Source organism: Rhizobium sp. BK399 (genome assembly GCF_014194695.1).
GTDB lineage: Bacteria > Pseudomonadota > Alphaproteobacteria > Rhizobiales > Rhizobiaceae > Rhizobium.
On record NZ_JACIAH010000003.1, the window covers coordinates 171,059 to 226,050 of the forward strand.

General features: G+C 60.6%; 56 protein-coding genes and 1 pseudogene (1 of these 57 cut by a window edge). 32 read left to right on the plus strand and 25 right to left on the minus strand.

Annotation, left to right across the window (positions count from 1 at the left end; translation table 11 throughout):
- Positions 1 to 151 precede the first annotated feature (151 nt).
- The 9 genes from FHT97_RS09710 to FHT97_RS09750 all read right to left on the minus strand — a co-directional run bounded on the left by FHT97_RS09710 (position 152) and on the right by FHT97_RS09750 (position 9,485).
- The gene (locus tag FHT97_RS09710; protein ID WP_114713614.1) at positions 152 to 1,036 is read right to left on the minus strand and encodes an intradiol ring-cleavage dioxygenase; all 885 of its coding nucleotides are present in this window, start codon (positions 1,034 to 1,036) and stop codon (positions 152 to 154) included.
- Between the two features lie 7 nt (positions 1,037 to 1,043).
- Positions 1,044 to 2,798, minus strand: a complete 1,755-nt coding sequence (locus FHT97_RS09715; RefSeq protein ID WP_183861676.1) for an FAD-dependent monooxygenase — start codon at positions 2,796 to 2,798, stop codon at positions 1,044 to 1,046.
- Entirely contained in the window at positions 2,791 to 3,879 is a 1,089-nt protein-coding gene (locus FHT97_RS09720) for a branched-chain amino acid ABC transporter permease (protein ID WP_183861678.1), read from the minus strand. The genes FHT97_RS09715 and FHT97_RS09720 overlap by 8 nt, the downstream gene beginning before the upstream one ends.
- A gap of 5 nt (positions 3,880 to 3,884) precedes the next feature.
- Positions 3,885 to 4,748: a branched-chain amino acid ABC transporter permease gene (locus FHT97_RS09725; protein ID WP_183861680.1), complete on the minus strand. Its 864-nt coding sequence runs from the start codon at positions 4,746 to 4,748 to the stop codon at positions 3,885 to 3,887.
- Positions 4,735 to 5,454 carry an ABC transporter ATP-binding protein gene (locus FHT97_RS09730; RefSeq protein ID WP_183861681.1) on the minus strand — a complete coding sequence of 240 codons (720 nt, stop codon included), beginning with the start codon at positions 5,452 to 5,454 and terminating at the stop codon, positions 4,735 to 4,737. Before FHT97_RS09730 ends, FHT97_RS09725 begins: the two co-directional genes overlap by 14 nt.
- Entirely contained in the window at positions 5,454 to 6,173 is a 720-nt protein-coding gene (locus FHT97_RS09735; protein WP_183861683.1) for an ABC transporter ATP-binding protein, read from the minus strand. Before FHT97_RS09735 ends, FHT97_RS09730 begins: the two co-directional genes overlap by 1 nt.
- 62 nt (positions 6,174 to 6,235) lie before the next feature.
- Positions 6,236 to 7,519 (minus strand): ABC transporter substrate-binding protein, encoded by a 1,284-nt coding sequence (locus FHT97_RS09740; RefSeq protein WP_183861686.1) that lies wholly within the window; start codon positions 7,517 to 7,519, stop codon positions 6,236 to 6,238.
- A 32-nt stretch (positions 7,520 to 7,551) separates the two neighbouring features.
- A complete protein-coding gene (locus tag FHT97_RS09745) occupies positions 7,552 to 8,613 on the minus strand; it encodes a maleylacetate reductase (RefSeq protein WP_183861688.1) in 1,062 nt (353 codons plus the stop codon).
- Entirely contained in the window at positions 8,610 to 9,485 is an 876-nt protein-coding gene (locus FHT97_RS09750; protein ID WP_183861690.1) for a dioxygenase, read from the minus strand. Before FHT97_RS09750 ends, FHT97_RS09745 begins: the two co-directional genes overlap by 4 nt.
- A gap of 96 nt (positions 9,486 to 9,581) precedes the next feature.
- On the opposite strand from FHT97_RS09750, the gene FHT97_RS09755 reads away from it, so the two are divergent.
- Complete coding sequence (locus tag FHT97_RS09755; protein ID WP_183861692.1) at positions 9,582 to 10,532, plus strand: LysR family transcriptional regulator; 951 nt, start codon at positions 9,582 to 9,584, stop codon at positions 10,530 to 10,532.
- A 32-nt stretch (positions 10,533 to 10,564) separates the two neighbouring features.
- Here the strand turns inward: FHT97_RS09755 and msrB are convergent, their stop codons facing one another.
- From msrB to FHT97_RS09770, 3 genes are all read right to left on the minus strand, one after another.
- Positions 10,565 to 11,047, minus strand: coding sequence for a peptide-methionine (R)-S-oxide reductase MsrB (gene msrB / locus FHT97_RS09760; protein ID WP_183861694.1), 483 nt, complete (start codon positions 11,045 to 11,047; stop codon positions 10,565 to 10,567).
- Positions 11,048 to 11,127: 80 nt separating this feature from the next.
- Positions 11,128 to 12,414 (minus strand): epoxide hydrolase family protein, encoded by a 1,287-nt coding sequence (locus FHT97_RS09765; RefSeq protein WP_183861696.1) that lies wholly within the window; start codon positions 12,412 to 12,414, stop codon positions 11,128 to 11,130.
- Between the two features lie 124 nt (positions 12,415 to 12,538).
- Positions 12,539 to 12,934, minus strand: a complete 396-nt coding sequence (locus FHT97_RS09770; RefSeq protein WP_183861698.1) for an Ohr family peroxiredoxin — start codon at positions 12,932 to 12,934, stop codon at positions 12,539 to 12,541.
- A 147-nt stretch (positions 12,935 to 13,081) separates the two neighbouring features.
- Here FHT97_RS09770 and FHT97_RS09775 point away from each other — a divergent pair, with 147 nt between their 5' ends.
- Entirely contained in the window at positions 13,082 to 13,588 is a 507-nt protein-coding gene (locus FHT97_RS09775; protein WP_183861700.1) for a MarR family transcriptional regulator, read from the plus strand.
- Positions 13,589 to 13,701: 113 nt separating this feature from the next.
- Here the strand turns inward: FHT97_RS09775 and FHT97_RS09780 are convergent, their stop codons facing one another.
- Positions 13,702 to 14,787 carry a DUF3095 family protein gene (locus FHT97_RS09780; RefSeq protein WP_183861702.1) on the minus strand — a complete coding sequence of 362 codons (1,086 nt, stop codon included), beginning with the start codon at positions 14,785 to 14,787 and terminating at the stop codon, positions 13,702 to 13,704.
- Positions 14,788 to 15,586: 799 nt separating this feature from the next.
- Here FHT97_RS09780 and rpsU point away from each other — a divergent pair.
- The 3 genes from rpsU (at position 15,587) to FHT97_RS09795 (ending at position 16,476) form a co-directional block, all read left to right on the plus strand.
- Positions 15,587 to 15,823: a 30S ribosomal protein S21 gene (rpsU, locus tag FHT97_RS09785; protein WP_016555047.1), complete on the plus strand. Its 237-nt coding sequence runs from the start codon at positions 15,587 to 15,589 to the stop codon at positions 15,821 to 15,823.
- A gap of 60 nt (positions 15,824 to 15,883) precedes the next feature.
- Entirely contained in the window at positions 15,884 to 16,078 is a 195-nt protein-coding gene (locus tag FHT97_RS09790) for a hypothetical protein (protein ID WP_183862015.1), read from the plus strand.
- Between the two features lie 140 nt (positions 16,079 to 16,218).
- Positions 16,219 to 16,476 (plus strand): DUF982 domain-containing protein, encoded by a 258-nt coding sequence (locus FHT97_RS09795; RefSeq protein ID WP_183755500.1) that lies wholly within the window; start codon positions 16,219 to 16,221, stop codon positions 16,474 to 16,476.
- 139 nt (positions 16,477 to 16,615) lie between these two features.
- Here the strand turns inward: FHT97_RS09795 and FHT97_RS09800 are convergent, their stop codons facing one another.
- Complete coding sequence (locus tag FHT97_RS09800) at positions 16,616 to 16,930, minus strand: DUF2934 domain-containing protein (RefSeq protein ID WP_183861704.1); 315 nt, start codon at positions 16,928 to 16,930, stop codon at positions 16,616 to 16,618.
- A gap of 186 nt (positions 16,931 to 17,116) precedes the next feature.
- Here FHT97_RS09800 and FHT97_RS09805 point away from each other — a divergent pair, with 186 nt between their 5' ends.
- Positions 17,117 to 17,377 (plus strand): YMGG-like glycine zipper-containing protein, encoded by a 261-nt coding sequence (locus FHT97_RS09805; protein ID WP_016555051.1) that lies wholly within the window; start codon positions 17,117 to 17,119, stop codon positions 17,375 to 17,377.
- Between the two features lie 155 nt (positions 17,378 to 17,532).
- On the opposite strand, the gene FHT97_RS09810 is transcribed toward FHT97_RS09805, so the two are convergent.
- A complete protein-coding gene (locus tag FHT97_RS09810) occupies positions 17,533 to 18,291 on the minus strand; it encodes an adenylate/guanylate cyclase domain-containing protein (protein WP_183861706.1) in 759 nt (252 codons plus the stop codon).
- 220 nt (positions 18,292 to 18,511) lie between these two features.
- The gene (locus FHT97_RS09815) at positions 18,512 to 19,168 is read right to left on the minus strand and encodes a hypothetical protein (protein ID WP_183861708.1); all 657 of its coding nucleotides are present in this window, start codon (positions 19,166 to 19,168) and stop codon (positions 18,512 to 18,514) included.
- Between the two features lie 438 nt (positions 19,169 to 19,606).
- Here FHT97_RS09815 and FHT97_RS09820 point away from each other — a divergent pair, with 438 nt between their 5' ends.
- Genes FHT97_RS09820 through FHT97_RS09835 form a run of 4 tightly spaced genes read left to right on the plus strand, consistent with a single transcriptional unit; the run spans position 19,607 to position 23,275 of the window.
- On the plus strand, positions 19,607 to 20,227 hold the full coding sequence (locus tag FHT97_RS09820) for a TetR/AcrR family transcriptional regulator (protein ID WP_183861710.1): 621 nt from the start codon (positions 19,607 to 19,609) through the stop codon (positions 20,225 to 20,227).
- On the plus strand, positions 20,224 to 21,189 hold the full coding sequence (locus FHT97_RS09825; RefSeq protein ID WP_183861712.1) for an HlyD family efflux transporter periplasmic adaptor subunit: 966 nt from the start codon (positions 20,224 to 20,226) through the stop codon (positions 21,187 to 21,189). Before FHT97_RS09820 ends, FHT97_RS09825 begins: the two co-directional genes overlap by 4 nt.
- Positions 21,186 to 22,136 (plus strand): ABC transporter ATP-binding protein, encoded by a 951-nt coding sequence (locus FHT97_RS09830; protein WP_183861714.1) that lies wholly within the window; start codon positions 21,186 to 21,188, stop codon positions 22,134 to 22,136. Before FHT97_RS09825 ends, FHT97_RS09830 begins: the two co-directional genes overlap by 4 nt.
- Entirely contained in the window at positions 22,133 to 23,275 is a 1,143-nt protein-coding gene (locus FHT97_RS09835) for an ABC transporter permease (protein ID WP_183861717.1), read from the plus strand. Before FHT97_RS09830 ends, FHT97_RS09835 begins: the two co-directional genes overlap by 4 nt.
- Before the next feature lie 43 nt (positions 23,276 to 23,318).
- Here FHT97_RS09835 and FHT97_RS09840 read toward each other — a convergent pair whose 3' ends face one another.
- Complete coding sequence (locus FHT97_RS09840) at positions 23,319 to 23,951, minus strand: PQQ-binding-like beta-propeller repeat protein (protein ID WP_183861719.1); 633 nt, start codon at positions 23,949 to 23,951, stop codon at positions 23,319 to 23,321.
- A gap of 9 nt (positions 23,952 to 23,960) precedes the next feature.
- Positions 23,961 to 25,181, minus strand: a complete 1,221-nt coding sequence (locus FHT97_RS09845) for a helix-turn-helix domain-containing protein (protein ID WP_183861721.1) — start codon at positions 25,179 to 25,181, stop codon at positions 23,961 to 23,963.
- Between the two features lie 122 nt (positions 25,182 to 25,303).
- On the opposite strand from FHT97_RS09845, the gene FHT97_RS09850 reads away from it, so the two are divergent.
- From FHT97_RS09850 to FHT97_RS09860, 3 genes are all read left to right on the plus strand, one after another.
- Positions 25,304 to 26,101: a thioredoxin family protein gene (locus tag FHT97_RS09850; protein WP_183861722.1), complete on the plus strand. Its 798-nt coding sequence runs from the start codon at positions 25,304 to 25,306 to the stop codon at positions 26,099 to 26,101.
- 5 nt (positions 26,102 to 26,106) lie between these two features.
- Positions 26,107 to 26,388 carry a hypothetical protein gene (locus FHT97_RS09855; protein WP_183755489.1) on the plus strand — a complete coding sequence of 94 codons (282 nt, stop codon included), beginning with the start codon at positions 26,107 to 26,109 and terminating at the stop codon, positions 26,386 to 26,388.
- Between the two features lie 124 nt (positions 26,389 to 26,512).
- Positions 26,513 to 27,391 (plus strand): aldo/keto reductase, encoded by an 879-nt coding sequence (locus FHT97_RS09860; RefSeq protein ID WP_183861724.1) that lies wholly within the window; start codon positions 26,513 to 26,515, stop codon positions 27,389 to 27,391.
- A 29-nt stretch (positions 27,392 to 27,420) separates the two neighbouring features.
- On the opposite strand, the gene FHT97_RS09865 is transcribed toward FHT97_RS09860, so the two are convergent.
- The gene (locus tag FHT97_RS09865) at positions 27,421 to 28,305 is read right to left on the minus strand and encodes a LysR family transcriptional regulator (protein WP_183861727.1); all 885 of its coding nucleotides are present in this window, start codon (positions 28,303 to 28,305) and stop codon (positions 27,421 to 27,423) included.
- A gap of 97 nt (positions 28,306 to 28,402) precedes the next feature.
- Between FHT97_RS09865 and FHT97_RS09870 the strand changes: the two genes are divergently transcribed.
- The 3 genes from FHT97_RS09870 (at position 28,403) to FHT97_RS09880 (ending at position 31,761) form a co-directional block, all read left to right on the plus strand.
- The gene (locus FHT97_RS09870) at positions 28,403 to 29,149 is read left to right on the plus strand and encodes a sulfite exporter TauE/SafE family protein (protein WP_183861729.1); all 747 of its coding nucleotides are present in this window, start codon (positions 28,403 to 28,405) and stop codon (positions 29,147 to 29,149) included.
- A gap of 162 nt (positions 29,150 to 29,311) precedes the next feature.
- Positions 29,312 to 30,769 carry a CHAD domain-containing protein gene (locus FHT97_RS09875; protein WP_183861731.1) on the plus strand — a complete coding sequence of 486 codons (1,458 nt, stop codon included), beginning with the start codon at positions 29,312 to 29,314 and terminating at the stop codon, positions 30,767 to 30,769.
- A gap of 203 nt (positions 30,770 to 30,972) precedes the next feature.
- Positions 30,973 to 31,761 carry a DUF481 domain-containing protein gene (locus FHT97_RS09880; RefSeq protein WP_183861733.1) on the plus strand — a complete coding sequence of 263 codons (789 nt, stop codon included), beginning with the start codon at positions 30,973 to 30,975 and terminating at the stop codon, positions 31,759 to 31,761.
- Positions 31,762 to 31,830: 69 nt separating this feature from the next.
- Here the strand turns inward: FHT97_RS09880 and FHT97_RS09885 are convergent, their stop codons facing one another.
- A complete protein-coding gene (locus tag FHT97_RS09885; RefSeq protein WP_183861735.1) occupies positions 31,831 to 32,535 on the minus strand; it encodes an SDR family oxidoreductase in 705 nt (234 codons plus the stop codon).
- 129 nt (positions 32,536 to 32,664) lie between these two features.
- On the opposite strand from FHT97_RS09885, the gene FHT97_RS09890 reads away from it, so the two are divergent.
- Positions 32,665 to 33,558, plus strand: a complete 894-nt coding sequence (locus FHT97_RS09890; protein WP_183861737.1) for a LysR substrate-binding domain-containing protein — start codon at positions 32,665 to 32,667, stop codon at positions 33,556 to 33,558.
- A 177-nt stretch (positions 33,559 to 33,735) separates the two neighbouring features.
- Positions 33,736 to 34,092, plus strand: a complete 357-nt coding sequence (locus tag FHT97_RS09895; RefSeq protein ID WP_114713645.1) for an RT0821/Lpp0805 family surface protein — start codon at positions 33,736 to 33,738, stop codon at positions 34,090 to 34,092.
- Positions 34,093 to 34,152: 60 nt separating this feature from the next.
- Here FHT97_RS09895 and FHT97_RS30665 read toward each other — a convergent pair whose 3' ends face one another.
- The gene (locus FHT97_RS30665) at positions 34,153 to 34,311 is read right to left on the minus strand and encodes a hypothetical protein (protein ID WP_210296663.1); all 159 of its coding nucleotides are present in this window, start codon (positions 34,309 to 34,311) and stop codon (positions 34,153 to 34,155) included.
- 61 nt (positions 34,312 to 34,372) lie between these two features.
- On the opposite strand from FHT97_RS30665, the gene FHT97_RS09900 reads away from it, so the two are divergent.
- Complete coding sequence (locus FHT97_RS09900) at positions 34,373 to 34,855, plus strand: ProQ/FINO family protein (protein ID WP_183861739.1); 483 nt, start codon at positions 34,373 to 34,375, stop codon at positions 34,853 to 34,855.
- A 402-nt stretch (positions 34,856 to 35,257) separates the two neighbouring features.
- Here the strand turns inward: FHT97_RS09900 and FHT97_RS09905 are convergent, their stop codons facing one another.
- Positions 35,258 to 35,509 carry a BON domain-containing protein gene (locus FHT97_RS09905; RefSeq protein WP_183861741.1) on the minus strand — a complete coding sequence of 84 codons (252 nt, stop codon included), beginning with the start codon at positions 35,507 to 35,509 and terminating at the stop codon, positions 35,258 to 35,260.
- A 140-nt stretch (positions 35,510 to 35,649) separates the two neighbouring features.
- Between FHT97_RS09905 and FHT97_RS09910 the strand changes: the two are divergent.
- A pseudogene (locus tag FHT97_RS09910) lies at positions 35,650 to 35,778 on the plus strand (DUF3175 domain-containing protein); the annotation flags it as partial.
- A 335-nt stretch (positions 35,779 to 36,113) separates the two neighbouring features.
- Here FHT97_RS09910 and katG read toward each other — a convergent pair.
- On the minus strand, positions 36,114 to 38,288 hold the full coding sequence (gene katG / locus FHT97_RS09915; protein ID WP_183861745.1) for a catalase/peroxidase HPI: 2,175 nt from the start codon (positions 38,286 to 38,288) through the stop codon (positions 36,114 to 36,116).
- Positions 38,289 to 38,734: 446 nt separating this feature from the next.
- Here katG and FHT97_RS09920 point away from each other — a divergent pair, with 446 nt between their 5' ends.
- From FHT97_RS09920 to FHT97_RS09955, 8 genes are read left to right on the plus strand one after another with little or no spacing between them, the layout of a single operon-like run.
- The gene (locus FHT97_RS09920) at positions 38,735 to 39,466 is read left to right on the plus strand and encodes a FadR/GntR family transcriptional regulator (protein ID WP_183755477.1); all 732 of its coding nucleotides are present in this window, start codon (positions 38,735 to 38,737) and stop codon (positions 39,464 to 39,466) included.
- Positions 39,463 to 41,046, plus strand: coding sequence for an ABC transporter substrate-binding protein (locus FHT97_RS09925; protein WP_183861747.1), 1,584 nt, complete (start codon positions 39,463 to 39,465; stop codon positions 41,044 to 41,046). Before FHT97_RS09920 ends, FHT97_RS09925 begins: the two co-directional genes overlap by 4 nt.
- Positions 41,047 to 41,100: 54 nt before the next feature.
- Entirely contained in the window at positions 41,101 to 42,060 is a 960-nt protein-coding gene (locus tag FHT97_RS09930) for an ABC transporter permease (RefSeq protein ID WP_183861749.1), read from the plus strand.
- A gap of 2 nt (positions 42,061 to 42,062) precedes the next feature.
- Entirely contained in the window at positions 42,063 to 42,938 is an 876-nt protein-coding gene (locus FHT97_RS09935; protein ID WP_183861751.1) for an ABC transporter permease, read from the plus strand.
- A gap of 20 nt (positions 42,939 to 42,958) precedes the next feature.
- Positions 42,959 to 43,876, plus strand: a complete 918-nt coding sequence (locus FHT97_RS09940; protein ID WP_183755473.1) for a dihydrodipicolinate synthase family protein — start codon at positions 42,959 to 42,961, stop codon at positions 43,874 to 43,876.
- 5 nt (positions 43,877 to 43,881) lie between these two features.
- Positions 43,882 to 44,895 carry an ABC transporter ATP-binding protein gene (locus tag FHT97_RS09945; RefSeq protein WP_183861753.1) on the plus strand — a complete coding sequence of 338 codons (1,014 nt, stop codon included), beginning with the start codon at positions 43,882 to 43,884 and terminating at the stop codon, positions 44,893 to 44,895.
- Entirely contained in the window at positions 44,896 to 45,864 is a 969-nt protein-coding gene (locus tag FHT97_RS09950) for an ABC transporter ATP-binding protein (RefSeq protein ID WP_183861755.1), read from the plus strand. It begins immediately after the preceding gene.
- On the plus strand, positions 45,861 to 46,793 hold the full coding sequence (locus FHT97_RS09955) for a dihydrodipicolinate synthase family protein (RefSeq protein ID WP_183861770.1): 933 nt from the start codon (positions 45,861 to 45,863) through the stop codon (positions 46,791 to 46,793). The genes FHT97_RS09950 and FHT97_RS09955 overlap by 4 nt, the downstream gene beginning before the upstream one ends.
- A 17-nt stretch (positions 46,794 to 46,810) precedes the next feature.
- Here the strand turns inward: FHT97_RS09955 and FHT97_RS09960 are convergent, their stop codons facing one another.
- Complete coding sequence (locus FHT97_RS09960) at positions 46,811 to 49,219, minus strand: glucan 1,4-alpha-glucosidase (protein WP_183861772.1); 2,409 nt, start codon at positions 49,217 to 49,219, stop codon at positions 46,811 to 46,813.
- A 164-nt stretch (positions 49,220 to 49,383) separates the two neighbouring features.
- Here FHT97_RS09960 and FHT97_RS09965 point away from each other — a divergent pair, with 164 nt between their 5' ends.
- Positions 49,384 to 50,112 (plus strand): ROK family protein, encoded by a 729-nt coding sequence (locus FHT97_RS09965; protein WP_183861774.1) that lies wholly within the window; start codon positions 49,384 to 49,386, stop codon positions 50,110 to 50,112.
- A gap of 43 nt (positions 50,113 to 50,155) precedes the next feature.
- Here FHT97_RS09965 and FHT97_RS09970 read toward each other — a convergent pair whose 3' ends face one another.
- A complete protein-coding gene (locus FHT97_RS09970) occupies positions 50,156 to 51,112 on the minus strand; it encodes a GlxA family transcriptional regulator (protein ID WP_183861775.1) in 957 nt (318 codons plus the stop codon).
- Positions 51,113 to 51,205: 93 nt separating this feature from the next.
- On the opposite strand from FHT97_RS09970, the gene FHT97_RS09975 reads away from it, so the two are divergent.
- The 3 genes from FHT97_RS09975 to FHT97_RS09985 form a co-directional block, all read left to right on the plus strand.
- Complete coding sequence (locus FHT97_RS09975) at positions 51,206 to 52,099, plus strand: 3-keto-5-aminohexanoate cleavage protein (RefSeq protein WP_183861777.1); 894 nt, start codon at positions 51,206 to 51,208, stop codon at positions 52,097 to 52,099.
- 209 nt (positions 52,100 to 52,308) lie between these two features.
- The gene (locus FHT97_RS09980; protein ID WP_183861779.1) at positions 52,309 to 53,862 is read left to right on the plus strand and encodes an ABC transporter substrate-binding protein; all 1,554 of its coding nucleotides are present in this window, start codon (positions 52,309 to 52,311) and stop codon (positions 53,860 to 53,862) included.
- Between the two features lie 70 nt (positions 53,863 to 53,932).
- Positions 53,933 to 54,992, plus strand: partial view of a carnitine 3-dehydrogenase gene (locus FHT97_RS09985; RefSeq protein ID WP_183861781.1) — the 5' portion only. 446 nt of this gene lie beyond the right edge of the window; 1,060 of the gene's 1,506 nt are visible here — the first part of the coding sequence; its start codon is at positions 53,933 to 53,935; the stop codon falls past the right edge of the window.

The window sequence follows — 54,992 nt, forward strand, 5'->3', positions numbered from 1 at the left end:
CTGGAACGCTCCGCGCCAAGATAGACGGACTGTGGCGCAGCGCAATCGCGTCGGGGCGACCCACACGCCATCTACAGACAAAAGGTACCGGACTCGTGCGGCAGCGTTGATGATCGGTTAACGTCGCCGCACAGTCGTCTGGCTGATCACCTCATCGCTTCGCCCGAGCAAGCACGAAGTCGTGCTTCACCTCCCAGAAGTCGCCGGCAAACTGATACTGTTTCGAGCGTTCGGCATCGGTTGTTCGGCGAAATTCGGCGAGCAGGCTTTCCTTAACGCCAAACACCGCATCGGAGTCGATGTAGGGATCGTCGGGATCGAAGATGTGCGTGATCAGTGTTTCGAAGCCGTCTGCCTTGATGATGTAGTGCAGATGCGCGGGTCGATTGGGGTGGCGCCCTAGCGCCTTCAGCATCTGCCCCACCGGACCATCGTAGGGGATCGGATAGTATTTTGGCTTCACCGCCCGGAACCAATAGTGCCCGTCCGGCCCGGTCCGGAACACGCCGCGCAGATTGAAATCCGGCTGAATGCCCTTCTGCTGGACATCGTAGAAGCCCTCGTCGTTGGCCTGCCATACATCAAGGACCGCGTTGGCGATCGGCCGTCCATCGGTATCCAGTATCCTGCCTTCGATGACCATGTCCTCGCCCTTCTGGTCGAGGCAGATGTTCGCACCCATCGGCAGTTCCGGTGCGTCGGCAACATGAAACGGGCCGAGTACCGTGCTTTCCGAGGCACCCGACGGTTTGCGGTTGTTGATCGCATCGACCAGCATCGACACCCCGAGCGTGTCGGAAAGCAGGATGAATTCCTGCCGCCACTCGTTGCACATCTGCCCGGTGCGCGTGAGGAAGAGAATGGCTTGCATCCACTCGTCCTGCGTCGGCTCGATCTCCTTCACTGCTTCGTGGAGTTTTCGGGTGATGACCTCCATCACCTGTTTCAGGCGTTCGTCCTTGGCGTTCTTGTTGCGGCCGGTCACGACGGCGACCGAATCTTCTTCCGTGAAGAAGCCCTTTTCATGCGCTTCCATGTTGCTCTCACTTATCAAGAATGGATTTCAGGACGCGGCGCAATTCGGCTTCCGGATTGGAAACCATCTCGTCCGCGCGCCAGGCGACGTGGTGGTCGGGACGTACCAGAATGGCGCCGGAATCTCGCACCTCTCGCGCGTTGGCCCAATCGCCAACAAGGTCCTGCCATTGCTGGCGCGGCCCGATGACGTGCGTGGTGATCCGGATGTTGAACTCCTTCGCGAGCGCCTTAGCGGCCGCAGCCCAGCCGTCGCCGCCAATGCCGGTCAGAATGGTGAAGGTGCCATGGCCGGCCAGATCGAGGGTCGAAGCTTTCTCGCCGCTCTGATTGAACAACCAGGCGTGCGGCAATCGAGCGCCGGGCCATGTTGTTGGCTGATAGTGCAGCTCCGGATCCTTCGCAAAGGCGGGTTCGGGTCGGCCGTCCGCTACAATGCCGGCCGACTTGTAGCGCTGGTTCATCTCGACGCCATGCGCATCGAATTCATAGACCTTGTAGGCAATCGCATCGCGGATCGCCTTACGCTGCTTTTCCGCGTCTGGCGTGTCCTGGCAGCGCGCATCCATATTCTCTTGCATCTTAACGGGATCGACCGAGTCCAATAGGCCAAGCGCCTTGAAGATTGGGCCGAACTCTTCAATCGACTTGTTCGCCCGCGTCACGATCTGCTTGGCGACAGGCGCACGTTCGGCATTGTAGCTATCAAGCAGTCCCGACCCGGCCTGTCCCTTCAGGACCATCGACAGCTTCCATGCGAGGTTGAAGGCATCCTGAATTGACGTATTGGAGCCCAGCCCGTTCGACGGGGGGTGGCGATGCGTCGCGTCGCCCATGCAGAAAACGCGTCCGTTCGACATCGTCGTCGCGTACATGTTGTTGACGGTCCAGGTCGACACCGACTTGATCTTTGGCTGAAGCTCCTGATCGCCGACGAGTTCGCGCACAACCTTGATGGCGAAATCCTCGGTCACCTCAGGCGCCGGCTGGTTGATGTCGTAACCCCAGACAATCAGCCATTCGTTCCACGGCCGCACCATGCGCACGAGCCCCATGCCGATGCCGCCGACATCAGCGCCCGGCTGCAGCACCCAATAGAGCACGGAGGGCCGATGCGCGACATGGCGCGACAGATCAGCCTCGAACAATATGTTCATCGAGCCGCCGACGCCCATCTTGCCTTCGAAGGCAAGGCCCGCATGTTCCGCCACCTTCGAATTGCCGCCATCGGCGCCAACCAGGAACTTGGATCGGACGGTAAATTCCTTACCGGTCAGCCGATCAAGACAGGTGGTCGTGACACCATCGGCATCCTGCTCATGGCTGATATATTCGCACGACATGCGCGCCTGCGTGCCGCGCGAGCAGGCGGTCTTGAAGAGCAGCGGCTCCATGAAGGTTTGCGGCAGATCGTTCATCAGGCTCGGCGAAGAGAGCTGATGCTCGGCACGAGACAGCGGATGCTTACCCCAGCTCTTCATGCGGCCGATTTCCTCACCGGTCAGCGAGGTGCAGAAGACGTTCTCGCCCATCAGGTCCTGCTCTGCGGCAAACATGTAGGCTTCATCCTCGACGTCCCGACCGAGGTCGCGCAGAACCTCCATCGTACGCTGATTGGTGATGTGGGCGCGCGGCGTGGTCGCAAGCCAGCGATAGCGATTGATCACCATGTTCTCGACGCCGTAGGTCGACAGCAGCGCCGCGGTTGCCGAGCCTGCCGGGCCCGTTCCGATGATGAGTACGTCCGTTGTGATATCAGCCATTTGGCCCTCCTATCTTCTTGTGTCCGAGAGGTCCGCCTTTGAGGATGCGGCGAACCGGAAACAGCTGGATGCCGGTGCGATCGGAGAACAGCCCCCACAACCCGCGCGGGGCGAGCAGCATCGTGACGATCGCAACCAGGCCGAGGATCAGGAGATACCAGGAGCCATAGCCGGCAAGCAGGTTTTGCAGCAGGAAAAAGACGATGACGCCGACGATCGGGCCTTCGACTGTGCCGATGCCGCCGATGACGACGATAAAGATCACGTAGGCGGTCCAGTCGATCACCGAGAAGGCGGCGTCCGGGGAGATGCGCTGCTTCTGGACATAGATCAGCGCTCCACAGCAGCCGGTCAGAAATGCCGCCGTCAGGTAAACCATGGTCTTCATCCGACGGGCATCGACGCCAACGGCTCGGGCCGCTTGCTCATTGTCGCGAACTGCGGCAAGGCCCAGCCCATGTCGTGAGCGCAGCAGCCAGTAGATGGCTCCAATCGTCAGCAACGCGAGCACCAGCGCAAGCCAGTAGGTCAGCGCATCGCCGGCCTCCGCCGACTTCATGCGGAACAAGGATTTCAACAAATCGATGCCGATCATCTCGCGCGTCGCATCACGGGGGAGCGAGGTGCCGGTGCCGCCGCCAAGCGCCTTCCATTGCGCAAAGAGCAGACGCCCCACCTCGGCGATGACCCATGTGCCAATGGCAAAATAGGGACCGTAGAGGCGAAAGGTGAAGAAGGCCGTCGGTGCCGCAACGATTGCCGCGAAGAACCCGGCGACGATGACCGCCGCCACCGGGTCGAGCCCGAGCAGGCTGACCAGCGCAAACATCGCGTAAGCGCCGCATCCGACGAAGAGCTGCTGGCCGACCGAAATCAGACCAGCATATCCGGCAAGCAGATTCCAGCATTGTGCCAACACGAGCATCGTAAGGATGAAGAACAGATCCTGGACAGCGCCCCGCGACACCAGCAGTGGCGCAAGAAAGGCGAGGATCACGACCACTGTGGCGATAACCGCGAATGCCACCGAGGCGCCGGTGCGGGTCTCGACTTTGAAGGTTGGTGCGAGCAACTGTTCCATGACGCTCAATCCACTGCGCGCGGGAAGAGGCCGCGCGGCTTGAAGAGGAGGACGAGAAGAAAGGCGAGATGCCCGGCGAGAATCTGCCATTCCGGATTGACGGCAGCACCGATCGTCTGCGCGACACCAAGGATGATACCGCCGGCGAGCGTCCCCCAGAGGGAACCCAAGCCACCGATGATCACGGCCTCGAAGGCGTAGATCAGCCGCGCCGGTCCGGACGTGGGATCAAAATTGGCGCGCGTTCCCAGGAAGAGTGCAGCAATCGTCACCACCACCATGGCAAGACCGGTCGCCATGGCGAAAATCCGTTGCGGCCGGATGCCCATCAGGCCCGCCGTGGTGACGTCGTCGGATGTGGCACGAAAGGCCCGGCCGACGGAGGTCCGGTAGATCAGTTGGTTCAGCGCAACGATGGCGAGGACCGCCGAGCCAAAGGTGAGCAGCGGCATGACACCGACATTGATCGGCCCTAGTGAAACGGAGGCAGTCTCGAGCGTGCCGGCCGAAATCCGCCGGCTGTCAGCCGTAAATCCTTCCAACAAGCCGTTCTGGATCACGATGGAAAGACCGAACGTCACCAGCAGCGGCGGCAGGATATCCTTTCCGAGCGTGCGGTTGAGCAGGTGGTATTGCAGCACCCAACCGGCCGCGAACATGAGAGGCACCGCAACCAGCGCGGCAACAAAAGGATGAAGCCCCAGCAGGGAAACAAGCAGCAGGATCAGAAAGGCCGCGAAGACAATCAGGTCGCCATGAGCCAGATTGACCAGCCGCATGATGCCGAAGACGAGGCTGAGCCCCGCCGCAAAAAGCGCATAGAGCCCACCGAGCAGGATGCCCTGTGCTATCGTATCAAGCCAGTTCATGACCATCCGCTCCGAAGTAAGCCTTGTGAATAGCCTCTTGATCGAGGTCGCATGGCTTGCCGGAGAGCGTGATGCGACCCTCCATCATGCAATAGACCCGATTGGACACCTTGAGCGCCTGGGCGATATCCTGCTCGACGATGATGATGGCCGCGCCGGTTTCGCGGATCCGTGGAAAGGCGGCGTAGATGTCGCGCACCACGACCGGCGCCAATCCGAGGCTGATCTCATCGCAAAGCAGTACATCCGGATTGGACATCAATGCCCTGCCGATCGCCACCATCTGCTGCTGGCCGCCGGAGAGCGCGGTTGCGGGGCTGCGCCGTCGCTCCTTGAGGATCGGGAACAGTGCATAAATGCTGTCGAGCGTCCAGGGACCTGAGGTCTTGCGGCCGTAGGTCCCGACCAGCAGGTTCTCCTCGACGGTCAAGGACGGAAACAAACGCCGGCCTTCGGGTACCATGGCGATCCCGCGTGCCATAACGTCGGGAGCTCCGAGGGCGCCGATCGCTTCTCCGCGATAACGGATGGAGTCCGGCTCGTTCTTCAGGACGCCGGAAAGCGAGCGCATGAGCGTAGTCTTGCCGGCGCCGTTTGCGCCGATGATTGCCAGCGTTTCGCCCTCATCAAGGCCGATTTCGACGCCGAACAGCGCCTGGAAATCGCCGTAGGAAGCCGTCAGGGCGTGGGTTTCAAGCAGAGCCATCAGACCTCGATCCCTAGGTAGATTTCACGCACTTCCATCGAATTCATGATCTCGTCTGGTTTTCCGATGCCGATCACTCGGCCGAAATGCAACACGAGCAGGCGTCCGACCACGGCGTTCAGCGCATGCAGGACATGCTCGATCCAGATCACCGCAATGCCTTTGTTATGCAGGCCACGGATGGTGGCGACCAGCGCCCGGCATTCGCCCTCCGTCAGTCCGCCAGCGATCTCGTCGAGCAGCAAGAGTTTCGGATTGGTTGCCATCGCGCGGGCGAGTTCCAGCCGCTTACGCTGCAGCAGCGTCAGGCTTCCAGCCGTGGCATTGGCCTTGTCGATCAGGCCAGTGTCGATGAGGATTTCCGCGCAGCGATCCGTGACCTCCCCTTCCCGTTTTTGCGCGCCGAAGGACCCTGCCACCAGCAGATTCTCGAACACGGTCAGCTGATCGAAGGGTTGCGGGATCTGGAACGTGCGGCCCATACCCGCAAAGCACCGTGCCATCGGCGGGGTCTTGGTTACGTCGGAGCCTATGAAACGGATTGTCCCTTTGTCTGCCGCAATATTCCCGGTGATCAGGTTGAAGAGGGTCGACTTTCCGGCGCCGTTGGGGCCGATGATTCCAAGCGCCTCCCCTTCCTCCACGGCAAAGGAAATCTGCTCGGCGACCGTCAACGCGCCAAACTTCTTCGAGACACCTTCCAGTTCCAGTATTGGCATCCATCTCTCTCCCATTAGGGAGCCGCCTCCACGGCTCCCTCGATCCGCAAGCGCCGATGCGCTCAGGCGATCGGCTCCATCTTTCCGCCAGTCGGAATGTTCGGGGCGGTAGCGTTCTCGACAATGATCAGATCATAACCCTTGCCACCCTGCTTCAGTCGCCACTGGCCTCCGACGAGCGGTGTCTTCGCAACGTTCTTCTGGGCGAACGGCGGCAGCTTGTCGTTGCCCCAGGCGACCGGCCCAACGAGCGTATCGAGCTTCGTTTCGCCGATGACCTTGGCAACCGCCTCGCCGTCGCCGGGTTCGTCGGCGCGCTTCATGACATCGACCGCGAGCTCGAACAGGGCGTGGGCAAAGCCGATCGGCTGCGTCCAGGGACGGCCCGTCGCCTTGGTGAAGGCGTCGGCGACCTGCGCTGCGGTCTCGCCCGTCAACGACGACTTGAAGGGATGGCTTGGCGTCCACCACACTTCGGTCGAAAGATTGTGGCCGGCATCGCCGAGCGATTCCACTGTTTGCGGGAAAAGCAGTGCCTTGCCGACCGAGGCGACCTTCGGCTTGAAGCCCTGCTGCTTCGCCTGGTTCCAGAAGGTTGTAAGGTCTGGCGGGATGACGACGCCGGTAACGATCTCGGCGTTCGCCTGCTTGAAGGCGTTGATCTGCGCGGAAAAATCGTCCGAAAGGTTCTGGAAACGGCCGGGATCGGTCAGCGTATAGCCAAGCTTTTCGAGTACCGGCGGGAAGCCGACGACCTTGTCCCCCCAGGCATTGCCATCGCCATCGTTGGGGAAGAGCCCACCGACCTTCTTGTTGGTCTCGACCTGGCCCCACATGCCGGTGAAGACGGCAATGATATCCTCGAGTCCCCAGAAGAAGTGATAGGCGAAGTTGAACGGTTTCCAGGAATTCGGGTCGCCGGGATTGGCCTGCTGGCCAATGAACCATGGCTGCCACGGTGCCACCGTCGAAATGCACGGCATTTCTTCCGCTTCACAGGTGGTCGACACCGGATTGGTCGTCTCCGGCGTCGAGGAAACGAGCACCAGGTTCACCTCGTCGGTGACGATCAGCTCCTTGGTCACCTCGGCGGCGCGATTGGGATTGGACTGGCTATCCTTGACGACAACCTGATAGTCGAGACCCATCTTCTTTGTCGTCGCGAGAAAGTTCTCGATGACGAACTTGTCGGCCTCGCCGAACGCGGCGAGCGGCCCCGTTTGCAGGCTGACGTAGCCGAGCTTGATGGAGCTCTTCTGCGCAAGCGCAGGCAAGGCCAGCCCGGACGTGGCGGCGAGTACGCCGGTGGCCGCCGTCTGTTTCAGGAAATCGCGTCTGGTTGTCATTTCATTCTCCTCCCATTCCCCCTTGTGTAATGTCAGTTCTCCGGCCTGCGGCCCTCCCAGGCCTGCTGCAGCAGCGCGCGGATCGACGACCGATCAATCGGTCGCGGATTCCAATAAGGATTCTCGACAGCGATCTGGCTTGCCTTGTCGAGATCGGCCTCGGTCAGGCCGAGATCACGGAGAGCCAGCGGCGCGCCGATCGACTTTGCGAAATCCCAGAGCCCCCCACCGACCGAGCCGCCGAAAATCTCCGCGACAGGCTGAAGAAGCTCCGGCAGTGCAACGCCATTGAAGCCCGCGGTATGCGGCAGCATGATCGCATGCGTTTCCGCATGCGGCGTGTCGAAGGTGCCGCCAAGCGTGTGGCAAATCTTGTGGTGCAGCGCCATGCCGACCGTGCCGAGGACCGTGCCGCAAAGCCAGGCGCCATAGAGCCCCTCCGCGCGTGCCTCGATATCGTTTGGCACCGTCGCGATCTTCGGAAGTGCTGACCGGAAGGCACGCAAGCCTTCGACGGCCATGAGCGTCGAGATCGGGTTGCGGTCCTGCGCGTACAGCGCTTCGACGGCATGGGCCATGGCGTTCAGACCGGAGGTCATCGACATACCGACCGGTAGGCCGGTTGTCAGCGTGGCATCGTAGATCACCACCTCAGGCAGGATCTTCGCCCCCTTCACTGTCGTCTTGCGACCGCCCTCGGTCTGACCAAGGATCGGGGTGACCTCTGACCCTGCGTAGGTCGTTGGAATGACAACCTGCGGCAGGTCGGTGCGGTAGGCGATGGCCTTTCCCAGGCCTGTCGTCGAGCCGCCGCCGAGCGACACGACGCAGTCGGCGCAAATTTCCTCAACCACTCTCATGGCCGTTTCGGTTACATCGACAGGCGTATGCATCACCGCACCGCTGAACACGCCGACGGCCAGCGGCCCGATCCTTGCGGCCAGCGCCTCGGCATCGCCCTTCTGTTGCGGCGTGGAGAGGACTAGTGCCCTCCGGCAGCCAATCTTCTCGATCCAGCTTCCCACCTCTTGGCTCGCGCCTTCGCCGAAGACGATGTGGGCCGGGCTGCCAGCATAGTGGAATGACAGGCTCATCGTGTTTTCTCCGGTCTTGCGCGCACCATCACGAAGGTGAAATCGACCTGCTTCATCTGCGACACATCTCCGTTGGCCGGGCGAAAGTCGCGGACGAGCTCAGGCTTGACGCCAAACAGCGCATCCTCATGGAGATGCGGATCATTGCGATCGTAGACATGCGTGGTGATCGTCTCGAACCCTGCCGCCCGCACGACAAAATGAAGGTGCGCTGGCCGATGCAGGGGATAGCCCGCCGCCGCCAACAAATGCCCGACAGGGCCATCGTCCGGAACGCTGTACCCCTTCGGCATGACCGTCCGGTAGTTGACGCATCCATTGGCATCGGCACGGAAAAGGCCACGCAGGTTATGCTCAGGCTGCAGGTCCGGCTGCTGGTTCTCGTAGAGACCCTGGGCATTGGCCTGCCAGGTAATAAGTTCGACCGAGGGAACGGGCTGTCCATCGAGATCGACGATCCGGGCAGAGATGCAAAGCGGCTCTCCCACCCCATCGAGCGAAATCGAACTCCCCAGCGGGCGCTCCGGCACATCGCTACGAAAGAACGGGCCTCGGATCGTGTTGGGCGTGGCGCCCTTCGGTCGTCTCGAATTGATCTCCTCCACGAGAGCGGAGGCTCCGATCAGATCGGCGAGCAGCACCCATTCCTGACGGCGTTCATCGGAGGCATGCCCGACTTCCGTCAGAAACGCGATGACGTTGCGCCACTCGTCCTGGGTGGGTCGGAATTCCTTGATCAGTTCATGAGCGTGCTTGACGATCGCAGCCATGAGACGTGGCAGCTGGCCACCTTTTCCCGAAGGCATGCGCTCGGCAAACACGTCCGAAGACGTCGCCTCACTGAAAATAAGCGCATCGGCTGCCGTCGGCATGCGTCTCTCCCAAAACCGCATCGTTGGTGAGAATAAGCTAGCAGTCCTGCAGCGGCCGATTGATGATTTGATTCAGCTTTAATATAACGGATCGTTATGAAGATAGACGAACGACACTTGATCCAGCTTGCCGCCGTGGTCAAGACCGGTGGCGTGACCGAGGGAGCAGCCCTTCTCGGGCTCGCGCAACCGGCTGTATCACGCACGCTGTCGATGCTTGAAATGCGTCTCGGCGAACCACTGTTCATCAAAGGCCGCAGGCCGCTGCAGCCGACACCCCTTTGCCTCTCGCTGTCGGAGCAAGGGCTGGTAATGCTGGCGGCGTCTCGCAAGGCGTCCGACCTCGTGGAAAGCTTTCGCGTCGGCAAAAGCGGCGTCGTGCGCGTCGGAGGCACGCCCTTCTTCATGGATGCGCTGATCGCCGGGCTCTGCGCCGAGTTTCAGGTTACTCGCCCTGATGTTCGGATCGATCAAACCTACGGCTACTTTCCGGATCTCCGTGCCGCACTGAAGGCCGACCAGATCGATCTTGCCATCTGCCCGATCGACATTCTCGACGAAGGATCCGGCCTGGAGTTCCAACAGATCCTGCCGGGGCGCAATGTGATCGCCTGCCGCGTCACACATCCCCTCTTGCTCAAGCGCCGCCTGCAACCCAGTCAGCTTCTCGATTATCCCTGGGTCGCTCCGCCGCCCGGCAGCCCCCTCCTGGCCGATCTCAGAGCCCTGCTGCTTTCCTTTGGGGGAACCGAGATCAAGGTCCGCTATTCCGGCGGTTCATTGATGAGTGTGCTCAACTATCTCAAGGCGGCGGACGCGCTCACTGTGATGCCACACAGCGTCGTCTTCGCATTGCGCAAGGAAAAATCCATCACCGCCCTACCGTTGACGATCCCGCATCCGGAGAGGGCGCTGGCAATCCTCACGCGTGCGGATTCGGTGCGGTCACCAGCAGTCGACCAATTCGTGCAACATATCCGCTCAGGCTTCGAAAGCCTGCGCCACCTCATCAAACGGCATGAGGAAGCGGTGGTCTGGGGGCGGTAGCGGCTTACCGCTACCGCCGTGGTGGCAATCAACTACCGCGCAGGTTTGCCTTCTGGACCGCCGCGGCCAAGCTTGTCAGGAAGCGGCTCGCCCTTCGGTGTGAATTCGAGCGATCCTGAATTGATGCAGAAACGCTCGCCCGTCGGAGGCGGGCCATCCGGGAAGACGTGCCCCTGATGCGCACCGCACCGTGCGCAAACGATCTCGGTCCTGACGATGCCGTAGCGCGTGTCGCGAATACGCCGCAGATGATCGCTTTCGACAGGGGCGGTGAAACTCGGCCAGCCGGTGCCACTCTCGAATTTCTCGACGGCCTTGAACAGGGGAAGGCCGCAAAGGCGACACGTATAAAGCCCTTCGCGGTGCTCATGCAGAAACACCCCACAGAACGGCGCCTCCTCCCCATGCTCGAGCAGCAAATGGCGGTCCTCCTCGCTGAGCTCCGCCACAAGCTCCTGCATCTGGTCTCGCGTTGGAGGAGTAAGATCGAATCCAAAATCGACGACATCACGCATCTTGGTCTCCTGGGTGTTCCGGCGATTTCCGGAACACAGTTTAATGTTACGAGAGGACGGATGACGCCATCCGGGTGTGGCTATGACCGCAACGTCCGGAAGGCGGTCCTAACCTCCTCGGAGAAGGCCTCTGGCTGTTCCCAGGCGGCAAAATGACCGCCCTTGTCGAGCTTGTTGAAGTGGATGAGCTTGGGATAGGCCCGCTCCACCCAGCTGCGCGGAGCCGCATAGATCTCGTCCGGGAAGACGCTGACAGCGACCGGTATCTGGAGATTCTTGACTGCGAAGAAGGCGAGCTTGTTTTCCCAATAGAGTCGCGCCGACGAGACGGCGGTATTCGTCAACCAGTAGAGCGTGACGTTGTCGAGGATGTCGTCTCGCGTCAGGCCTTCCGCTTTCCCGTCGAAGACACGGGCGATCATTTCGTAACTGCGGATATCGTGATCGAGCATCCATGCGGCGAGACCAACAGGCGAATCCGCGATTCCATAAAGCGTCTGCGGGCGGTTCGCCATTTCGAGCGCATAGCCAAGGCCATGCTTGTAGAAATCGTCGAGCTGCGCGTAGGCGTGCTGTTCATCCGCCGAGAGACCTGCCGGCGGTTTGCCGCCGAGCTGCAATGCCGCGGCAACGTCATCGGGAACGGTGGCCGGCATATTCACGTGAATGCCGATCAATTGCGGCGGTGCAATCACCGCCATCTGTTCCGAAACGGCATCGCCCCAATCACCGCCCTGGGCGACATAGCGCGTGTATCCAAGCCGATCCATCAGCTCGATCCAGGCATGCGCAATGCGAATGGGGTCCCAACCCGTCTTCGTCGGCTTGCCCGAGAAGCCGTGACCGGGCAGCGACGGGATGACCAAGTGGAACGCGTCCGAGGCCTGGCCGCCGTGCGCCGTCGGGTCGGTTAGCGGTTCGATGATCTTCAACTGCTCGATGATCGAGCCGGGCCAGCCATGTGTGACGATCAGGGGCAAAGCGTCTTCGTGCTTGGAGCGAACATGGATGAAGTGAATATCCAGCCCGTCGATCGTGGTCATGAACTGCGGCAGGGCGTTCAGCCGGGCCTCGACCTTGCGCCAGTCGTAGTCGTTTGCCCAGTATTCCGCCAGCTTTCGCGTCGTTGCGTACTGGACGCCCTGTGAACTGTCGTTGACGGTTTCCTGTTCCGGCCATCGGGTGGCGTTGATGCGCTGGCGCAGGTCTGCGAGCTGCGCGTCGGTTGCCTTGAACTGGAAGGGCCGGATTGCGTTGCCGTTGCCGGCCGCAGCAACGAACGAAGCCGGCAAGAGACTGACTGCACCCGCAACCGCCGCAGAAGCGAGCAGGCTCCGTCGAGTGACCGATGATAATAGAGCTGACATGACGTCCTCCTAAGTGTTCAGGTTCATTCGGGTGCCTGGCGCATTCTTCGCAAAGGCCGGGCGCTTCCATGCACGATGGTTAAGATCGGCGATGCCTTGATATCGGCGTCGCTACGAGCCTCGCTCAGACGAGGGTCAGCGACACGTCGATGTTGCCGCGGGTTGCCTTGGAGTACGGGCAGATCTCGTGCGCTGCATGCATCAGCTCCTCTGCGACACCGCGCTCGATGCCTGGCACGCTCACATTGAGGCGCGCCCGCAGAAAGAAGGAACCTCCGTCGACGTTCAGATCGATTTCCGTATCGATCTCAGGATCGACGGGCAGCTTGATCTTCCTCTGTGACGCCGCGAGCTCGATCGCGCCAATGAAGCAGGCCGACCATGCTGCACCAAAGAGATGCTCGGCGGCCGGATGCGGCTGCGAAAGCTGAAGATTCAGCTCGCCATCGCCGCTGCGGGTGAAACCGTCGCGACCGCCCTTGTTGTGAGTCTTGCCGGAAAAAAGAAGCTTCTCAGTCATCACAAAATCCTTCGCTTTACTCTTTTGATCGCATCCGCCTAGATCGGATGCGATTGAAATAGTTAAGCAGAAAGTCGATGTCAATAGCATTGCGATTTAATCGGATGCGATTTATATATAGAACAAACAATCGAACAGGATATCCTTATGTCCACGTCCAAAACCGCAAAAACCCTAGAGACTGGGATGCCCTCCTCCGGCGAGACCGAGAGCAACGACAAGAAGCTCTCGAACTTCCTTTGCTTCGCCGTGTATTCGGCAAACCTTGCCTTCGGGCGCGCCTACAAGCCGATTCTGGATAAGCTGAATCTGACCTATACGCAGTACATCGCGATGGTGGCGCTTTCCGAGCAGGACGACCAGACCGTGGGAGCGCTCGGCGAAAAGCTGTTCCTGGAGTCAAACACGCTGACCCCGATGCTGAAGAAACTTGAAACTCTCGGCTATATCCAGCGCAAACGTGATTCCGCTGACGAGCGGCAAGTGCGCCTGAGCCTGACGCCGGCTGGACGCGATCTCGTCGCGGCTGATCCCGGCGCACCACTCGTCGAAGCCACGGGCCTCGGGGAGGATTTTCCCGTCGTTCAGAAATCCGTCGTGCGTCTACGCAACAACCTGCTGAAGAGAACGCAGGACAACGCCACGAAGCGCTGATTTCAATGCAATTGAGCGCCTGTTTCGGCGCTCAACTCCCCTTTGCGCAAATGTTCGCGCGATAAAAAGCGCCGGCCTTTGGACCGACGCCCGTTGCGACAGGAGCCCTCGTCCTACCGCGATGACACCAAGGGAAGCAGTTCTGCCTCCATCATCTCGGCTGCCTTGGCATACCCGCCGCCCATGCCATCCAGGAAGTGCAAGTGCGACTCGGGGCGCCCGGAAGGCACGAAGCAGGTCATCAACGCGTGAGACTGGCGGTGCAGTCCGAAGTTAATCTCGCCACGCGCCTTTGCGGCAACGAGCATGGCTTCGACAGTTTCGATCTGCTCCGGCGTGCAGTCGAGCGTAAGACGCAGGCCATCGTCGTACTTGCGAAAGTCCGAGTTTGAAGCAACCGCTGACCAGCCTTCGATATCCAAAGACCTAGTACCGTCCCTGGGAACGGCTGTATCCCGGGACAAAGGTTGGGCGTGCTGCGCGCCGGCCTCCAGAACGGAAAGCACGCAACCGGCCAGCGACGCAAAGGCCTCAGGACTGGTATGTTCATATGGTTCGACCAACAGCGACAGGATCTCGCCTCGCTGGCTGGGAAACGGCTTCCAATCACAGGTCAGCCCGGTCAGATCAGGCTCCGTCGTGTAGCTGCCCGGCTTCACCAGGTACCGCCCCCTCTTGATTTGCCGCTCGGCCCACTTGAGACCACCGCCGGCAAACATCGCGTAAGTTGCACTTTCAGAGGCGGCATACCGTGCGATGCGCACATCATGCCCGTTCGAACGGATTTCGCCGACAGTCAGCAAACCGACGCGAAGGGCAAGGTCAAGACTGCTCCTTGCGAAGTTTGCGACCTGCCGCATTGCCGAAATCGCGGTCATGATCCCATGCGGCGGTAGCGCGAACGCAGCCCCGTCGCCGCGAAACACAAAGGGAAAATCGAAGTCGCCCCAGGCATTTCCGACTGCGGCGATCACCGACGCACCAGCGTAGTTGACGTCTTCGTACCGCCCCGACTTGATCGCCGACGTCGAACTGACCACATCGGTGATGCCGATCAGCCAATCATCGGGCAACGCTTCGTAGACGGAGGGATCGAGCATCTTCGTGAACTCGCCATAGGCCGGGGACGCGTTCGGATGATTGCCGGCCGTCAGGGCATCTGCTTGCGCGATTGTAGTGCCCGATTCCATCGAGGGCATGAACCTGTTCCCGTGCCACATAGACAAATCCCTTCGCTGAATTCAATTCGCGCACCAGTAACTCGTATGCGCCGTAAATAAACGGAAGGGGCAACAATGTCAATATGCGATTTAATCGGATACGATCGTAATGCGTGGGCGAATCACTGCTGGGACACCGGCAGCGCGATAGAGACATCATCCGAAATAGGGTCGGTACGAGCCACGTTTTCGTGATTCAAACCCACGATACCACCGAAAGGCTCATATGCACCGCCCCCGTGCCCCCAAAGTACATGTGGATTACCGTATCTGGTAAATTCCATGTTCCGTCACTTCGAGTAGCATGTGCTTGGATGATTACATTTCCTAGTCATCAAGAGGTCACTGCAAAACTCACATCGTCTGTTTTGCGGTGACCTCGCCAAAACCCTCGACACGACCGGCACCTAAACGGCGCTTCGAACGGAAGCCTTGCAACGCGCGTTCCGTGTTCCCATCTTAGGTCGGTCACCCAAAACTCTAACTGACATGGTCGACGCGACAGCGTCGCATTTTGCTGTGTTTCCTCCGTTCGCGTGATGGAAGCCGAGGGCGCCATGTCGAAATGCCGCCTACGCGGCAAAGGACTTTAATTGAACAAACCAAACACGCCTGCTGCTCCGGCAGCGTGTCCGCGCGAGCGCGATGACGCTGCTCGCCACCCGGACGAGAACTGGAAACCTTACCCCTGCCTACTCACGCGTCGTGAATTGCAGGAATTGATTGCCGAACAGCTTGGCTGAGAGGCATGCCGACCCTCAAGAACAAGGAGAAAAACATGCAGGTCATCGTCAGAGATAACAACGTCGAACAGGCCATGCGCGCATTGAAGAAAAAGATGCAGCGCGAGGGGCTCTTCCGCGAAATGAAGGCACGCAAAGCCTACGAGAAACCATCGGAGCGCCGCGTACGCGAACGGGCGCAGGCTATCGCCAGACAGCGCAAAGCCGCCCGGAAGAGATTGCAGCGGGAGGGCCTCCTGGCCTCGCCCAAACGGCGCCCGTCGGCCCGATAATTTGTCACGATGCTGTCGCCGACGTCGTCGGTGACAGCCCCAACCCGAGAAGGGTCAATGATGGAAGAACTGCATAGCCTGACTGTTTCGGATGAACGGCTGGAAGATTGCCGCGATGTGATCGAACCGGATCTCCAGGATCTGATCCGAACGACAATTGCCTCCGGCTTTACCGCCGAAGAGGTACTGATCGCAATAAGCGAGCTCGTGGCCGAGGACTACGCGGTCTTAGCCAAGCTGCCGAGTGTCCACTGATTAGTCCGCGCCGACTGGTCGACGGTTGCCTCGGCCAGTATGTGCATGAGGAACAAGATACTCCGACATGACGGGTGTTGATCGGTTGCGACGAATACCTACATCCCCGGTATCGCTTGTTGGCAACGAGGAGGTTCATCATGAACACTATCAGCCACGCAACCGAACCAAGATGGGCCGCGCCGGTGGCTATCCGGATTGGCGCGCGCCCCTCCGAGCATATCCATGGTCCGGCAGAAGCGGTTGACTATCTGGAACACAGGTGGCCGATCGAAAACAGCATGCATCTGGAAGCGGCGAAGCGCAGATGTGTGGAAGCCATGAACTATCTCGCGCACCTGGAAGCCTCCAGAGACGCTTTCGTTGCAGCCGCAGTGGAGGCCAAGGTGCTGGCGTAGCCCCGCTTTGGGCGAGGGTGGCTGAGATGATTTGGCCACCTTCCGCAGATCACGCGCAAATCCCATCACACGCCCCGGCGGCGCACGTCATATGGCACGGATACATCCTCCTACAGCGACCAACGCTGCGGGGTATGATCTAGTGTGTCGTCACGGACTTCGGAGACCGAGCGCGACGAGGCTTGTCCCCCGGAGCCGCGGTTATTGCGATGGCAGCCACCTTTGTCTTCTTTCCTGGCTGCTTTTCGGCCGCGGATTTCGCCGGTGCGCGCGGCTTGGCGGATTTAGCCTTGGCAGTCAACTTTGTCGAAACGCGAGCGGCCGCGGCATCGACCTGCTCGCCGAATTCCTTGAAAGCTTGCAGCCAATGCTTCATGTCCTGGCCGTGGGGGCGGCCTTCCTGCTCCCAGATCTCGTAGGCGCGGTGACGGATTTTCTCTTCACGCTCGTTCATCACAGGGATCCTGCTCTTCGTTGCAACCCGATCTTAACTGGCGCAAGCAGCCCATTAGGCAATGGAGGCCCGGCATCGATTGATCGAAAGAAGCCGGCGTGGGCAGCCGGTTAAAGCAGCGATTGTCTTTTCCGAAATGCCCCTATCTACCAATGCGCGTGCGACCTCAATCAGAAGGAAAACGACATGAAACGTCTATCGATTTTGCTGCTTCTGGCAGGAGTGACGCTTGCCGGATGCACCCCGACTGAGCAGGGCTTAGGCATTGGTGCCGCCTCGGGCGCAGTCATCGGCGGCGTGGCGACCGGAAATGTCCGCGGTGCCGCAGTGGGCGCCGCAATCGGTGGCGCCGCTGGCGCCGTCATCGGCAACGTCGCCGGGCAGCCTGGCCAGTGCTACTATCGGGATCGCTATGGCCGTCGATATGTCGCCTCCTGCCCGCGCTGAGGACAATGCAGCATAGCATCTATACGTCAAGGCGCCGACTTCGCGCGTGCCCTCCAATCCGATCGCCTCGGATCGCGACCGTGGTTCTAGCAACCTGACCTTGGTCGCGATAACTGCGCGATGCTTGGTGGGCGCGGGAGGTGCACGAGTGCAAATCAAGTCCCAACCAACACGCTCGCCTGCACCGGCAGTTCTATGCCCTTCAGGGTGAGCGGACGGACGTGCGCCCCGCCCGCCAGCGGCCCGGCCTGAACGACCGTTTCCGGCGACATGACGATCTCGCCTGCGCCCGCCTGAGATTCCAATCTGGCCGCCAGATTGACAGCGCCGCCGATCGCCGTGAAATCGCTCCGGAAGCTCGAAAACTCACCGATTTCAACCTCGCCGCTGTGGATCCCAACTCCCACACCCACGTGGTGATCCACATCCAAAGCTTCGAGGGCCGTCTTGCAGCGCCGTTGTATATCCATCGCAGCCATGACAGCGGCAGCCGCGTGATCCTTTCTCAAGATGGGAAAATTGAAGATCGCCATCAATCCGTCGCCCATCTGCTTGTTGACGATCCCGTCATGAGCCCAGACCGCCTGCGCGCATCGATCCTGAAACAAGCTGACGATGTCACTCAATCTGACCGGTTCGATCTGCTCGGAAAGAGCCGTGAACCCTCTGATGTCGGCGAACAGAATGGTGACCGTGGCGGCGATATGGCGCTGTTTCTTGACATAGCGAAACGAGCGCTCGCAAATCGTGCAGATGTTCGGGTTCATCTTGCTGCGGGTAACACCAAACATGCGGAACGGCAGCGCGAGCGCACCCCGGATCGGGATCGGCACGCGCATTTGATCCCAGCACCCACGGCAGATTTGCGCGTCGCGGTGATTGGTCGGATCTGTGGAATCGGAGGCTGTTGTCATGGTCTAGGCTGCCCCGGCAGACGTCCGCTGTTCCCTTGCATGCGCAAACTTCTGACATTTGAGCGTGTTTGGCAACTTAGGGAGGAAACGGCTACCACGACAGCGCAAGGGCCGCCGCGGCGACGCCGGGGCAACGCTCGCCGGGTTTATCGAGGCAATGGTTCTCGGACGGAAGAGGGCGCCGCTTCGCGCCCTCCCACTGAAATCCTGTGCCGTTCCGCTAAGGCATCGACACGACCATCTTGCAGAGTTTCGTGAGGCTCGCCTCATATCCGCCCGAGCGTAGCACGTCCTTGCAACGGAGCTTTGCTTTCGCCCGATCCATGGCCGACATGTCGTTGATAGCTGTCAACGCCGGCTTGGTAGGCGATGAACCGCCTAAACCGCTCGCTCCATTCGCGCCAACGGAACCGCCAGGACCGCCGGACCCGCCTGAATTGGGATCATTTACCGAAGGCACCCCAAGCCTGGCATCGAGCAGCGTATTTCCGCCCGCCCCTACCGTCGCGTTGGCGGTCGCAAGCCTGGAGCCCCCGACATTAGCGTTGACATCAGCATTGATGCCGCCGGAGCCGCCAACACTGGCCGTCGTACTGACACCGATCCTGCTGCTGCTCCCGCCGACAGATGTATTGCTATTGATGCCCCTGGCCCCGCCCACCGAAGCATCGACGCCAAGTCCACCGCTGGATCTGCCGCCGATGTTGGCGTTGATGCCACTTGCACCCCCGACGGACACGCCGAGGCCTCCATTGCTATTGCTGCCGATACTGACTCCATTGTTGCCGCCGATATCCAAGGCGTCTGCCTGCATCGGAACGATAATGGTCGCGCAGCCAAGCGCCACCGCGGCAACGGCCGATTTATAGCACTGCATTGTCATCCTCCATTGTCTCCAGCCGAGGCCCAATGCTTCGGCAAAGAAAAATGAAGCGCGCACTTCATGCTCGTCGGTTGAGCAACCAAGAGTGGGTGTCCATCTGCCGATCTACACCTATAAAAACATTCGAACCCCCTAATGTTCCGTCAAATTCGCGTATAGGTTAATTATTTCTCTGCACACGCCTCTAAACCCCTCCTTTGGATTGAGTCGATATCGTTTCCGCTGCGAATACCTCGCTGCGCCCTATCCGTGCGACACCCCTCCTAGCCAACCGATCGGCAATCGCTGAAGTCGGCGTCTCGGGGCTTTTCCATATCCTGTTCCTTCTGGTTTCGAAACTGCGAGCAGATGCGCTCCGTCGGACAACCGTTGCAAACAGCCACCCATTGTGTTAATGACTGTCCAGTCAGTCATATTGAAGGCTAAGAATGAATGCCAGAGAAAAAACGCGAGAGACGAGACCCTGAGCTACGTCGGGCCGAGATCCTGAAGGCTGCCCTTGCCTGTTTTGCAGAACGCGGGTTCGCAGCAACACGCATGGAGGATGTCGCTGCGCGGGCCGGCATCGCCAAGGGTACGGTCTACCTGCACTTCCCCGACAAGGAGCGGCTGTTTATCGAGCTTGTGTCCGGCATCGCCTCACCAATCCTTGGCGAGGTCGGCGGCATGATCCAGAACGAGACGATCCCGGCGCGCACCGTGGTCTCCATGTTCTATTCCCTCTTCAAGCGCGAAGTCCTCGAGACCGAGCGTCGCCACATGCTGCGGCTGATCCTCGCCGAAGGCCCGATGTTTCCTGTTGTAACCGAGTTCTACCATCGCGAAATCATCACCAAGGGTCTCGCGATCCTGCGCGTCGTGCTTGGACGCGCTGCAGCTCGCGGTGAATTGCGCAATCCTGCAGTCGCAGAAGTGCCGCAACTGGTCATGGCTCCCGCCTTGATGACGGTCGTTTGGGCAACGCTTTTTGAGGGGTACGAGCACCTCGACGCGCAGAAACTTCTCGACACGTTCCTCAACACGATCTTCGTGCCGGAAGGAGGCGCGAAATGAAACGGCTCCTTATTGTCGCGATCGTGGCCGCTGCGGCGCTCGCCACCCTGCCTCTTCTGTTCTCCGACAAGTCGCAGCGCGCCTACCAGGGCTGGGTCGAGGCCGACACGCTGTTCATTGGCGCCGACACGAGCGGTCGCGTGGTCAAGCTCGATGTCGCCGAAGGCCAGGCAATTGCTCCCGGCGAACCGCTCTTCAGCCTGGATTCTCAAACCGAGGAGGCCGCTGTTGGCTCGGCACGCGCGTCGCTTGCCCGGCTGCAGGCCGAACTCGAACTCGCCGAGGCGGCCCAGAAGCGCCCGGAGGAGATGGACATGCTGCGCGCCAGCGAACGCGAGGCAGTCGCACGGCTGGCGCTTGCGTCGCAGGACCTCGACCGCACCCGCGTTCTGGTCGAACGTGGTACGGCGACACAGGCCCGTCTCGATACCGCAACGGCCACCGAGGCTGCCAACCGTGCCGCTCTCGATAATGTCCGCAGCCAAATCACGCTTGGCAACATGCCTGCCCGCGTCGAGATGCTGCGCCAAGCGCGGCAGGCCGTTGCCGCGGCGAAAGCGGACCTCGCGTCAGCAGAAGCCGCGCTCGCCCGCCGTTTCGTCTCGGCTCCAGCAGTCGGCAGTATCGAGACCATCTATTACCGCGCCGGCGAGGTTGTCCCTGCCGGCCGGCCGATCGTCGCGCTCCTGCCGCCCGAGAACGTCCGTATTCGCTTCTTCGTGCCCGAGACCGAGATCGCGCTGTTCTCGCTGGATCAATCGATCCGCGTCGCCTGCAATGCCTGCCAGCCAACCGATGCGAAGATCAGCTTCATCTCAAAGACTGTCGAATATACGCCGCCGGTCATCTATAGTCTCGAGGAGCGCGCCAAACTCGTCTACCGCGTCGAGGCGATCCCCGCCGATGCAAAGGCACTGCGCCCCGGCCAGCCGGTGGATGTCACTGCGGGAGCCCGCCCATGAGCGACACGGCACCGGCCGTCGACAGTCCTGAGACTGTGATCGATGTCCATCATCTCACCAAGACTTTCGGCAGCCGCAAGGTCGTCGACGACGTATCGATGTCGGTAAAAAAGGGCCGGATTCACGGCTTTCTCGGACCGAACGGTTCCGGCAAGACGACGACGATCCGCATGCTTTGCGGCCTGCTGACGCCAGACAGCGGTGACGGCACTTGCCTTGGCTTCGACATCCTCACCGAGAGCGACCGCATCCGTCGCCGCGTCGGCTACATGACGCAGAAATTTTCGCTCTACCAGGATCTCTCGATCCGGGAGAACCTTGAGTTCGTCGCCCGCGTCTACGGCCTTGCCGATGCTCGCGGCAAAGCCACTGCTGCGATTGAACGTTTGGGCCTGAAGGGCCGCGAGGGGCAGCTTGCTGGAGAGCTCTCCGGTGGCTGGAAGCAGCGGCTCGCGCTGGGCGCCTGCATCCTACCTGAACCGGCATTGCTTCTCCTCGACGAGCCTACGGCAGGCGTCGATCCCAAGGCGCGCCGTGACTTCTGGAATGAGATTCACGCGCTTGCCGCCGAAGGCCTCTCCGTCCTGGTGTCCACCCACTACATGGACGAGGCAGAGCGTTGCCATGAGATCGCCTATATCGCCTATGGCAAATTGCTTGCGCAGGGAACGGTGGACGAGGTGATCGCCGGCACCGGGCTCGTCACCTGGACTGTTTCGGGAACGGACGTGCACCGCCTTCAATCAGAACTCGAGAACCAGCCAGGCGTCGACATGATCGCCCCGTTCGGGACGAGCTTGCATGTTGCCGGCCGGGACCCACAGGCGCTCGAAAATGCAATCGCGCCCTATCGGGAACGGCCCGATCTCAAGTGGCAAAAGGGCGAAGCGACGCTGGAGGATGCCTTCATCGACCTGATGCGCCGCTCCGAGGACAATTTCCAATGACAACGACGAACGGCCACGGCATCTCATTCGGGCGCTTCTGGGCGATGACCATCAAGGAATTCATCCAGATGACCCGCGACCGCATAACGCTGGCAACGATGGTTGCCTTGCCGATCATGCAGCTGTTCCTATTTGGCTTTGCCATCAACACGACGCCGCACAACCTGCCGACCGCAGTGCTGATGCGCGAAAACACCGATGTCGGCCGGTCGATTTTGGCGGCCCTTGCGAACACCGATTTCTTCGAGATCCGTTCCGTCGTAACCCGAGCCGAAGACATGGATTCGCTTCTGGAATCCGGCAAGGTGCTGTTCGTCGTGGAGATTCCCGAGGGATTCGAACGCTCACTTCGCCGCGGTGATACGCCTTCACTGCTGGTCGCCGCCGATGCGACCGATCCCGTCGCGTCAAGCTCGGCTTTGGGTGCGCTTTCAGGCATCGTGACGTCGGCGCTTGTGAACGACCGGCAGGTCGAGTTCACCGAGCCGACCAAGCCCGCGTTTTCCATCGTCCAGCACCGTCGCTACAATCCAGCCGGTTCATCCACCCTGAACATCGTGCCTGGCCTGCTTGGTACCATCCTAACCATGACATTGCTGATTTTCACGGCCCTCTCGGTTACCCGGGAAGTGGAACGCGGCACGATGGAGAACCTGCTTTCGATGCCGATCAAGCCGCTCGAAATCATGCTGGGCAAGATCACGCCCTATGTGCTGATCGGCCTTGTCCAGTCGCTGCTGATCATCACCGCCGGTCTGCTCGTTTTCGGAGTGCCAATTCTCGGCAATCCTGCTTCGCTGGCAGCCGCGACCACGCTTTTCGTCATCACCAATCTCTCGATCGGCTACACCTTCTCGACGATCGCGGCCAATCAGCTGCAGGCCATGCAGATGGCGATGATGTTCTTCCTGCCGAATATTCTGTTGTCTGGCTTCATGTTCCCGTTCGCCGGGATGCCGAAATGGGCGCAATGGATCGGTGAGGCCCTGCCCCTCACCCACTACATCCGCATCGTCAGGGCGATCATGCTGAAGGGCGCCAGTATCGAAACGCTTGCTTATGACACCATCGCCCTCGCCTGCCTGATGGGTGTGGCCATGCTCATCGCCGTCCGCCGCTTCCGCCGGACCTTGGACTAGGAGTCGAGTGAAGTCCCGACCAACCAGGCGCGATCTACACCAATTACCGGGGCCGGCGAACGGCCCGGACTTTGCCGCTGTTACCACCGCCGCAAAACAGGCGATCACCGCCATCGGATTCCAGCCCAGACACCGTAAGGCCGGGCGGCATATCGAGGCGTTCCAGCACGCGCCCGCTCTTGGGTTCAAGGCGCCTGATATCGCTCTCATCGCCTTCCCAAGTGGCGTGCCAGAGTTCGCCATCCACCCAGGTCACGCCGGTCACGAACCGGTTGGACTCGATGCTGCGAAGAACCGCACCGGTCTCCGGATCGACCTGATGGATCTTTCGGCCGCGGTAGTCTCCAACCCAGAGCGTTCCTTCGGCCCAGGCGAGCCCGGAATCACCGCCGTTCGCCGGTGCCGGGATCGTGGTGAGCACCGCGCCGGTTTTCGGATCGATCTTCTGGATGCGATCCTCGGCAATCTGAAACAGGTAGCGTCCATCAAAGGCAGTCCCTGCATGAGCCGCCACGTCGATCGTTTGCACCAGCTCACCGGCATCGGGGTCGAAGGCATTGAGCCTGTCGCCGGACGCAAACCACACATGTCGCCCGTCATAGGTGACGCCGCCCACCTGGTTCACATCCGCAAAGGGACCATATTCGCGAAGGATTTCAGCTTTGGAGTGTTTCATGGGCCTATCCTAGTCGTTGGGCAGTGGACCTGGGAGTAACAAAGTTGACGGGAATCCAGGCAGGGACGGGATCGTCCATCGACGTGCCGGTCCGCGTCCGAAGGATTGTACCTTGCCTTTTTCCGACAAGGTATCGAGTGCCCGCTGCACGGTGCGAGGGCTGGCACCAATGGCAATCGCCAGTGCCGAACTCGACCAGGCCTCGCCATCGGCCAGAAATGCGAGAATCTCACCGTGCTGCTCCTCGACGGGCGGCGCCAGAATAAGCACGTCTTCGCTGTGACGCGGTACAAATGTAAAGCCATCCCTCGTTGCATTGACATCCGCGATGCGATGAAGCTCACCACGCAACCGTCCGATTTCGACGCGCAGCCTGGCGCGATGCGATTCATCGGCTTCCTTTGCCCCGAAGGCTCGAGCAACAAGGGCGTTTCGCGATACGTCTCCCGGCCAACGCTCCGCCAACGCACGCGCCAGTGCGAACAAGACCGGACGCGTCGTCAGCGAAACGAGCGAGTCCCCTTTGCGCACGACGTACCGGCATGCGTCGATCACGAGTGCGTCTGACGTTAGAACCGCCTCCACCTCCTCCAGCAGCAGGAGCCGCTCCTCACCTCGCCCGATCAAACGTGCTGCGGGCGTTTTCAGAACTTGCGATACGCTGTCGACTTCGGCGTGGAGAGCAGGAATTCCCGCCTCGCGCGCAGCATTTTCCGCACGCTGCAGGGCCGCGCGCGCCGCGCCGGTGCGAAGGCGGCGAATGGCAATCCCTCCAACGACCAGTTCGTGGGTGGTCCGCAACGGAGGTGGAAACGGTGTCGGATCGACGCCCGCAAGCAGGTGTTCGGCCTCGTCCAGATGCCCGACCAGGAGCAGTCGCCTTGCTTCGAGATGTCGTGCATGTGCGGCGTTCAATCGGTCGCCATGCGCTTCGAGCACCTCGCGCGCAGCGGTGAGCGTTTTGGCCGGCCAGGTGAGATCACGCGAGACCAGGGCAATTTCCGCCTCGGCGACGACACAGCGCGCTCGCGGAATCGGTTCCCTTGATCCGAACGAACGCGCCGCCGCCTTCAGCAGAATTTTCGCCCTCGCGAGATCGCCGAGCTGTGCCATTGCGATGCCACGAAGCGCGAGCGCCGGCGCATCGTTGCGCAGCGCAACCCTTTTCAAGGCGCCGAGAAGATCGCCGGTCGCGAGCAGCCTCGCCGCAGCGACGATCATCGAGTCCATTGAAATCCCGTCAAACTTGTAACTCCCACCTTCTCCCGCTCCGGCCCTAGTCTGTTCCCGACCAGCAAAGCAGCCGCTCGCGGCGGCGATGCTACGCAACAGACAGCAAAAGGAGAAGTAGGATGACAATGCATAAAACAGGCTCACGCGAAGAATGGCTTGCGGCCCGGCTCGACCTGCTGGGTGAAGAAAAAGAGCTGACGCGACGCAGCGACATGCTGGCACAACGCCGCCAGGAGCTGCCATGGGTACGGATCGACAAGGAATACCGGTTCGAGACCGCCAACGGCAGCGCTTCGCTGGTTGACCTCTTCAAGGGTCGTTCGCAGCTGCTGATCTATCACTTCATGTTCGGCCCCGACTACACCGCCGGATGCCCGTCCTGCTCTTCGATCGCAGATGGCTACAACGGCGTCGTCGTCCATCTCGAAAACCATGACGTGGCCTTCACCGCCGTCTCCCGCGCGCCCTTCCCGAAGCTGCAGGCTTTCAAGCAGCGGATGGGATGGACATTCGACTGGGCTTCCTCGTTCGGCAGCGATTTCAACCTCGACTTCAGCGTCTTGTTCAGCGAACAGCAGCAGCGCGAAGGCGGGATCGAGTATAACTACCGCCGTGAACCACCTGCCCGGGTGCCACTCGAAGGTCAAACCGTGCAGGAATGGAAACTGCGCGGCGCCGAGAGCCCCGTCGCCCAGATCGCCTCGATGACGGGAACCGACGTTGCCACCTACACGCGCGACCGACCCGGCCTCAGTGCTTTCGTTCTTGAGGATGGCGTTGTCTACCACACCTACTCCAGCTACGCGCGCGGGTTGGACGGCATTTGGGGTGTCTATCAGTTGCTCGACCGGGCACCCAGGGGCCGCAATGAGGATGGCATCTGGTGGCGTCGTCACGACGAGTATGGCCGGGGATAACGTTCATGCGTTCCTACGACCAGACGAAGCGCAGCGCACCGATCGAGACTCCGACCGACACGGCAGCAAGCATCGCCGACTGGCTATGCCTGGGCGCTGCGCCCACCTTCGCCATCATGGCGATCGTCACGATGGCGAACAGCGGAGCAGAGATGATCTGCTCCGCCATGCCGGACGCCTTTCCGGTGGACGGCATGACGACCATGTACCTACTGATGTGTGCTTTCCACCTTCCGCCATGGCTGCGCCTCATTTCCGGTCGTTCGGTCGGACCTGAGCACCCCTGACCTCTGCGGCACCGGAGGTGTCGCGAACGGCCGAGATTGCGGGCAAAGCGACTTGTATTGTTGCCTGCCCGCTCCACCTTTAACACCCGAGCAAGCCCCAAACCAGGCAACCGGGAGAAGGTCCGTGCCCGACAGTTCCACGATTTCAGCAGCCGCATCGGGTCAATTTTCGATCGGCAAGATCACCGTCAATCGTCTCGGCTTTGGCGCCATGCGCATCACTGGGGCCGGCATTTGGGGACCGCCGGCAGACAAGGCCGCAGCATTGGCAACTTTGCGTCGCCTGCCGGAGATCGGCGTCAATTTCATAGACACGGCCGATTCCTACGGCCCCGATGTTTCCGAAGAACTCATCCGGGAATCGCTGCATCCTTACAAAGGACTGCTGATCGCGACCAAGGCGGGCCTGACTCGGAAAGGACCGGATATCTGGACGCCGAACGGACGGCCGGACTATCTTATCGAGCGCGCGAAAGGCAGCTTGAAGAAGCTCGGTGTCGACCGGATTGACCTTTGGCAGCTGCACCGCATAGATCCGCGGGTTCCCGCCGGCGAGCAGTTCGGTGCCGTCAAGATGCTTCTTGACCAGGGCGTCATTGCCCATGCGGGCCTCAGCGAAGTTTCTGTCGACGACATAAAGGCAGCCCGCGAGGTATTTCCTGTCGCGACCGTCCAGAACCGCTACAACCTCGTCGATCGCGGTAGCGAAGACGTTCTTGACTACTGCGAACGCGAGGGCATCGGTTTCATTCCATGGTATCCGCTGGCGGCCGGCGAGCTTGCCCGCCCCGGCTCCATCCTCGACAGGTTGGCCAGGAAGTATGATGCGACGCCAAGCCAGCTCGCTCTTGCATGGGTGCTGAAACGCAGCCCTGTAATGTTGCCGATTCCCGGAACCTCGAAGGTGAAACACCTTGAGGAGAACGTTGCGGCTGCGAACATCACTCTCGATGGAGAGGATTTTGCTGCCCTCGACAAAGCTGCTCGCGAATCCGGCTCGTGAACGCGCACACCGGCCACAAACACGCTTTATCAAACATCGACGGCCAGGTGATCAAAGAGGTCTCGTGCTTGGCTCGTCAACCAATCCGGCGACTGGCAGCATAAGACCAGGCGCCGGACGGCCCATGCGTCGGCAATGCGCACCTCCGATAGCGGCAATGATCTCCGAAATCGCTTTGCAGCCGTGCCGGGAATAATGCCTATGCCGGCCCCGCTGGAAGCGAGACGGCATATCCCTTCAAAGCTTCTTACCCGGACACGCATCTTCAGCTTCGCGCCCAATCGTCTGGCATGATCCTCGACGTGGCTTTGCAGCGCGCCGTCCATGAGGCCGATAAAGTCTTCCTCCAGGACTTGGCGGAAGTTGATTTTCTTCTGTTCCGCAAGATGCCACTGTTTGCTCGCAACGACCACCAGCCGGTCCGTGGCGAAATCGCGAACGTGCAGGTCGCCTGTTTCCACGGCATCGGAGAAGATGCCGATTTCAGCGTGCCCGGCCGCAATCGCCCGCGCGATTTCAGCGCTCTGTCGCTCCTTAAGATCGAGATCGATATTGGGATGCTTGACCAACCACGGCGCAAGCTGCGTTGGAAGAAATTCCATGATCGCTGCAGTGTTGGCCAGAACCTGGATTGTCGCCCGCAGTCCCTTTGCGTGCTCGCTCAGTTCACCGCGCATATGCGCCATTTGACGTTCGATCAGCCGCGCGTGATGGGCCAAGGCCTCTCCTGCCGGTGTCGGAGATACGCCTCTGCGTCCGCGCTCCAAGAGCAAGACGCCGCAGACTGCTTCCATCGACCGCAAGCGCTCACTGGCCGCAGGAAGCGACAAGCCGACTTCCGCCGCGCCGCGCGTGATGTTGCCCGCCTCGGCAACCGCGAGAAAGAGGCGAAGATCGGTAAGGTCAAAGCGCATTCTAAAGGATTACACCAAGGCCAGCCTTCGGACCAGCCGAAGTCTGTGTTCCGGCAATCCGCATTGTGCGCGATGATCGATCTGCTATCCGCAACCGATGGAAACGACACTTGCCTCCCTCCCGCTCGTCATCGTGATCTTCCTTGTTGCCGGGGTCGTCAAGGGAATTACGGGCATGGGCTTGCCAACCGTGGCGATGGGCCTGTTGGGGGCACTCGTCTCGCCGCTTGCCGCAGCCGCTTTGTTGGTGGTGCCCTCGCTGATCACGAATATCTGGCAATTGGCGGCAGGACCGAATGTTTTTCCCGCGACACGACGCCTCTGGCCAATGATGGCTGCGATTGCCGTGGCTACGATCGCTAGCAGCGCCTTCATAACCGGCGGGCACAGCAATGGGCCAACCGCCGCGCTCGGCGCGGTGCTCATGCTATACGCGATCTACACTCTCGTCGCCCAGCCGCTTAGCATCCCGGCATGGCAGGAGCGGTGGCTTTCTCCGGCAATCGGCCTCGTGACGGGCCTGGTCACTGGTGCAACAGGCGTCTTCGTCGTCCCAGCGGTCCCCTATCTGCAATCGCTTAATCTATGCCGAGACGATCTCATCCAAGCTCTCGGACTGTCCTTCACCGTCTCGACGATTGCGCTTGCCGGCGGACTTGCTTGGCATGGAGAATACCAGGGGAGCGCCCTGATGATGTCCACAATGGCCGTCGTTCCTGCACTTGCCGGCATGATCGCCGGACAAGCTATCCGCACAAGAATAAATCCTGCCCGTTTCCGAGCGTGGTTCCTCATTGGCCTGTTTCTGCTTGGTCTGGAAATGTTCGCGCGGGCTCTACTGTAGCATGGCAGAGTTCAAAGGCCGTTTTTTCTGTGGGATTAGTTTGCAGTTTCCCCTTGCCCGAGTTTTTTGTCATCAAGGCGTTTTGTCCGGATGGCACCGCTCTATCTCTCGTCAAAGGAATTGCATCCATCGATCATCATGCGACCGAGCGGAGACCGCCATTTGGGAACCGAAACAGAACTGAAGCTTGAGCTGAGTGCCGACGCCGCGGATACACTATTGGGATCCGGCTTGCTCGGCGAGCCAATCTCCGTAGAGCCGCTGACTTCGATTTATTTTGACACACCCGACCACCAGGCATGGCAAGGCGGTTATTCGCTAAGAATTCGCAGTGTCGGCGAAGCGCACATCCAAACGGTAAAGGCGACCGGCCCGAACAATGCGATCTTCGCGCGTTCCGAATGGGAAGCGCCGGTCACCGGCAACACACCCGTGATCGATTATTCGACGCCATTGAAGGCAGAGCTTGATATCGACGCGACCGCCCCCATCCCACAGTTCTCTACATCCGTAAAGCGGCATCGATGGAACGTCGATCAGGATGGAAGCAAAATAGAAGTTGCGCTGGATACGGGCTTTGTCGTCGCCGGCGACCGCCAGACGCAGATACGGGAATTGGAACTGGAGCTGAAGGATGGCAAGCCAAACGCCCTGTTTGTGCTTGCCCGCAGAATCGAGGCGATTGTCCCAATCCATTTCGGTGTCGCCTCAAAAGCAGAGAGAGGCTACCGTCTCCTCGGCGAGCAGACGACCGCGTACAAAGCCGAAGCAGTGCACCTCAATCGCGAGCTGCGAGTGTCCGGGTCGTTCCAGATCGTTGCCGAAGCGTGCCTCCGGCAATTCCGTCTGAACGAGTCAATTCTCCTCGACCGGGCAAACCCGGCGGCGCTTCATCAAGCCCGGGTATCCCTGAGGCGGCTGCGGTCCGCCTTCTCACTCTACAAGGCAATCCTGGTTGATGCGGAATCGCGGCGGCTCAAGGACGAGCTGAAATGGCTGACCGGCGTTCTCGGAACGGCGCGCAACATAGATGTCTTGATTGCCAGGGCAGGAAGCAGCGACATCCGCGGCCGGCTGCTTGAGGCCCGCGATAGCGCCTATGACGATGTGCTGAATGCCATCTACAGCTCGCGCGCCAAAGCCCTGATGCTCGACGTTAACGAGTGGCTCCGTTGCGGGGAATATCTCACGTTGTCGGAAACCACGGAGATCCGCAACGGCCCGGTGGTCGATTTCGCGATCGAGACTCTCGACCGTCACCGCAAGAAGTTGAAGAAGCGCGGCAAGTCCCTCGTCGAGGCTGACGACGAGCACCGGCACGAAGCACGCAAGGCGGCGAAGAAGCTCAGATACGCGTGCGAGTTCTTGATCTCATTGTTTACCGGCAAGCAGGCGGAGCGAAGGTACGCCAAGTTCATCAAGTCGATGGAGGAATTGCAGGACGAACTCGGTCTCCTGAACGATATGGCAACGGCCCCGACTGTCGTTCACGAGTTGGAACTGGATTCGCATCCCGACGCCGAATCGCTGGTCGCCGTTGGCAACCGCGAAAAACTGCTGAGCGCCGCACAGTCGTCCCTGGATGACCTGATGGAACGGAAAAGATTCTGGCGCGGATGAAGCAGTACGGCACTGACATGCACCGATTTCGCTGGAGGCTGAAGCGGCTTAGCAACGGTGTCCGAGATTTCCGACGTCAGATATATGAGAACCGACATATAAGCACTTTGCGGCAAACAGAACTTAGTGCAATCTGCGATATCAGTTCAGGTCGGTGAATCGGGGCCATTTGTGACCTGAACGCGAGAGGGGACAGGTTCACTATGAGTAGCAGGATTTCGCTGATCGCATGCGCTGCCGCCGCGTTGGCATTTGTGACACCGTTGCATGCAGCAGATCTTTTGCCGGCCACGGCACCTCAGCCTCAGGCTTCGGAACCGAACGGCTGGACGTTTTCGTTCGCACCCTATTTCTGGGTCGCGGGACTCGACGGCAAAACCCAGGTGTTTGGCCTTCCGACCGTCGACATAAATCAGAGTTTCAGTGACATCCTGAAGGATCTCGACTTTGCCTTCATGGCAGCCGGCGATGCGCGCTATGACCGCTTCAGCATCTTCACCGACATAATTTACGCGCGCATAACGACGGATGCCGCCACGCCACGCGGCGTCGTCGCCGACGAAGTCGATCTCAAATCGGTGACGTTCACATCGCTGCTCGGTGTCGGCTACACGGTCTATGAGGATCCCAAGGCCCGCCTGGATGTGGTTGGAGGCGCCAGATACTGGCATGTCGAAACCAGGATCGCCCTAAACGGCGGCCTCATTGGCAACCTGTCGCGCACCGACACCGGAAACTGGGTGGATGGGCTTGTCGGCTTCAGAGGCAACTATTTGCTGACCGACAAGGCCTTTTTGACTGGTTCCGCCATGATTGGCGCCGGCGGCGCCGATTTCGACTGGGACGTGCTGGGAGCGATTGGCTACAAATTCAACGATCGAATCTCGGCAGTTGCCGGCTATCGTGCCCTCGGCGTCAATTACAGCAACGACGGCTTCACTTATGACACGATCGAACACGGCCCGATCTTGGGAGCTGTCTTCCGCTTCTGATCGATGACGTACGGAAGGCTGGAGCACGCCTGCCCATGGGACGGCGCGCTTCGCAGTATCCTCGTGACATCACACCGAGCGGGTCAATCCACCATCGACCCGAAGGTTCTGTCCCGTCATATATCCCGCCCCCGGTGATGCGAGGAAGGCAACGGTCGCGGCGATTTCCTCGCTCGTGCCATACCGCTTCATCGGAACACTGTCGCGGCGCTCCTCGGTAGCCGGAAGACTGTCGATCCAGCCCGGAAGAATGTTGTTCATACGGATATTCTCGGCCGCGTACGTCTCGGCGAACAACTTTGTGAACGATGCCAGTCCGGCCCGGAACACGGCCGATGTCGGGAACATCGGGCTCGGCTCGAAAGCCCAGGCTGTGGAAATGTTGATGATGGAGCCAGCCTTCTGCTTCTGCATGTGCGGCGTGACCAGCCGCGTCGAGCGGATGACGTTCAGCAGATAGACCTCCATGCCCCGGTGCCAGTCGTCATCCGATATGTCGAGGAGTGGCGCCCGAGGACCGTGGCCGGCGCTGTTCACGAGCACGTCGATGCGTCCCCACGCCGAGATCGCAAGGTCGACGAGCCTGCGTAGATCGTCATTGGACTGGTTCGAGCCGGTCACCCCGAGACCGCCCAGGGTCTTCGCAAGTTCCTCGCCCTTGCCCGACGACGACAGGATTGCGACCTTGAACCCATCCGCCGCAAGACGCTTCGCCGCCGCGGCGCCCATCCCGCTGCCGCCTGCCGTAATCACCGCTACCTTTTCTACTGACATCAACCTCTCCTGCTTCAAAAAGATCGGCACCGATTGCCATCTTCTGTCACACACGGAAAGCGTGATATCATTCCGGCATCGGCTACGCGAACCAATTCCCCTCTCATCAAGCAGTAGAAAAACTATCGAATGGCAGAAGGTATCCGGCGTCTTCCCTCCCTGAACGGCCTCCGTGTCTTCGAGGTCGTCACCCGGCACTTGAACTTCCGGCTGGCCGCCGAGGAAATTGGGGTGACACAGGGAGCCGTTGCGCAACAAATACGCGGCCTAGAAGCGGAATTGGGCCTGAAGCTGTTCGACAGACTCCCGCGAACATTGGCGCTGACCGAGGCGGGACAGAGCTACATCACCAACATCCGACGCGCCTTCGAATTGATCGCCGACGCAACGGAGACGCTGAAGCCGGAACCACTTCACCTGACCATCAGCGTCACGCCGACCTTCGCCTCGAAATGGCTGATCCCTCGTCTGCCGGATTTCACCGCGGTCCACCCCAACATCGATCTGCGCATCCTGGCCACCGATCGCATTGCCAATTTCCAGACGGATGCTGTGGATCTCGCCGTGCGTTATGGCCGGCTTCCTTTCGGATCGGGGCTGAATGCGGAACTTCTCTTCGACAACGTGCTCGTCGCCGTTGCCAGCCCCCTGCTGGTCGAGAAGCTTGGGCCGCCAGGCCAGGATGGCAATTTCGGGCGCTATCCGCTTCTTCACGACGCCCACGATTCTTGGCCACAATTTCTCGAACTGGCGTTTCCGGACAATCTGCCGACTGTCTCCAAAAATATCAGATTCAATCAGACGTCCTTAGCGATCGAGGCCGCGATTGCTGGCCAAGGTCTCGCGCTTACGAGCACGTTCTTCGTGGAGGATGACGTTGCGTCTGGCCGCCTCCTCCGTGTGTTGCCGAACGAACTTACGATTGGCTCGGATTTTTACGTCGTCTCGCCGCGCAAGCCTCGTCATCCGACCTCGGTGATTGCCGTAAGGAGCTGGCTCGCAGACGCCGCAAGCAGGCAATAAGGGAAGGATGCGTTCCGCGCTCCAGGCATCGTTGGAACCGGATTTTGTGGGAACGGGCCGGCAAAAACACCCCAATGAACGGAACTGACTGGTGTAGCTCCCATTTCTATAGTAGCCCTCAGTTTGAAGTCAGGATTGCATGCTACTATGCAGAACCATAATCATCGGGACGTCCGGATGACGCGAAAAAACATAGGCGTATTGCAGCTGTCTTTTGTAGCCTTGGTGCTGGCGGGATGTACGAAGGTCGAGCCCCTGGAAACCGCCGCCGTTCCACAGTCGGCCCCAGTCGCAAAGACTGATCAAGCGGTTATCGCAGACACTGTCAGCCGCGGCGACGTCGGCGTGAAGCCGCTTGCCTGGGCGAATCCATCGACGGGAAGTGCCGGCGTGATTGAAGAAATCGGCGTCGACCCTGAAAGCTCATGCCGGGCATTTGTGACAACACAGCGCACGCTCGAAGGCGAAACCCGCTTCAAAGGCCTCGCCTGCCCGTCCGGTGACTCCGACTGGAAGCTCGGACCCGCACGATAAGCATGATGGCCCGCGCTATCCTGGGCAACCGCGCCTAGACGCTCGAGACGTTTCTCATCCTCAACCACCGGCAATCACCCGGATCTCCGGCGCATAGACAGCATCGTCAGCCTCAAGACGACACGCCGACAGAAGGTCGCGGAGGCGCGCAGCCTCGCCTGCGAGCGGGGCGGAAGCTGCATCGCTCTCCTCCAGCGGCGGTCGAGCATGGCGCGCCAAAAGCTTTCGTCAAATTGCGTTCACAGTTGCTGCCTAAAAGGTCCGCAGAGGTAGTTGTGAGATGAGCAAACCCTGGACCACCAGCCGCGGCCCGATTGTCGCAAATGAAGCGGATATCCGCAAAGCCCAGGCAATCAGCGACTTGCTCATGCAACCCGTCGCTGTTCTGCCAAACGCGGTCGGCGAGCCTATCCGGCCTTTTGCGCTTGGGCTCTGGCACGAGCTGAGGCCGCTTCTCAAGCCCGACGTTGGCATCACCACGCTGCGCCGCGCGACGGGTGCCTATCTTCACTCCAAGCGCTACTATTTCGCCACCGCACAGCCCGACTCCTTGCGTTACGGCATCGATGGCAAACCGCGCGAGCCGGTCTCGGAGGGTGACCGGATTGCGGCGCAGGAAAAATATCTCGGCCTCAAGCGGCAAAGTGTGGCGCGTGAGGATGCCGACGCTCCTGCACCGATGGCCTCGCCAGCGCCTACGAAAGTGGATTTGATCCGGGCAGCCCTGCTCGAACGCCGCAAGACCTCGCCGTTGAAGAGCTAAAGCCGCTGCTTGCGGATGCAATCCCTTGGTTTGGGTGATCGTCGGATCAATCGCATTGTTTGCGGCGCTCGACCAAACTGCCGTGGTCGGAGAACCATTCGAAACGTTCGATGTTCCGCCTCGCCTGCGACCACCCACGCCACCATATGCATGGGCCCGCGAGTTTCCTGACGGGCCCTCGACGCAATACAATGGCCGCATCTGGCCGAGACCATAAAATCACAACCGCGCATTGACTGCACGTACCCCATTGGCGGTTAGGCGGCCTACCTTTCGGTGAATCTCGTGTTGGAAGCTGATCAAGTCGGCCACATCCTCGCCCTGGATCGCCGCGGCTGCTTGCGCCCGCTACGAGACTAACCTTGGCGCTCATTCCACACTCCACCTCACATTGCAACGCGATCAGCCTATAGAAATTCGGGAAAGAACAATCGAACCAGCGCAGCGGCGCGCGACCTGAAGGATCTGGTCGGCTGCGGCTTGGGTCGGAACCTGGCCTTCCAGAAAGAACAGTCCGGCCGACTCGACAATCGATAGCTGCAGGTCTTCCGCACAGCCGCAATAGGCAATTGCTGACAAAATCTCCTCGGCAAGAGAAGCCAAAGGGGCGCGTTCGCCAATAGAGGCGTATCCATCGAATTGAGGCATGAACATTATTCCATCTCCTGGAGAGGGAACGCGCCCAAGCCTGTTTCGTTCATCTGTTGTTCATCAAAACTCCCGAGGCCCGGTGCCCAAAAATTCTGGAACTAAGCGGTTGGCGCACTGTTCCAGCCTCCACTGGACGACAATCAGCCGCCATGTCGATGCTGAACTTCCATATCAACCGCGCCGGGCAGCCACTGACCAAAGCGCAGCACGCGAAACTCGAAAACGCCAAGGACGAACTCCGCAAGGACTTCGGGCGAGAGCCCGAAGCATAGGAGCCGCAATCATCTGGCATGATATTGAACGCGCGACGATCGAAGGAATTTTTATGATTCGCGGAAAGTCCATAAGCGTGAGCGGGAAGCAATCGACATCTGGATCGAATACCCAACCGCGGCTTTCTACACGTGACGGCCGATCCGACGGGTAGTGCCGACAAAATGGACCTCGTGCTCGCCGGTTTCGAGACTTACGAAGGTTAGTCCGAGGTCGCCTCAAGCGCAAATCATCGTCGAGACTTGATGTGCAAGCACATCCCTTCTGATGCACTTGGGGAGGGGAGGAAGCATGGACGCCGCTGACCGGCCGCGTCCATGCCAGATTTTACCGATCAGACGAGATCGAAACGATCGGCGTTCATGACCTTAGTCCACGCTGCGACGAAGTCCTTGACGAACTTCGCCTTTGCATCGGACTGGCCGTAGACTTCCGCAAGCGCACGAAGCTGCGAATGCGAACCGAAGATCAGGTCGACCCGCGTGCCGGTCCACTTGCGTTCGTTCGTCTTGCGATCACGACCCTCGTAAACGCCTTCGTTGCCGTCAACCGGCGACCACACCGTGCCCATGTCGAGCAGGTTGACGAAGAAATCGTTCGTCAGCGCTTCGGGACGCGAGGTGAAGACGCCATGCTCAGGCACGCCGGCCTTCAACACCCGCAGCCCGCCGACCAGGACAGTCATTTCCGGAGCGGTCAGCGTCAACAGCTGGGCGCGGTCGACGAGAGCCTCTTCCGGTCGCATGAACTGCCGGCCACCGACATAGTTACGGAACGCGTCGGCGCGCGGCTGGAGCGCGGCGAAGGACGCCGCATCCGTCTGCTCCTGCGAGGCATCCATACGGCCAGGCGTGAATGGAACGGTCACGTCGTGACCGCCAGCCTTTGCAGCCTTCTCGACACCAGCGGCACCGGCGAGCACGATCAGGTCAGCGAGCGAGATCTTCTTGCCGCTCGTTTGGGCGGCATTGAAGTCCTTGTGGAGGCCTTCAAGCACGCCGAGCACCTTGGCGAGCTGCGCAGGCTGGTTCACGTCCCAGTCCTTCTGTGGCGCAAGGCGGATACGCGCACCGTTCGCGCCGCCGCGCTTGTCCGAGCCACGGAAGGTCGAAGCGGACGCCCAGGCGGTCGAAACCAACTCTTGCACTGAAAGACCCGTCGCGAGAACCTTTTCCTTCAGGTCCGCAATGTCGGCGTCATCGACGAGCGGATGATCGACGGCCGGGATAACGTCCTGCCAGATCAGGTCTTCTGCCGGGACTTCCGGACCGAGGTAGCGCACCTTCGGGCCCATGTCGCGATGCGTCAGCTTGAACCAGGCGCGCGCGAAGGCATCGGCGAACTCGCCTGGGTTCTCGAGGAAGCGGCGCGAGATCTTTTCGTATACCGGATCGAAACGGAGGGAGAGGTCGGTCGTCAGCATGGTCGGCAGCTGCTTCTTCGCCGGGTCGAAAGCATCCGGAATGGAAGCCTCGGCGTTCTTGGCCTTCCACTGCTTCGCACCGCCCGGGCTTTGGGTCAGCTCCCATTCAAAGCCGAACAGGTTTTCGAAGAAGTAGTTGCTCCACTGGGTCGGGGTCTGCGTCCAAGTCACTTCAAGGCCGCTGCCGATGGCATCGCGCCCGACACCGGTGTTGAACTTGCTCGTCCAGCCGAGGCCCTGCGCTTCCAGTTCGCCGCCTTCCGGGTCGACGCCGACAAAAGACGGATCACCCGCGCCGTGCGTCTTGCCAAAGGTATGACCACCAGCGATCAGCGCTACGGTCTCTTCGTCGTTCATCGCCATTCGGGCGAAGGTTTCGCGGATGTCGCGGGCAGCAGCGACCGGATCCGGAGTGCCGTTCGGGCCTTCCGGATTGACGTAGATCAGACCCATCTGCACGGCGCCGAGTGGCTCGGACAGCTCGCGTTCGCCGCTGTAGCGCTCATCACCCAGCCAAGTGCCTTCCGGGCCCCAATAAAGCTCTTCCGGTTCCCAGACATCGGCGCGGCCGCCGGCGAAACCGAAGGTCTTGAAGCCCATGGATTCGAGCGCGACGTTGCCGGTAAGGATCAAGAGATCCGCCCAGGAAATCTTGTTGCCGTATTTCTGCTTGATCGGCCAGAGAAGGCGGCGGGCCTTGTCGAGGTTGACGTTGTCAGGCCAGCTGTTCAGCGGAGCGAAACGCTGCTGACCGGCACCGGCGCCGCCGCGGCCGTCGGTAATGCGGTAGGTGCCGGCACTATGCCAGGCCATGCGGATGAAGAGACCGCCATAGTGGCCGAAGTCGGCTGGCCACCAGTCCTGCGAGTCGGTCATCAGCGCATGAAGATCCGTCTTCACGGCGTCGAGATCGAGCTTCTTGAACTCCTCGGCGTAGTTGAACGCCTTGCCCATCGGATCGGAGAGGCCGGAATGCTGATGAAGAACCTGAACGTCCAGCTGGTTTGGCCACCAGTCGCGGTTGGATCGACCACGGGGCGTATGCGCAACGGGACATTTGCCGGCGCTGTCGGGTTTCTGGTCCATAACGTTCTCCTTGATTGCTTTGAGTTTTCTGCCGTCCAAAGGGAACTCTTCCAAATCATCCGGTCGAGCCGCGGCACTTTCCGAATGAGGTTCGGTGCTTGAGGCGAAGACACCGGTCGACGCGCATCCTCCCTTTGCTTCTTCTTATCGGAACTAGACGATAATTCTAAGTTGGATTTACTGATCGTTACGATAATTAAAAGCTATGACGTTTTCGACATCGGCTGCAGCAAAACTTTGCCAACCGCGCTGAAACGAAGGTCTCGAAATTCGTGGTTCTGACACCCCTCTACTCGTAGCTGACGCAGCGCTCCCAATGGTCAGGAGAACGACCCGCTGCCTGCTCGATCCGAAATCCGTACCAGCATGCACACATGTTCATTTGACAGATATCCTACAAGTGGATATGTGTCTCGACACTAGGAATTTTCCGCAGCGAGATCGGCATGCCCCTAAAGACCATGAAGCCGTTGACAAGAGCCCCGTTGCTGCATGTTTCCGTGCAGGAGAGCCTGCGCGCCTACATCAACGATAACGGCCTGAAGCCGGGAACACTGCTGCCCGCCGAGAGCGAGCTTGCGACACAACTTGGCGTCAGCCGCAACTCGCTGCGCGAAGGCATCAAGGCACTTGAATCGCTTGGCGTCTTGGAATCACGGCGCGGCGTCGGAATTTTCGTGAAGGCGTTCTCGTTCGAGCCATTGCTCGACAATCTTGCCTACGGCCTTGGCGGCGCGCTCCGCCAGATCGAGGAAGTGATCGAGATCCGTCGGACGCTCGAAGTCGGCCTGATCGGCAAGACCTTGGAAACGATCGGCAAGGACGACATTGCCGAGCTCCGCGCCACCGTCAACCGTATGAAGGCGCACGCCGAACGCGGCGAATCCTTCGCCGAGGACGACCAGCTCTTCCATCGACTGCTCTTCCGCTGCCAGGAGAACGAAACGCTGAGCCGGCTGATCGACGTGTTCTGGCTCGCCTTCTACAAGGCCTCGGATTTCGTGAATCTCGACAACGTCGATCCGATGGCCACTTGGCGCGATCACGCCGCCATCGTCGATGCCGTAGAAGCCCGGGACGTGGAGGAGGCCCGCCGGCGCCTCGACCACCACTACGAAGGCATCGCCCGAGTTATCGCAACCAATAAGACAAGTTCAAATGTGGGAGGAACGCAATGAACACCCTGTCTCGACTTTCGGCTATCGCAATCGCCGCGATGATGGCAACACCAGTCGCATCGGGCTTCACCCGCCCGGCGCAAGCTGCAACCCTGTCGGGCGGCTTCGATGTTGGCCCCGGTGGCTTTCAGGGCAATTTCAATCCGCTCGCCGCAACCGCGGGCTTCACCTGGCTCAGCATCTATTTCGAACCGCTCGTGACCTATGATGCGAAGCTGCAGAAGACGGTCGGCGTACTTGCATCGTCTTATGACGTGAGCCCTGACCAGCTGACCTATACGTTCAAGCTCGTTGACGCGAAGTGGCACGACGGAAAGCCATTCACGGCCAAGGACGCGAAGTTCACGATGGAACTCGCCAAGAATGCAAAGACCGGATCTGTCCTGGCCGCTCGCCTAACACCGGTGTCATCCGTCGAAGCTCCGGACGACCACACGCTCGTGATCAAGCTCAACGCGCCGTCGGCCAGTCTCATGGATACCCTGACAAAGGTCATGATGCTCCCCGAGCACGCACTGGCCGCAATACCGGCCGACCACCTCGCCAAGAACGCATGGTGGTCGACGTCACCGATCGGCACCGGCGCGTTCAAATTCTCGAAGTACGTCAACGACCAGTATGTCGAGCTCACTGCCAACACGGACTACAGAGGCGGCAAACCGGCCCTCGAGAAGATCATCAATCGCTACTTCGCTGATCCGGCGGCTGCGATCGCCGCGCTTCGAGCCGGTGAAATCCAGTTCACCTATGTCGACTCCAATGATGTTCCGACATTCAAGGACGATAAGTCTTTCCAGGTGATCGAAGGCAATTCCTTCGTCGTCAACTATCTGGGTTTCAATCATGAATCGCCTATCTGGAAGGATTTGCGTGTCCGACAGGCGGTGATGCACGCCATCAATCGCGACGCGATTATCCAGAGCCTTTACGGCGGCGCCGCCAAGCCCGCCAACTGCGCCTACGTCGCCGATCAACTCGTCCCGAAGGGCATTGATGACTATGCCTACGATCCCGAAAAGGCGAAAGCGCTTCTGAAGGAAGCTGGCTGGGACGAGATCAACGGCGGGAAGCCGATTACGCTCCTGACCTACTACACGACGCCCTTGGCGACCAATGTGCTGGCCGCCGTTCAGGCAATGCTGGCTCAGGTTGGCATCAACGTCGTGCCGCGTGCGGTCGATGCCCCAACATACAACAGCATCGTCCTGAAGCCGGACGCAGATATCTCGCAGTTTCAGCTGGTCTATGCCGGCCTGCAAAACGGACCAGATGCAGGCAGTATCAATGTCGGGCTGAATGAAAAGCAGATCCCGCCGGCCGGCCCGAACGTCGTTCGCGCCCGCATGCCCGATCTGACGGCCGCGCTCGACGCCGCCCTGGGTGAACCTGACGCGGCAAAGCGTGACGAACGCTATCAGCAGGTCTGCAAGGTCATGAATAGCCAGCTCCCGTGGGGAACCCTCTGGGTAGCCAATCGCTATGGCGTGGTATCCTCCAAGGTCAAGGATTTTGTGTGGACTCCCGCCCCTGGCGGCGGCCCCTATCAGGCCGATCCGCAGCGCTGGTCCATCACCGAATAGGACCGCCATGGATACGAAAGGGTGGCGTTGCCACCCTTTCAGGACGGAGTTGCAATGCTGAGATACAGTCTCCGGCGCCTGGCGATCGGAATAGGCATGCTGCTTGCCTTGAGCATGCTGATTTTCCTTCTGCTGCGCCTCACCCCTGGCGATCCGATCGACGCCTATATCGATCCGAACATCCCGATGTCGCCAGCCGACTTGGCCGAGCTGCGCAGCAGCCTCGGTCTCGACCAGCCCCTGCCCGTGCAGTATCTGGTCTGGCTGCAGCAAGCCTTGGCCGGCAATCTCGGCTACTCGATCAAGCGGATGGATCAGCCGGTGCTCGGTCTCGTCCTGTCGCGCATAGGTCCCACCGTCCTGCTCATGGGAACGGCTCTCGTTATCTCGACTGTCGTCGGCATCGCCACGGGCATCATCAGCGCCGTACGGCGTAACTCCATCGCCGACCTCTCGTTCTCGGTGATTGCCCTCACAGGCATTTCCAGCCCGGCCTTCCTCAGCGCATTGATCGGACTCTACGTCTTCGCCGTGCGGCTCAAATGGATGCCATCGGGTGGAATGCTGACGCCGGGCGAGCCTTTCTCGGTCCTTGATCTGCTGCATCACCTGATCCTTCCTGCCTCGCTCCTTGCGGTCGCTCAAGCGGCTCTGATCATGCGCTATATGCGCGCCTCCCTGCTTGAAGTGCTCAATCAGGACTATGTCCGCACGGCACGGGCGAAGGGCGTCGTCGAGTTCTGGGTGATCGTCAAGCATGCGTTGCGCAATGCGCTGCTGCCTGTTGTCACGCTGATCGGCTCGACTATCGGCCTTGCCGTCGGTGGTGCAATCTTCATCGAGAGCGTTTTCAACTGGCCGGGCATGGGCCTGCTGCTGGTGGATTCCGTCGAGACCCGCGACTACCCGGTCATCATGGGCGCCACGCTCATCATCGGAGCCTGCGTGATCGTCGTGAACCTTCTGACGGACGTCACTTACGCGGTGATCGATCCGCGCATCAAGGTGGCCTGAGCATGCTGGCCAGAACCTCTAGCCGCAGTCCCGGCCCCCTCGCCCGTGCACTCGACCGCTTCCTGATCAACCGCGCCGCCGTTTTCGGTATCTGCCTGGCTCTTCCTGTCCTGGCGATGATCCTCACCTATCCCCTGTGGTGGAGCTTCAAGCCGAACGACATCGACCTTTTGGCGATGAACTCTGGCCCAAGCCTGAAACATTGGTTCGGTACCGATGGCGTCGGCCGCGATGTGTTTGCCCGCGTGATGGAGGGCGGCCGCATCTCGCTCCTCGTCGCTGCTGCGTCGACACTGCTCTCGGCCGTCATCGGCTTTCTCTTCGGCGCTGTCTCCGCCCTTTCCGGCCGCTGGGCAGACGCGGTCGGTATGCGGTTTGTCGATCTTGTGATGACGCTGCCGCCGGTGATTTTTCTCCTTGTGCTCGCCTCGATCGCCGGCACGGGCATCTGGCCGACGGTCCTCGTCATCTCACTGTTGTCCTGGCCACTTCTGGCGCGAATGGTGCGCGCACGGCTGCTGGAACTGCGTGAGCGTGACTTCGTCGTCGCCGCTCGGGGAATGGGCGCCGGCTTGCCCCATCTCCTCTTCCGACATGGGCTGCCGAACGCCGTCGATATCCTGGTGGTCTACGCCACGCTGCAGATCGCCAACGCCATCCTGCTCGAGGCCGGGCTTTCCTTCCTTGGCCTCGGCATCGCACCGCCGGCCGCCAGCTGGGGCAACATGCTGAACGCGGCCCGTTCGACGGCGGTCCTCGAACAGTATCCTTGGCAATGGCTGTTCCCAGGCGGGGCGCTCATCCTGGCGGTGCTTGCCATCAACTTCATCGGCGACGGTCTTCGGGACGCTTTCGACCCTCGCGCTGAACTAAACTGATCACTCGAAAGAAAGAGACTATGACAAAATTCAAAGGTGTAATTCCTCCAGTCGTGACGCCGCTCAATGCCGATTTCACGGTCGACTATCCGTCCTACACGCGGGTTCTGGAGCATCTCATCGAAGGCGGTTGCCACGGTGTTTTCGTGCTCGGCTCGACAAGCGAGGTGATCTTCCACGACGACAAGACGCGCCGCGAGATCATCGAGCACTCGGCAAAAGTGGTGAACGGACGCGTGCCTCTGATCGTCGGCGTCATCGATCCGACGACGGATCGCGTCATTCATCATGCGGACGTTGCCAAGCGTGCCGGGGCCGACGCCGTGGTTGCCACCGCGCCGTTCTATACGGTCACCAGCCAATCCGAGATCCTCGACCATTTCCGCTTTATCCGTGACGCGGTCGACGTACCGCTCGTCGCCTACGACATTCCGGTCTGCGTCCACGTCAAGCTGCAGCGCCAGACGACGGTGGCCTTGGCGAAGGAAGGCACGATCATCGGCCTCAAGGATTCCAGTGGCGATGACGGCAACTTCCGCTATGCCCTCCTCGATCTCGCTGATCGGCCGGACGTGTTCCTGATGACCGGTTCGGAGATTGTCGTCGACAATGCCTTGCTGATGGGCGCGCACGGGGTCGTTCCGGGCATCGCGAATGTCGATCCTCACGGCTATGTGCGCCTTTGGGACGCCGCCCAGCGTGGCGACTGGGTCGCCGCACGCAAGGAGCAGGAGCGGCTCTGCCGCCTCTTCGAAATCGTCTGGGTTGCCCAGGGCCGCGTTAGCGGCGGCGCCTCCGGCATCGGTGGCTTCAAGACTGCCATGAAGAGCCTCGGTATCATCGACAGCGCGGTAATGCCGCGCCCGCGCACTGCGCTCAATGAAGCCGAGACAGCCAGGATCAACGAGATCCTGCGCGCAACCGGTCTGCTTGGGTGACCAATATGCAGTCAGCCGAACCGATCCTCGCCATTCAGGGCCTCAAGACCATCTTCCGCATTCGCGGAGGCGATGTCACGGCAGTCAACGATGTCGACCTGACCGTCGGCGCGGGGGAGACCGTGGCCCTGGTGGGAGAATCCGGTTCGGGCAAATCGGTGACCAGCCTTTCCGTCATGCGCCTTCTGACCCGCAACATTGGATCGATCGCGGCAGGCAGCATTCGGCTTCGCCGAAAGGACGGATCCCGATGCAATCTGGTTTCGCTAACGGAAGACGAGATGCGCGACATTCGCGGCGACGACATCGGCATGGTGTTTCAGGAGCCGATGTCCAGCCTCAACCCCGTCTATACGATTGGCGACCAGATCTCCGAGCCAATTCGCATTCATCGCGGAGCAAGCCGGAAAGCGGCAATGGCCACTGCCATTTCGCTGCTGGAAAACGTCGGGATTCCAGATGCCAAGCGCCGGGCCCGTCAGTATCCGCACGAGCTGTCCGGCGGCATGCGCCAACGTGCGACGATCGCCATGGCGCTTGCCTGCGACCCGACCTTGCTGATTGCGGATGAGCCGACAACCGCACTCGACGTGACGATCCAGGCGCAGATCCTCGACCTGCTGCTGAAGCTTCAGCGCGAGCGCGGAATGGCAATGCTGTTCGTCACCCACAATCTCGGCGTCGTCGCCCAGATCGCCCATCGCGTCGCCGTTATGTACACCGGCCGCATCGTCGAGGAAGGCCCGGTCAACGAGGTCTTCAGCAATCCAAAACACCCCTACACGAAGGGCCTTCTCGCCTCGATGCCGCGGCTTGGCGATGCAACACGGATGAAACAATCAGGGGAAAAACTCGCAGCCATTCCGGGCGTCGTTCCGAGCCTGATGAACATGCCTTCTGGCTGCACCTTCGCACCGCGTTGCCAATTTGCGATCGAGGCCTGTCGCAACGCGGTGCCGGCGCTTGAAGCCGTTGGACCGCTTCATAAGAGCCGATGCATTCGGTGGCGGGAGATTTAGATGACCGAGCCTTTGCTTTCTGTTCGCGACCTGTCGAAAAGCTACACTTCCCACGGCACGCAACTGACAATCCTGAAGGACATTTCCTTCGAGATCGGTAAGGGCGAAGTCGTTGGGCTGGTTGGCGAATCCGGCAGCGGCAAAACGACAATCGGCCGCTCGGTCCTTCGCCTGGTCGAGCCGTCATCAGGCAACGTGCATTTTGATGGCGTCGATCTGACGGGGCTTTCATCCACGGCGATGCGACGCATGCGTCCGCGGATGCAGTATATCTTCCAGGACCCCTTTGCCAGCCTCTCGCCGCGCATGACCATCGGCGAGATCCTGACCGAAGGCCTGAAAATTCAGCGCATCGGAACCCGCCGGGAACGGCTCGAACGCGCCCGTGTGGCGCTTGAGCAGGTCGATTTGCCGGCAGAAGCGATCAATCGCTACGCGCACGAGTTCTCAGGCGGGCAGCGTCAGCGCATCGGCATTGCGCGCGCGCTGACACTGGCCCCGGAACTGATTGTCGCCGACGAGCCGGTGTCGGCGCTCGATGTCTCCATCCAGGCACAAGTCATAAACCTGCTGCGCGATCTGCAGCAGCGGCTTGGGCTGACCATGCTGTTCATCTCACACGACCTTGCGGTCGTGGAGTATATCTGTGACCGTGTGATCGTCCTCTATCTCGGCCGTATCATGGAAATTGCGGCGAGCCGCGATCTTTACGCCCGGCCACAGCATCCATATACGCGCGCGCTACTGTCCGCCATCCCCTCCACCGATGTCGGTGCCAAACGCCAGCGTCAGGTGCTGAAGGGTGAAATCCCGAGCCCCGCGAATCCGCCGAGCGGCTGCGTTTTCCGCACCCGCTGTCCGCATTCCATCGAAGCTTGCAGCCAGGCCGTTCCTGAGCTGCGGGAAGTCGCGCCGGGGCACCTCAAGGCGTGCATTCGCGACGATATACCTTTGGGAGCCATGCCTTGACGACGCAGAGACGACATTCAATCGCCGGCAATTGGGCGAGCCTTCTTCTCCCGATCGTGGAGGACGACGCGATCGATTTCGCTGCCCTCGGCGAAGAGATCGACATCCTGATCAAAGCCGGGGTCGATGGCATCTATTCGAACGGTACAGCCGGCGAGTTTCACAATCAGACGGACGTCGAGTTCGAGCGGATCCAGGTTATCCTCGCGGAGCGTTGCACGAGTGCCGGCATGCCATTCGTGATCGGCGCATGCCAGCCGGATCCGCACATCGCTCTGTTACGCGTTGCCCGCGCATCCGCGCTGAAGCCGCTGGCGATCCAGCTCATTCTGCCGGACTGGTGGCCGGTCACCGATCTTGAGGCAATCGATTTCCTGAGGCGCGCGACGGACCGCGCCGAGGGGACCCCCTTGATCCTCTACAATCCGCCACATGCCAAGCGGGTTCTCACGCCGCGGGAGCTTGCCGCCGTCTGTGGCCCATCGCCTGCCGTCGTCGGTATCAAGCTCGCCGATGGCGACGCCGATTGGTATGCCGCTGCCCGCGAATACCTTGCCGAGTTCGCGCTCTTTGTGCCTGGCCATCATCTCGCGACCGGCATGAGCCACGGCGTTGCCGCAGGTGCCTTTTCCAACGTGGCCTGCCTCAGCCCGCAAGGCGCCCAGTGGTGGACAGATTTGATGGCGGAAGACATCGAAGCCGCGCTAGCAATCGAGAAACGCATTTGCGCGTTCATGGATAACCACATCGTTCCATTCCGCCAAGCGCAAGGCTACTCGAATGCCGCCCTCGACAAGTTGCTGTGCGCGATCGGAGGCTGGGGGCCGGTTGGACCGAAGCTCCGATGGCCATACCGCTCTATCGATCAAGCCGAAGCTGAGCGTCTAAGACAGATCGCGCGAGCGGAACTGCCCGAACTCTTCGATTGAGCGGAGCCGGGTCACGCTCAAACCACGTCGATCTTGAAATCGGCATCTTCCCACCGCTGGGTGTTCGTCCAGAAGATTGTGAACAGAATTGTGCCTGGACTCAGCCCCTCCGTCGGCAGGTCGCAGACATAGGTGCCAAAACCCGTATCGTGGACATGACTGTCGATAACGGTTGCCCAACCGTCGGTAGACCAATGCACGAGGGCCTGTTCGGGCAGTTCGATCCGCAGTTTGCGGCCGGCAGCCATACGGGTGCGCTTGGCGTTTAGGCGCCATGCGAATGGCGGACGACCGAGCTTTGCTGCGACATACCGGGCAAAGGTTTGAGGCGGCATATCGAAGACGACGCCATCGCGGATCGAGCGCAGGAGCTTGATATGTTCCGCGTGAGCCCAGACCAAGGGCATGGCGCTGCCGGACGGACGACCGAGAAAGAGCTCGCGCTCCGGCACGTCGTCGCTATCCCATATCTGCTCCGGCAGCAGTCCGCCATCGCTTGCCGAGGCTTCCAACGCTGCCAAGAGGCGTTGCGCCTCATCGCGTCGTCCAGCGGCAAGTTCGTAATGGGCGCGCTCGCCGGTCAAAAGCGGCCAAAGCCTCCCGACACCGCGGCCAGCGAACGGGGCACCACCAACGCGCTCCCCGTAGCCGTCGTCGTTGTACCGGTACCAGTAGGATCCGGTTGGCAGGTCACGTCGCAACTCGGCATCGATCGCCGCGATCGTGCCTAGGATGCGTGGGTCGTCGGCGGCGCGAAGTCCGAACCGCACCAACGCAAGCGCGTCCGGGCTAATAAGAAGGTCTGCTTCGAGCACGGCCTCGCCATCGTCGCGATTGCGGATCGGGATGAAGTCCCGGCCGAGCGACGAGACGTCTTCCGCGGCGGTGGCAATGCGAACGTAGTAGCCGTCGATGCCAAGCCGGCGCGACAACCCCGTATCGCTGGCATAGGTCCACTCCTCGATGCACTCGTTCCAACCATCCGCCACTTCCCGCAGATATTGCGCTTGAGGCAACCGTCCGGCCGCTTCCATCGCATCGGCCGCCGCGAGCAACCCCGCGATCTCGACGGCCAGCGTAAAGGGCGAGTAGCCAGCATCCTCTTCCCAGCGATCCTGCTGGGTGGCGGGACCGTTGGTGACGATGTAGGCCGCAGCAGCCTCGATCATCGCCACGTATCGGCCTGTCTCCGACAAACCGATCACGCCGGCGCGAAGAAGCATGTCGTAAAGCAGGATCGGAAAGGCCGTCTCGTCCATCTGGATGCCGTTCCAATACGGCCGGCCGTCGAGCCAGGCATTCTGCACCCAATGGCCATCTGCCTCCTGGATCGCCGAGAGATAGTCGAGCACCGACCGCGCGTCGGCTTTGGCGCCTGCGGCAAGCAGCCCTCCCGCGGTTTCCACCAGATCGCGTGTCCAGACCAGATGATACCCGCCGAGATCGTCGTCGCTCTTGTTGAAGCCCCAGGGGATGGAAAGGCTCGCGATAATGGCGCCGGAGGCATCGTCGCGGTGGCTGGCGAGCACGCTGGTGCTGACCCGGTAACGGTTCAACTGGTTGGGATCATGAGGCTCGTCCAACGCAAGCAGGCCGGCCTGCCACTCCCGCCATCCGCTCTGATAGTACCTCAGTGCCGGCTCGATACCCTGTTCCAGGCTGAGGACGGCACGGAAAGCAGCCTCCTCCGGCTCCGCGCCGAAACCGATGGCGACCAATATCCGCCCTTGGCCCGCCTGCAGGTCGAGCGTCCCCGATAGCGCAACATTACCGGACACGGCACAGCGATACTCCTCCTTCAGCCCTTCGCCCCGCGACAACGTCTGCCAGCCATCCGAAAAACCGACATACCCGGCCGAACGCGCAAGCCAAGGCACCGAAGCGGCAACCGCAAGCGCTCGGCCAGAACCCTCGGCAAAAAGCATCGGCCTGCCCTTGAAATCGGAGCACCAGGCGGTGTTGTCGGCGCCGCCGTTGACGAGATGCGGCGCCACGAGGGCGTGCAGTTGGTAATCGGAGAGGCCGCCGATCAACGCCTCGAAGCGTAACTCTTGCAGCACCACCTCGCGCTCAGGATCAGTAAGGATCGTTTTGGTGATGCGATAACGGCCATCGCGGGCGGTGTTGATAAGGCGGAAGGCCGGGACGCCATCCTCGATTGCCTGCACCCGATGATCGGCATCACGCTTCTCTTCTGAGAAGTAACCATCGCCTGTCACGATGAAGCCGAAATCGCGGACACAGGCCATATCCAGCCGTGGCGCATAGATCTCGTTGAGGATACCGTGGCTTGCCGTGAACCAAACGGGACTTGCCGGGCCGACGGCGGTGCCGACCGCGCTCTTGTCACTTGAGGTCCAGCGCGGCTCGATCCCGGGAGCGCCGGGTGGGTCGATGGAACCGGGAGGCAAGCTCGGAAAGGTCAAGTGATGATCCTCCGCTTAGTGTGCGCTCTTTTCAGTGAGCCATCCTGGCGTTTAAATCAAGCGACACCGCATTTTCGCCCGGCGCTTGACAGAAGCTGCCGATCTTGCCCCGATACGTGGTGCGGCAGGGATGAGAGCATAGGCCGGCAGAGGAGCGCAAAGATATGGCAGACACCGTCAACACATCTGCAGCCGAACGGAAGCGCGAGCACGCCAAAGCGCCGGCCGGCCGCACTGTGCTTGCCGTCGATATCGGCGGATCGCACGTGAAAGCCGAACTCAGCAGCGGCAGCGAGCGACGCGCGGTCGATTCCGGTGATCAGATGACCGCGACCAAGATGGTAGGTGCGCTACGCGATCTTACCCACGACTGGCACTACGACGTTGTCACGATGGGTTACCCCGGTCCCGTCGCCGCCAATCGTGCCGCGGCCGATCCCTTCAACCTCGGGCCGGGATGGAAGGATTTCGATTTCGAAGCCGCCCTCGGCCGGCCGGTCCGAATGGTCAACGACGCTTTGATGCAGGCAATCGGCAGCTATGAAAACGGCCGGATGCTCTTCCTTGGCTTGGGCACCGGCTTGGGCTCAGCCATCATCGCCGAGAATGTCTGCATGCCCCTGGAACTGGCGCACATGCCCTACCGCAAGGCGACCTTCGAAGACTATGTTGGCGAGCGAGGACTGAAGCGTCGAGGCAAGAGCAAGTGGCGGAAATCGGTCGTTGATGTCGTTGATTGCCTAAGCGCGGCGCTGCTGCCTGACTACATCGTCATCGGCGGCGGCAATGTCGATCGGCTCAAGGAACTGCCGCCGAAGTGCCGGCGCGGCAACAACGACAACGCCTTCCGTGGCGGCTTCCGGGTTTGGCTGGATGACAGCCTGCGAATTTGAGCCAGGGGCTTCGAGCGACCGGGCGAGCAAGGCCTCTCGCCGCTCAATTGGGTGGCGCGCCTCGCCGGTTGCGCCGCGTCTCCCGCAGTGTCGATCCGAAGTGACCACTGAAGGCCCTGGAGAGCGATGCAGCCGAGGCAAAGCCGCTACGCGCGGCGATCTCGTGCGCGGCGAGCGACGTTTCCTCGGCAAGGCTGCGTGCGACGTCGAGCCGGATGCTTTGATAGTAGTGGCCGGGGGCCATCCCGAACTCTCGCTGAAAGAGCCGGGCCAGCGTACGCGGAGACGTCGCGGTCGCATCCGAGATCGCGTCGAGGCTGAGCGGGCTTTCGACATGCGCGCGCATGCAGGCGACGGCTTTTAGAAGCTGCGGAACGCGCGTTGCCAAGGAAAGGCTGCGCGCCCCCCGCTCCTCAGGAGCCCGCAATCGGGCATCGTAAACGAACATGTTGGAAACATCGAAGGCGAGCGCTCCACCGCCATGATCACCAATTAGCTTGAGCATGAGATCGACCACTGTTGTGGCGCCGCCGGCGGTGATCCGGTTTCGGTCGATGACGAACCGGTCCGACGTCACCTCAACATCAAGATGGATCTCGGCGAATTGCGAAAGATCCTGCCAGTGTATCGTCGCTCGGTAACCGCTCAGAAGACCTGCCTGCGCGAGCAGCCAGGCGCCGCAGTCGAGCCCACCAACGATGCCGATAGACCTGCTCAGACGCTGCAGCCGCTTCAAGATCGAGCTCTGCGCGTGTTCGCGTGCGCCGTAGCCCGCAACGATGAACAGGATGTCGAGATCAAGGGCGGTCTCGATCTCGCCGTCACACCGCATGAGGAGACCGCTCGAGCTGCGGACATCCATTCCCTCGGACGACAGCAACCGCCACGCAAACGTATTAGGGCCCGCATAGTCGCGGGCCGCGCGCAGCGGCTCGATCGCGCTGGCCAACACCATATTGGAAAAACCGTCGAAGATCAGAAAGCCACAGCTCAAACCCATTCTGTCAATTCCTGCAAACTCTTTGGCAGTTTATGCCAATAAGCGCAGGGCGGCAATTCGTATAGTGGCCTCATCGAGTTAGGAGGCCGCACCGTGAATTGGGACGTATTCATTACCTGCGCAGTCACCGGTTCAGGCGGCACCGTCAGCAAGAGCGACAGGGTCCCGGTAACTCCCAAGCAAATTGCCGAGGCTAGCATCGAGGCCGCAAAGGCTGGTGCGGCTGTCGCTCACATTCACGTGCGCAACCCTGAAACGGGTGCGCCTTCGCGGGATCCCGCTCTCTACCGCGAAGTCGTCGCGCGGGTGCGGGATTCCGGAGTCGACGTCGTCCTCAACCTGACAGCCGGCATGGGCGGCGATCTGGTACTCGGTTCCGCGGAACAGCCGCTGCCATTCAATCCGAAGCAAACGGATATGGTCGGCGCGACCGAGCGGCTTATCCATGTCGAGGAACTGTTGCCGGAAATTTGCACGCTGGACTGCGGCACGATGAACTTTGCCGAGGCCGATTATGTGATGACCAATACGCCAGGCATGCTGCGGGCAATGGCAGCCCGCATCCAAGCGGCTGGCGTCAAACCGGAAATCGAGGTCTTCGACACCGGCCATCTCGTGCTTGCGAAGCAGCTGGTCAAGGAAGGGCTGATCGACGATCCAGTGATGATCCAGCTCTGCATGGGCATCCCTTACGGCGCGCCTGACGATCCCGGCACGCTGATGGCCTTGGTCAACAATGTTCCGGCGGGCTGGACCTACTCGGCATTTTCCATCGGCCGAAATCAATTGCCCTACGTTGCGATGGCGGCACTCGCGGGTGGAAATGTCAGAGTCGGCTTGGAGGACAATCTCTTTCTTTCAAAGGGTGTCCTAGCCTCCAACGGTCAGCTGGTGGAGCGTGCCGTTTCGATCCTTTCGGCAATGAACGTTAACGTTCTGAGACCCCAGGATGTGCGAGAGAAATTGAAACTGAAGAAGCGTTGGTAGGAATGAGGCAGGACCGATCGATTTGACTGAAGCGGGCAGGACAGCGGAGAATTTTGGCTGCGGCTTACGGTGCCGCCGGCCGGAACTCGGCTATGCGATTGCCTTGCCGCGACCTGTATCCCCTTTCCATCTGCTTCGATCCAGACAAGGAGGTGCGTGACCAGCAGCCTGTCAATCGATGAATGAGAAAGCAAAAAAGGGGAACAACAATGTCTCAGAATTCCATGACCAGAAGAGGCCTGCTGCAGGCGACTGCAGCGGCGGCGCTCATATCCGCAATGCCCTCGCGCTCCCATGCTCAATCGTCGCCGAAACGCGGCGGGACGCTCCGCATCGGCCATTCCGGCGGCGCCACCTCCGACTCCATCGATCCGGCGACCTATGCAGCCGGCCCCGTCGTGACGGCCATGCTGGGCGGTGTCTGTAACAACCTCGCCGAAGTCGATGCCGACGGTAAGATCGTACCGGAACTTGCCGAAAGCATTGACCCCAGTCCCGATGCCAAGGTGTGGACGTTCAAGCTTCGCAAGGGCGTCACGTTTTCCAACGGCAAGCCGTTGACACCCGAGGACGTCATCGCTTCCTTCAATCATCACCGCGCCAAGGATTCGACCTCCGGCGCGAAGGCGATCCTTTCGGAGGTCGTCGATATCCGCAAGGACGGCGAGGCCGTTGTCTTCGAACTGAAATCCGGCAATGCCGACTTCCCGTTCCTGACGGCCGAGTATCAATTCGTCATCATGCCGGCCAATAGCGACGGTACGCTGGACTGGAAGTCCGGCATCGGTACGGGCGGCTACACGCTGGAATCGCACGAGCCCGGTGTGCGCATCAAGCTGAAGCGCCGGTCAGACTACTGGAAGACCGATCACGCCTGGTTCGACGAGGTCGAGTTGCTGACGATCAACGACGCAACCGCCCGCCAGAATGCCCTGCTGACGGACCAGGTCGACGTCATCAACAGCGTCGAGATCAAGACGTTGCCGCTGCTGCAGCGGAAGGCCGGCATTACCATTGAAGAGGTGACGGGCACCGCCCACTACCTCTGGCCCATGTGGTGCGATAGCGAGCCGTTCAAGGACGTGAACGTGCGCCTGGCGCTGAAATACGCCGTCAATCGCGAAGAGCTGCTACAGAAGATCCTGCGCGGCCACGGTCACCTCGGCAACGACAGCCCGATCGCGCCAGCCAACCGCTTCTACGCCGCCGATCTGCCGCAACGAGCCTACGACCCTGACAAGGCCAAGTTCCACCTCAAGAAGGCTGGCCACGATACGTTGAAGATCGAGCTTTCGGCAGCAAACGCCGCCTTCGCCGGCGCCTTGGACGCCGCGACACTGTTCCAGGCGAGTGCCGCAAAATGCGGCATCGACATCAACGTCAAGCGCGAGCCTGACGATGGTTATTGGTCGAACGTGTGGCTGAAGAAGCCATTCGTCACCGGCTATTGGAACGGCAGGCCGACCGAAGATTCGATGTTCTCGCTGGTCTATGCAAAGGGCGCGGACTGGAATGAAAGCCATTGGTCCAATGACCGCTTCAACCAGCTTCTTCTCGAGGCGCGCTCCAGCCTCGACGAAAACAAGCGCCGCGAGATGTATCACGAGATGCAGCAACTCGTCAGCGATGACGGCGGCGCGATCATTCCGATGTTCAGCAACTATATCGATGCCCGCAACGACAAGGTTGCGCATGGAAAGCTGGCGTCGAACCGCTTCTTCGACGGCTGGAAGCTGATCGACCGCTGGTGGAGCGCCGCTTAAGGCTCTTCATTGATTGTCGGCGCCGTCCGGAGGGCGGCGCCTGCTCCATCTCAAATCTGGCAAGGTGAACATGACTGGCACGGTGAAATCCGCCGCAGCGATCGGTGGCGGCGTCATAGGCGGCGGCTGGATCGCTCGATTTCTGCTCAACGGCTACGATGTCAAGGTCTTCGACCCGCATCCGCAGGCCGAACGCTTGGTGGGAGAAGTTCTCGCCAATGCCGAACGCGCTTATCGCAAGCTGACCCTCGCTCCCATGGCGCCGAAGGGCCACTTGAGCTTCGTGTCATCCATCGAAGAAGCAGTTCGCGATGCCGATTATGTGCAGGAGAGTGTGCCGGAGCGGCTCGATCTGAAACGCAAGGTCTATGCTGAAATCGAGAAGCACGCCAAAGAAAATACGTTGATCGGGTCGTCCACCTCGGGATTCAAGCCGACGGAGCTCATCGAGGGCTTCGCGACGCCGGAGCGCTTATTCGTCGCCCATCCTTTCAATCCTGTCTATCTGCTTCCGGTGGTCGAAGTGGTACCGGGCCAAACATCGCCGGACAATCTCGATCGTGCCAAGTCCTTCCTCACCGCCATCGGCATGAAACCGCTCGTCGTCCGCAAGGAGATCGACGCCCATATCGCCGACCGGCTTCTGGAAGCGGTGTGGCGCGAAGGACTGTGGCTGATCCATGACGGCGTCGCGACGACTGAGGAAATCGATGACGTCATCCGCTTTGGTTTCGGGCTTCGGTGGGCGCAGATGGGCCTGTTCGAGACGTACCGCATCGCGGGTGGTGAGGCCGGCATGCGCCATTTCATGAGCCAGTTCGGCCCGGCGCTGAAATGGCCCTGGACGAAGCTTATGGACGTCCCCGATCTGACCGACGAACTGATCGATATCATCGCCGCGCAGTCGGATGCCCAATCCGGCAAGCACAGCATCCGCGAACTCGAGCGCATCCGCGACGACAATCTCGTCGCCATCATGCAGGCATTGAAGGGCAACGACTGGGGCGCTGGCGCCCTCCTCAAGGAATACGAGTCCGCGCTCTATGCCAAAGCACACAGCCACGCGCGTCAGTCAACGGTCGATCCGGAAAAGCCTTTGGCGCTGCACGCCGATCGCGTTCGGGAGGATT

What these genes read in the sequence shown, in the direction of transcription:
- FHT97_RS09945 (WP_183861753.1), top strand. Translation starts at nt 43,882, where the DNA reads ATGCAGTCAGCCGAACCGATCCTCGCCATTCAGGGCCTCAAGACCATC.
- FHT97_RS09905 (WP_183861741.1), bottom strand. Translation starts at nt 35,509, where the DNA reads ATGTTCATGCCTCAATTCGATGGATACGCCTCTATTGGCGAACGCGCC.
- FHT97_RS09950 (WP_183861755.1), top strand. Translation starts at nt 44,896, where the DNA reads ATGACCGAGCCTTTGCTTTCTGTTCGCGACCTGTCGAAAAGCTACACT.
- FHT97_RS09920 (WP_183755477.1), top strand. Translation starts at nt 38,735, where the DNA reads ATGCCCCTAAAGACCATGAAGCCGTTGACAAGAGCCCCGTTGCTGCAT.
- FHT97_RS09765 (WP_183861696.1), bottom strand. Translation starts at nt 12,414, where the DNA reads ATGTCAGCTCTATTATCATCGGTCACTCGACGGAGCCTGCTCGCTTCT.
- FHT97_RS09730 (WP_183861681.1), bottom strand. Translation starts at nt 5,454, where the DNA reads ATGGCTCTGCTTGAAACCCACGCCCTGACGGCTTCCTACGGCGATTTC.
- FHT97_RS09820 (WP_183861710.1), top strand. Translation starts at nt 19,607, where the DNA reads ATGCCAGAGAAAAAACGCGAGAGACGAGACCCTGAGCTACGTCGGGCC.
- FHT97_RS09750 (WP_183861690.1), bottom strand. Translation starts at nt 9,485, where the DNA reads ATGCCGACGGCAGCCGATGCGCTTATTTTCAGTGAGGCGACGTCTTCG.
- FHT97_RS09840 (WP_183861719.1), bottom strand. Translation starts at nt 23,951, where the DNA reads ATGAAACACTCCAAAGCTGAAATCCTTCGCGAATATGGTCCCTTTGCG.
- FHT97_RS09855 (WP_183755489.1), top strand. Translation starts at nt 26,107, where the DNA reads ATGCGTTCCTACGACCAGACGAAGCGCAGCGCACCGATCGAGACTCCG.
- FHT97_RS09835 (WP_183861717.1), top strand. Translation starts at nt 22,133, where the DNA reads ATGACAACGACGAACGGCCACGGCATCTCATTCGGGCGCTTCTGGGCG.
- FHT97_RS09725 (WP_183861680.1), bottom strand. Translation starts at nt 4,748, where the DNA reads ATGAACTGGCTTGATACGATAGCACAGGGCATCCTGCTCGGTGGGCTC.
- FHT97_RS09800 (WP_183861704.1), bottom strand. Translation starts at nt 16,930, where the DNA reads ATGAACGAGCGTGAAGAGAAAATCCGTCACCGCGCCTACGAGATCTGG.
- FHT97_RS09880 (WP_183861733.1), top strand. Translation starts at nt 30,973, where the DNA reads ATGAGTAGCAGGATTTCGCTGATCGCATGCGCTGCCGCCGCGTTGGCA.
- FHT97_RS09900 (WP_183861739.1), top strand. Translation starts at nt 34,373, where the DNA reads ATGAGCAAACCCTGGACCACCAGCCGCGGCCCGATTGTCGCAAATGAA.
- FHT97_RS09735 (WP_183861683.1), bottom strand. Translation starts at nt 6,173, where the DNA reads ATGCCAATACTGGAACTGGAAGGTGTCTCGAAGAAGTTTGGCGCGTTG.
- FHT97_RS09890 (WP_183861737.1), top strand. Translation starts at nt 32,665, where the DNA reads ATGGCAGAAGGTATCCGGCGTCTTCCCTCCCTGAACGGCCTCCGTGTC.
- FHT97_RS09980 (WP_183861779.1), top strand. Translation starts at nt 52,309, where the DNA reads ATGTCTCAGAATTCCATGACCAGAAGAGGCCTGCTGCAGGCGACTGCA.
- FHT97_RS09755 (WP_183861692.1), top strand. Translation starts at nt 9,582, where the DNA reads ATGAAGATAGACGAACGACACTTGATCCAGCTTGCCGCCGTGGTCAAG.
- FHT97_RS09720 (WP_183861678.1), bottom strand. Translation starts at nt 3,879, where the DNA reads ATGGAACAGTTGCTCGCACCAACCTTCAAAGTCGAGACCCGCACCGGC.
- FHT97_RS09940 (WP_183755473.1), top strand. Translation starts at nt 42,959, where the DNA reads ATGACAAAATTCAAAGGTGTAATTCCTCCAGTCGTGACGCCGCTCAAT.
- FHT97_RS09710 (WP_114713614.1), bottom strand. Translation starts at nt 1,036, where the DNA reads ATGGAAGCGCATGAAAAGGGCTTCTTCACGGAAGAAGATTCGGTCGCC.
- FHT97_RS09775 (WP_183861700.1), top strand. Translation starts at nt 13,082, where the DNA reads ATGTCCACGTCCAAAACCGCAAAAACCCTAGAGACTGGGATGCCCTCC.
- katG (WP_183861745.1), bottom strand. Translation starts at nt 38,288, where the DNA reads ATGGACCAGAAACCCGACAGCGCCGGCAAATGTCCCGTTGCGCATACG.
- FHT97_RS09970 (WP_183861775.1), bottom strand. Translation starts at nt 51,112, where the DNA reads ATGGGTTTGAGCTGTGGCTTTCTGATCTTCGACGGTTTTTCCAATATG.
- FHT97_RS09895 (WP_114713645.1), top strand. Translation starts at nt 33,736, where the DNA reads ATGACGCGAAAAAACATAGGCGTATTGCAGCTGTCTTTTGTAGCCTTG.
- FHT97_RS09745 (WP_183861688.1), bottom strand. Translation starts at nt 8,613, where the DNA reads ATGAGCCTGTCATTCCACTATGCTGGCAGCCCGGCCCACATCGTCTTC.
- FHT97_RS09770 (WP_183861698.1), bottom strand. Translation starts at nt 12,934, where the DNA reads ATGACTGAGAAGCTTCTTTTTTCCGGCAAGACTCACAACAAGGGCGGT.
- FHT97_RS09885 (WP_183861735.1), bottom strand. Translation starts at nt 32,535, where the DNA reads ATGTCAGTAGAAAAGGTAGCGGTGATTACGGCAGGCGGCAGCGGGATG.
- FHT97_RS09830 (WP_183861714.1), top strand. Translation starts at nt 21,186, where the DNA reads ATGAGCGACACGGCACCGGCCGTCGACAGTCCTGAGACTGTGATCGAT.
- FHT97_RS09815 (WP_183861708.1), bottom strand. Translation starts at nt 19,168, where the DNA reads ATGCAGTGCTATAAATCGGCCGTTGCCGCGGTGGCGCTTGGCTGCGCG.
- FHT97_RS09790 (WP_183862015.1), top strand. Translation starts at nt 15,884, where the DNA reads ATGGAAGAACTGCATAGCCTGACTGTTTCGGATGAACGGCTGGAAGAT.
- msrB (WP_183861694.1), bottom strand. Translation starts at nt 11,047, where the DNA reads ATGCGTGATGTCGTCGATTTTGGATTCGATCTTACTCCTCCAACGCGA.
- FHT97_RS09780 (WP_183861702.1), bottom strand. Translation starts at nt 14,787, where the DNA reads ATGCCCTCGATGGAATCGGGCACTACAATCGCGCAAGCAGATGCCCTG.
- rpsU (WP_016555047.1), top strand. Translation starts at nt 15,587, where the DNA reads ATGCAGGTCATCGTCAGAGATAACAACGTCGAACAGGCCATGCGCGCA.
- FHT97_RS09715 (WP_183861676.1), bottom strand. Translation starts at nt 2,798, where the DNA reads ATGGCTGATATCACAACGGACGTACTCATCATCGGAACGGGCCCGGCA.
- FHT97_RS09935 (WP_183861751.1), top strand. Translation starts at nt 42,063, where the DNA reads ATGCTGGCCAGAACCTCTAGCCGCAGTCCCGGCCCCCTCGCCCGTGCA.
- FHT97_RS09795 (WP_183755500.1), top strand. Translation starts at nt 16,219, where the DNA reads ATGAACACTATCAGCCACGCAACCGAACCAAGATGGGCCGCGCCGGTG.
- FHT97_RS09930 (WP_183861749.1), top strand. Translation starts at nt 41,101, where the DNA reads ATGCTGAGATACAGTCTCCGGCGCCTGGCGATCGGAATAGGCATGCTG.
- FHT97_RS09925 (WP_183861747.1), top strand. Translation starts at nt 39,463, where the DNA reads ATGAACACCCTGTCTCGACTTTCGGCTATCGCAATCGCCGCGATGATG.
- FHT97_RS09965 (WP_183861774.1), top strand. Translation starts at nt 49,384, where the DNA reads ATGGCAGACACCGTCAACACATCTGCAGCCGAACGGAAGCGCGAGCAC.
- FHT97_RS09865 (WP_183861727.1), bottom strand. Translation starts at nt 28,305, where the DNA reads ATGCGCTTTGACCTTACCGATCTTCGCCTCTTTCTCGCGGTTGCCGAG.
- FHT97_RS09810 (WP_183861706.1), bottom strand. Translation starts at nt 18,291, where the DNA reads ATGACAACAGCCTCCGATTCCACAGATCCGACCAATCACCGCGACGCG.
- FHT97_RS09740 (WP_183861686.1), bottom strand. Translation starts at nt 7,519, where the DNA reads ATGACAACCAGACGCGATTTCCTGAAACAGACGGCGGCCACCGGCGTA.
- FHT97_RS09825 (WP_183861712.1), top strand. Translation starts at nt 20,224, where the DNA reads ATGAAACGGCTCCTTATTGTCGCGATCGTGGCCGCTGCGGCGCTCGCC.
- FHT97_RS09850 (WP_183861722.1), top strand. Translation starts at nt 25,304, where the DNA reads ATGACAATGCATAAAACAGGCTCACGCGAAGAATGGCTTGCGGCCCGG.
- FHT97_RS09870 (WP_183861729.1), top strand. Translation starts at nt 28,403, where the DNA reads ATGGAAACGACACTTGCCTCCCTCCCGCTCGTCATCGTGATCTTCCTT.
- FHT97_RS09805 (WP_016555051.1), top strand. Translation starts at nt 17,117, where the DNA reads ATGAAACGTCTATCGATTTTGCTGCTTCTGGCAGGAGTGACGCTTGCC.
- FHT97_RS09845 (WP_183861721.1), bottom strand. Translation starts at nt 25,181, where the DNA reads ATGGACTCGATGATCGTCGCTGCGGCGAGGCTGCTCGCGACCGGCGAT.